50 protein-coding genes and 1 tRNA gene (2 of these 51 cut by a window edge) are annotated in these 57,208 nt (G+C 71.2%); 34 read left to right on the top strand and 17 right to left on the bottom strand.

The features are described 5' to 3' along the window. From ACIQU4_RS01780 to ACIQU4_RS01770, 3 genes are all read right to left on the bottom strand, one after another. Nucleotides 1-750: the 5' portion of a BTAD domain-containing putative transcriptional regulator gene (locus tag ACIQU4_RS01780; protein WP_403724501.1), read on the bottom strand. 60 nt of this gene lie to the left of the window's left edge; 750 of the gene's 810 nt are visible here — the first part of the coding sequence; its start codon is at nucleotides 748-750; the stop codon falls past the left edge of the window. Between the two features lie 142 nt (nucleotides 751-892). Then, on the bottom strand, nucleotides 893-1,879 hold the full coding sequence (locus tag ACIQU4_RS01775; RefSeq protein WP_403724498.1) for an aldo/keto reductase: 987 nt from the start codon (nucleotides 1,877-1,879) through the stop codon (nucleotides 893-895). Beyond that, the gene (locus tag ACIQU4_RS01770) at nucleotides 1,876-2,982 is read right to left on the bottom strand and encodes an acyl-CoA dehydrogenase family protein (protein WP_403724496.1); all 1,107 of its coding nucleotides are present in this window, start codon (nucleotides 2,980-2,982) and stop codon (nucleotides 1,876-1,878) included. The genes ACIQU4_RS01775 and ACIQU4_RS01770 overlap by 4 nt, the downstream gene beginning before the upstream one ends. A gap of 506 nt (nucleotides 2,983-3,488) precedes the next feature. Between ACIQU4_RS01770 and ACIQU4_RS01765 the strand changes: the two genes are divergently transcribed. Together ACIQU4_RS01765 and ACIQU4_RS01760 are read left to right on the top strand one after the other, a co-directional pair. Then, nucleotides 3,489-5,966, top strand: coding sequence for a helicase-associated domain-containing protein (locus ACIQU4_RS01765; protein WP_403724494.1), 2,478 nt, complete (start codon nucleotides 3,489-3,491; stop codon nucleotides 5,964-5,966). Nucleotides 5,967-6,039: 73 nt separating this feature from the next. Continuing rightward, nucleotides 6,040-6,207 carry a hypothetical protein gene (locus ACIQU4_RS01760; RefSeq protein ID WP_403724492.1) on the top strand — a complete coding sequence of 56 codons (168 nt, stop codon included), beginning with the start codon at nucleotides 6,040-6,042 and terminating at the stop codon, nucleotides 6,205-6,207. Between the two features lie 331 nt (nucleotides 6,208-6,538). On the opposite strand, the gene ACIQU4_RS01755 is transcribed toward ACIQU4_RS01760, so the two are convergent. Continuing rightward, nucleotides 6,539-6,610, bottom strand: a tRNA-Arg gene (locus ACIQU4_RS01755). A gap of 105 nt (nucleotides 6,611-6,715) precedes the next feature. Here ACIQU4_RS01755 and ACIQU4_RS01750 point away from each other — a divergent pair. The 25 genes from ACIQU4_RS01750 to ACIQU4_RS01630 all read left to right on the top strand — a co-directional run bounded on the left by ACIQU4_RS01750 (nucleotide 6,716) and on the right by ACIQU4_RS01630 (nucleotide 32,953). Continuing rightward, complete coding sequence (locus ACIQU4_RS01750) at nucleotides 6,716-7,186, top strand: response regulator (protein ID WP_403725921.1); 471 nt, start codon at nucleotides 6,716-6,718, stop codon at nucleotides 7,184-7,186. A gap of 79 nt (nucleotides 7,187-7,265) precedes the next feature. Next, the gene (gene nrtL / locus ACIQU4_RS01745) at nucleotides 7,266-8,255 is read left to right on the top strand and encodes an ArgS-related anticodon-binding protein NrtL (protein WP_403724490.1); all 990 of its coding nucleotides are present in this window, start codon (nucleotides 7,266-7,268) and stop codon (nucleotides 8,253-8,255) included. Nucleotides 8,256-8,274: 19 nt separating this feature from the next. Beyond that, a complete protein-coding gene (lysA, locus tag ACIQU4_RS01740) occupies nucleotides 8,275-9,666 on the top strand; it encodes a diaminopimelate decarboxylase (RefSeq protein WP_403724488.1) in 1,392 nt (463 codons plus the stop codon). Between the two features lie 158 nt (nucleotides 9,667-9,824). Continuing rightward, nucleotides 9,825-11,129, top strand: coding sequence for a homoserine dehydrogenase (locus tag ACIQU4_RS01735; RefSeq protein WP_403724486.1), 1,305 nt, complete (start codon nucleotides 9,825-9,827; stop codon nucleotides 11,127-11,129). 6 nt (nucleotides 11,130-11,135) lie between these two features. Further along, a complete protein-coding gene (thrC, locus tag ACIQU4_RS01730) occupies nucleotides 11,136-12,206 on the top strand; it encodes a threonine synthase (protein WP_403724484.1) in 1,071 nt (356 codons plus the stop codon). 312 nt (nucleotides 12,207-12,518) lie between these two features. Then, entirely contained in the window at nucleotides 12,519-13,445 is a 927-nt protein-coding gene (gene thrB / locus ACIQU4_RS01725) for a homoserine kinase (protein ID WP_403724481.1), read from the top strand. A gap of 432 nt (nucleotides 13,446-13,877) precedes the next feature. Then, complete coding sequence (gene rho / locus ACIQU4_RS01720) at nucleotides 13,878-16,013, top strand: transcription termination factor Rho (protein WP_403724479.1); 2,136 nt, start codon at nucleotides 13,878-13,880, stop codon at nucleotides 16,011-16,013. Between the two features lie 368 nt (nucleotides 16,014-16,381). After that, nucleotides 16,382-17,482 (top strand): LCP family protein, encoded by a 1,101-nt coding sequence (locus ACIQU4_RS01715; protein ID WP_403724476.1) that lies wholly within the window; start codon nucleotides 16,382-16,384, stop codon nucleotides 17,480-17,482. 190 nt (nucleotides 17,483-17,672) lie between these two features. Further along, entirely contained in the window at nucleotides 17,673-17,891 is a 219-nt protein-coding gene (gene rpmE, locus ACIQU4_RS01710; protein ID WP_030153765.1) for a 50S ribosomal protein L31, read from the top strand. 111 nt (nucleotides 17,892-18,002) lie between these two features. Continuing rightward, nucleotides 18,003-19,082 carry a peptide chain release factor 1 gene (gene prfA, locus ACIQU4_RS01705; protein ID WP_403724473.1) on the top strand — a complete coding sequence of 360 codons (1,080 nt, stop codon included), beginning with the start codon at nucleotides 18,003-18,005 and terminating at the stop codon, nucleotides 19,080-19,082. A 108-nt stretch (nucleotides 19,083-19,190) separates the two neighbouring features. Continuing rightward, complete coding sequence (prmC, locus tag ACIQU4_RS01700) at nucleotides 19,191-20,036, top strand: peptide chain release factor N(5)-glutamine methyltransferase (protein ID WP_030153768.1); 846 nt, start codon at nucleotides 19,191-19,193, stop codon at nucleotides 20,034-20,036. Nucleotides 20,037-20,085: 49 nt separating this feature from the next. Then, nucleotides 20,086-20,733 (top strand): L-threonylcarbamoyladenylate synthase, encoded by a 648-nt coding sequence (locus tag ACIQU4_RS01695; RefSeq protein ID WP_030153769.1) that lies wholly within the window; start codon nucleotides 20,086-20,088, stop codon nucleotides 20,731-20,733. Next, nucleotides 20,730-21,419 carry a low molecular weight phosphatase family protein gene (locus tag ACIQU4_RS01690; RefSeq protein WP_030153770.1) on the top strand — a complete coding sequence of 230 codons (690 nt, stop codon included), beginning with the start codon at nucleotides 20,730-20,732 and terminating at the stop codon, nucleotides 21,417-21,419. The genes ACIQU4_RS01695 and ACIQU4_RS01690 overlap by 4 nt, the downstream gene beginning before the upstream one ends. 189 nt (nucleotides 21,420-21,608) lie before the next feature. Beyond that, entirely contained in the window at nucleotides 21,609-22,838 is a 1,230-nt protein-coding gene (glyA, locus tag ACIQU4_RS01685; RefSeq protein ID WP_403724468.1) for a serine hydroxymethyltransferase, read from the top strand. Nucleotides 22,839-22,953: 115 nt separating this feature from the next. After that, nucleotides 22,954-24,276, top strand: coding sequence for an MraY family glycosyltransferase (locus tag ACIQU4_RS01680; protein WP_403724466.1), 1,323 nt, complete (start codon nucleotides 22,954-22,956; stop codon nucleotides 24,274-24,276). Nucleotides 24,277-24,561: 285 nt separating this feature from the next. Continuing rightward, on the top strand, nucleotides 24,562-24,999 hold the full coding sequence (locus ACIQU4_RS01675) for a hypothetical protein (protein ID WP_266625414.1): 438 nt from the start codon (nucleotides 24,562-24,564) through the stop codon (nucleotides 24,997-24,999). A gap of 225 nt (nucleotides 25,000-25,224) precedes the next feature. Beyond that, entirely contained in the window at nucleotides 25,225-26,049 is an 825-nt protein-coding gene (atpB, locus tag ACIQU4_RS01670; RefSeq protein WP_403724463.1) for a F0F1 ATP synthase subunit A, read from the top strand. Between the two features lie 77 nt (nucleotides 26,050-26,126). Further along, nucleotides 26,127-26,363: a F0F1 ATP synthase subunit C gene (locus ACIQU4_RS01665; protein WP_403724460.1), complete on the top strand. Its 237-nt coding sequence runs from the start codon at nucleotides 26,127-26,129 to the stop codon at nucleotides 26,361-26,363. Between the two features lie 41 nt (nucleotides 26,364-26,404). Next, nucleotides 26,405-26,944 (top strand): F0F1 ATP synthase subunit B, encoded by a 540-nt coding sequence (locus tag ACIQU4_RS01660; RefSeq protein WP_030857149.1) that lies wholly within the window; start codon nucleotides 26,405-26,407, stop codon nucleotides 26,942-26,944. Further along, on the top strand, nucleotides 26,941-27,756 hold the full coding sequence (locus ACIQU4_RS01655; RefSeq protein WP_403724457.1) for a F0F1 ATP synthase subunit delta: 816 nt from the start codon (nucleotides 26,941-26,943) through the stop codon (nucleotides 27,754-27,756). Before ACIQU4_RS01660 ends, ACIQU4_RS01655 begins: the two co-directional genes overlap by 4 nt. Nucleotides 27,757-27,887: 131 nt before the next feature. Further along, complete coding sequence (gene atpA, locus ACIQU4_RS01650) at nucleotides 27,888-29,483, top strand: F0F1 ATP synthase subunit alpha (protein WP_266625406.1); 1,596 nt, start codon at nucleotides 27,888-27,890, stop codon at nucleotides 29,481-29,483. A gap of 20 nt (nucleotides 29,484-29,503) precedes the next feature. Continuing rightward, nucleotides 29,504-30,421, top strand: coding sequence for a F0F1 ATP synthase subunit gamma (locus ACIQU4_RS01645; RefSeq protein WP_403724454.1), 918 nt, complete (start codon nucleotides 29,504-29,506; stop codon nucleotides 30,419-30,421). Further along, nucleotides 30,421-31,863, top strand: coding sequence for a F0F1 ATP synthase subunit beta (gene atpD / locus ACIQU4_RS01640; protein WP_403724452.1), 1,443 nt, complete (start codon nucleotides 30,421-30,423; stop codon nucleotides 31,861-31,863). The genes ACIQU4_RS01645 and atpD overlap by 1 nt, the downstream gene beginning before the upstream one ends. Before the next feature lie 140 nt (nucleotides 31,864-32,003). After that, nucleotides 32,004-32,378: a F0F1 ATP synthase subunit epsilon gene (locus ACIQU4_RS01635; protein WP_008738187.1), complete on the top strand. Its 375-nt coding sequence runs from the start codon at nucleotides 32,004-32,006 to the stop codon at nucleotides 32,376-32,378. 128 nt (nucleotides 32,379-32,506) lie between these two features. Then, nucleotides 32,507-32,953 (top strand): DUF2550 domain-containing protein, encoded by a 447-nt coding sequence (locus ACIQU4_RS01630; RefSeq protein WP_030153784.1) that lies wholly within the window; start codon nucleotides 32,507-32,509, stop codon nucleotides 32,951-32,953. A gap of 158 nt (nucleotides 32,954-33,111) precedes the next feature. Here ACIQU4_RS01630 and ACIQU4_RS01625 read toward each other — a convergent pair whose 3' ends face one another. From ACIQU4_RS01625 to ACIQU4_RS01615, 3 genes are all read right to left on the bottom strand, one after another. Continuing rightward, nucleotides 33,112-34,935, bottom strand: a complete 1,824-nt coding sequence (locus ACIQU4_RS01625; protein WP_403724449.1) for a glycosyl hydrolase family 18 protein — start codon at nucleotides 34,933-34,935, stop codon at nucleotides 33,112-33,114. 222 nt (nucleotides 34,936-35,157) lie between these two features. Then, entirely contained in the window at nucleotides 35,158-35,811 is a 654-nt protein-coding gene (locus ACIQU4_RS01620; RefSeq protein ID WP_403724446.1) for a response regulator, read from the bottom strand. Further along, entirely contained in the window at nucleotides 35,808-36,998 is a 1,191-nt protein-coding gene (locus ACIQU4_RS01615; RefSeq protein ID WP_403725918.1) for a sensor histidine kinase, read from the bottom strand. The genes ACIQU4_RS01620 and ACIQU4_RS01615 overlap by 4 nt, the downstream gene beginning before the upstream one ends. Before the next feature lie 220 nt (nucleotides 36,999-37,218). On the opposite strand from ACIQU4_RS01615, the gene ACIQU4_RS01610 reads away from it, so the two are divergent. Beyond that, complete coding sequence (locus ACIQU4_RS01610) at nucleotides 37,219-37,788, top strand: hypothetical protein (protein ID WP_403724443.1); 570 nt, start codon at nucleotides 37,219-37,221, stop codon at nucleotides 37,786-37,788. Here ACIQU4_RS01610 and ACIQU4_RS01605 read toward each other — a convergent pair. Further along, a complete protein-coding gene (locus ACIQU4_RS01605; protein ID WP_403724440.1) occupies nucleotides 37,785-38,357 on the bottom strand; it encodes a cob(I)yrinic acid a,c-diamide adenosyltransferase in 573 nt (190 codons plus the stop codon). The genes ACIQU4_RS01610 and ACIQU4_RS01605 overlap by 4 nt on opposite strands. Nucleotides 38,358-38,591: 234 nt before the next feature. Here ACIQU4_RS01605 and ACIQU4_RS01600 point away from each other — a divergent pair, with 234 nt between their 5' ends. The 3 genes from ACIQU4_RS01600 (at nucleotide 38,592) to ACIQU4_RS01590 (ending at nucleotide 42,527) form a co-directional block, all read left to right on the top strand. Further along, nucleotides 38,592-39,440: a 3-hydroxyacyl-CoA dehydrogenase family protein gene (locus tag ACIQU4_RS01600; RefSeq protein ID WP_403724437.1), complete on the top strand. Its 849-nt coding sequence runs from the start codon at nucleotides 38,592-38,594 to the stop codon at nucleotides 39,438-39,440. 172 nt (nucleotides 39,441-39,612) lie between these two features. Then, a complete protein-coding gene (locus ACIQU4_RS01595; protein ID WP_133896866.1) occupies nucleotides 39,613-39,936 on the top strand; it encodes an STAS domain-containing protein in 324 nt (107 codons plus the stop codon). Between the two features lie 191 nt (nucleotides 39,937-40,127). Next, on the top strand, nucleotides 40,128-42,527 hold the full coding sequence (locus ACIQU4_RS01590) for an ATP-binding protein (RefSeq protein ID WP_403724434.1): 2,400 nt from the start codon (nucleotides 40,128-40,130) through the stop codon (nucleotides 42,525-42,527). Between the two features lie 51 nt (nucleotides 42,528-42,578). Here the strand turns inward: ACIQU4_RS01590 and nucS are convergent, their stop codons facing one another. Beyond that, nucleotides 42,579-43,250, bottom strand: a complete 672-nt coding sequence (nucS, locus tag ACIQU4_RS01585; protein ID WP_403724431.1) for an endonuclease NucS — start codon at nucleotides 43,248-43,250, stop codon at nucleotides 42,579-42,581. 220 nt (nucleotides 43,251-43,470) lie between these two features. On the opposite strand from nucS, the gene ACIQU4_RS01580 reads away from it, so the two are divergent. Beyond that, nucleotides 43,471-43,863, top strand: a complete 393-nt coding sequence (locus ACIQU4_RS01580; protein WP_403724429.1) for an SCO5389 family protein — start codon at nucleotides 43,471-43,473, stop codon at nucleotides 43,861-43,863. 139 nt (nucleotides 43,864-44,002) lie between these two features. Here the strand turns inward: ACIQU4_RS01580 and ACIQU4_RS01575 are convergent, their stop codons facing one another. Further along, on the bottom strand, nucleotides 44,003-45,022 hold the full coding sequence (locus tag ACIQU4_RS01575) for an LLM class flavin-dependent oxidoreductase (protein WP_403724426.1): 1,020 nt from the start codon (nucleotides 45,020-45,022) through the stop codon (nucleotides 44,003-44,005). 241 nt (nucleotides 45,023-45,263) lie between these two features. Here ACIQU4_RS01575 and ACIQU4_RS01570 point away from each other — a divergent pair, with 241 nt between their 5' ends. Then, a complete protein-coding gene (locus ACIQU4_RS01570; RefSeq protein WP_403724423.1) occupies nucleotides 45,264-45,590 on the top strand; it encodes an ATP/GTP-binding protein in 327 nt (108 codons plus the stop codon). A 15-nt stretch (nucleotides 45,591-45,605) separates the two neighbouring features. On the opposite strand, the gene ACIQU4_RS01565 is transcribed toward ACIQU4_RS01570, so the two are convergent. From ACIQU4_RS01565 to mce, 7 genes are all read right to left on the bottom strand, one after another. Next, entirely contained in the window at nucleotides 45,606-46,460 is an 855-nt protein-coding gene (locus tag ACIQU4_RS01565) for an ABC transporter permease (RefSeq protein ID WP_403724420.1), read from the bottom strand. Next, nucleotides 46,457-47,596: an ABC transporter ATP-binding protein gene (locus ACIQU4_RS01560; protein WP_403724417.1), complete on the bottom strand. Its 1,140-nt coding sequence runs from the start codon at nucleotides 47,594-47,596 to the stop codon at nucleotides 46,457-46,459. Before ACIQU4_RS01560 ends, ACIQU4_RS01565 begins: the two co-directional genes overlap by 4 nt. A 188-nt stretch (nucleotides 47,597-47,784) precedes the next feature. Further along, nucleotides 47,785-48,564: an ABC transporter permease subunit gene (locus tag ACIQU4_RS01555; RefSeq protein WP_403725915.1), complete on the bottom strand. Its 780-nt coding sequence runs from the start codon at nucleotides 48,562-48,564 to the stop codon at nucleotides 47,785-47,787. A 2-nt stretch (nucleotides 48,565-48,566) separates the two neighbouring features. Further along, nucleotides 48,567-49,568: an ABC transporter ATP-binding protein gene (locus ACIQU4_RS01550; RefSeq protein WP_403725913.1), complete on the bottom strand. Its 1,002-nt coding sequence runs from the start codon at nucleotides 49,566-49,568 to the stop codon at nucleotides 48,567-48,569. 149 nt (nucleotides 49,569-49,717) lie between these two features. Then, entirely contained in the window at nucleotides 49,718-50,656 is a 939-nt protein-coding gene (locus tag ACIQU4_RS01545) for a cellulose-binding protein (protein WP_266997073.1), read from the bottom strand. Nucleotides 50,657-50,849: 193 nt separating this feature from the next. Then, nucleotides 50,850-55,385 (bottom strand): polarized growth protein Scy, encoded by a 4,536-nt coding sequence (scy, locus tag ACIQU4_RS01540; RefSeq protein WP_403724414.1) that lies wholly within the window; start codon nucleotides 55,383-55,385, stop codon nucleotides 50,850-50,852. Nucleotides 55,386-55,577: 192 nt separating this feature from the next. Beyond that, nucleotides 55,578-56,006 carry a methylmalonyl-CoA epimerase gene (gene mce, locus ACIQU4_RS01535; protein ID WP_048476381.1) on the bottom strand — a complete coding sequence of 143 codons (429 nt, stop codon included), beginning with the start codon at nucleotides 56,004-56,006 and terminating at the stop codon, nucleotides 55,578-55,580. 136 nt (nucleotides 56,007-56,142) lie between these two features. On the opposite strand from mce, the gene ACIQU4_RS01530 reads away from it, so the two are divergent. Then, a protein-coding gene (locus tag ACIQU4_RS01530) for an acetyl-CoA C-acetyltransferase (RefSeq protein WP_403724410.1) crosses the window boundary here: on the top strand, nucleotides 56,143-57,208 show its 5' portion. It continues 137 nt past the right edge of the window; only the first 1,066 of its 1,203 coding nucleotides appear in the window; it begins with the start codon at nucleotides 56,143-56,145; its stop codon lies off the right edge, out of view.

Genomic DNA, 57,208 nt, shown 5'->3' with positions numbered 1-57,208 from the left:
AATGGCCTGGTGCAGCCGCTGGAGCCGCGGCGACGGCTCGACCCCCAGCTCATTGATGAGCGCGTGGCGCAGCGACTGGAAGGCGTCGAGCGCGCGCCAGGGGTGCCCGGCCCGGTACAGGGCGGTCATCAGCTGGGCGGACAGGGTCTCGTGCAGGGGCTGCCGGCTCACGAGCATGCGCAGCTCGCCGATGATCTCCGCGTGCCGGCCGAGGCTGAGGTCGGCTTCGAGGCGCATCTCCAGCGCCCAGTCGCGTTCCTCCTGCATGCCGATGACCTCCGTGCTGAGGACCTCACCGACCGGGACGTCGGTGAGGGCCGGGCCGCGCCACAGGTCCAGCGCGCGGCCGAGCTGCTCGGAGGCCGTCCTGGGGTCGTTCTCGGCCATCGTCCGCCCGCCCGCGCGCACCAGCTGCTGGAACGTCTGCAGATCGAGGGAGAACTCCTCGGGAGCGAGCCGGTAGCCCCCGTAACAGGTCGCCAGTACGTCCTTGGCGCTGCGGCCGGATTGCTGCTGCACGCCGGCCTGTGTGAGTTTCCGGCGCAATTGGAGGATGTAGGTCTGGAGCGTGGTGGCGGCACTGCGGGGAATGGCATTGCCCCACAATTCGGCCATCAGCGTTTCCACTTGTACGACGCGTCCCGCGCGGATGGCGAGCAGCGCGAGGATCTGGCGCGGTTTTCCGGCGGTCGGTGCGATGGACGTGCCGTGCATACGGGCTTCGAGCGGTCCGAGAACTCCGAATTCCATGGACTCAGCATCGCAGCCGCCTTGAGCGGGCGACCAGTGACGAGTGCACGGGCGGACATGAAGTTCTCATATGCGTCCGCCCGCCTGCTGAGGAGCAGGCGGGCGGACGGGAACCGGACGGGAGGGAACCGGGCCGGAGGGCTCAGCCGTTGACGAAGGTGAGCCCGGTCGCGTCGTAACGGGTGCCCGCGATGTCCCCGGGCGGGGCCGCGGCCTCGATCGCGGCGAGGTCCTCGGGCGACAGCTCGACGGCCAGGGCCGCGAGGTTCTCCTCCAGGTAGCGCCGGCGCCGGGTGCCGGGGATCGGCACCACGTCCTCGCCCCGGTGCTGCACCCAGGCGAGCGCGAGCTGGCCGGCCGTGATCCCCTTCGCCGCGGCGAGCTCGTCCAGCTTCGCGACGATCGCCAGGTTCCGCTCGCGGTTTCCGTCGGCGAAGCGCGGGTGCCCGCGCCGTACGTCGGTCTCCGCCAGCTTCTCCACCGAGCCGTACCGGCCGGTCAGGAAGCCCCGCCCGAGCGGCGCGTACGGGACCACGCCCACGCCGAGCTCGCGGCACACCGGGACGATCTCCGCCTCCAGATCGCGGGACCACAGCGACCACTCGCTCTGCAGCGCGGCGATCGGGTGCACCGCGTGCGCCCGCCGGATGGTCTGCGCACCGGCCTCGGACAGGCCGAGGTGGCGTACCTTCCCGGCCCGCACCAGCTCGGCCATCGCGCCGACGGTCTCCTCGATCGGGACCTCCGGATCGACCCGGTGCTGGTAGAAGAGGTCGATGTGGTCGACACCGAGCCGGCGCAGCGACGCCTCGCAGGCCTGCCGTACGTACGCGGCGTCGCCCCGTACGAGGGTGGGCTCGCCGAGCCGGTTGGCGAAGCCGAACTTCGTGGCCAGCACGACCCGGTCGCGGCGCCCGGCGACGGCCCGGCCGATCAGCTCCTCGTTGTGCCCGCTGCCGTAGAAGTCGGCGGTGTCCAGCAGGGTCACCCCGAGGTCCAGGGCGCGGTGCAGGGTCGCGACCGACTCCGCGTCGTCCGTGGCGCCGTAGCCGTGGCTCATGCCCATGCAGCCCAGGCCCTGCGCGGAAACCGCCAGTTCGCCGAGGTGTCGGGTAGGGACGTTGGTCATGCTGCCTCCAAGGCGAACGGGCGGGACGAGAAGAGAACGGCGGCAGGATCGAAGGTCAGGGCGATGTGCGTGGCAATGGAGTTGACGTCCCGCCATGCCCGCTCCAGCGGACTGCGAGTGCTCTGCCCGGACGTACCGGAGGCGGCGAACATCCGATTGACGGCGTTCACCAGAAGCTCGGCGGACAGCGCGTAGTCGCGCACGTTGCGGGCGATCTCCTCTCCGGTGATCCCCGCGCCCCGGTCGGCGACGGACGCGGCCCGCTCCAGCAGCAGCATCGCGGCGTCGATCTCACCGGAGCTGCGGGTCAGGACCGCTTCGTACGTACTGAGGGAGGGCCCGGGACCCCCCACCCGCCCACCGCCGCGCGCGAGCCGCTGGGCGGTGTCGGCGGTCCACAGCTTGAGCGCGCCGCGCGCGGCCCCGAGGGCTGCGGGCGCACACGACAGGCCGTTCACGGCCTGGATCGGCACGGTGCGGCCGTCGGACAGCCGCTGCCGGTCCGCGCTCCGCGACTCGGGAACGAACACGTCATCAACGATGACGGTATTGCTCCCGGTACCCCGCATCCCGGACCCGGTCCAGGTGTCCTTGACGGCGTAGGCGCCCCGAGGCAGTGCGAACAACCGTGCACCGCCCCCGCCGGGCAGGACGGCACACAGCACCACCCAGTCGGCATAGTCGACGCCGCTGATGTAGGCCCAACTCCCGGACAGCTGCCACCCACCCGGGGCCGGCGCGGCCTTGCCCGCGGGCGAGAGCGACCCGACGACGAACGCGTCAGCCCCTCCACCCCAGACATCAGCCTGCCCCTCCTCCGGCAGACAGGCGGCCACCCGAGCCAGACTGGCGGCGACGGAAGCACACCAAGCAGTGGCGGCACACCCCTCGGCGACGACGGCCACGGCGCGGGCGAACTCACCGAAGCCGCCCTCCACCCCACCGAACCCGACGGGCACGAAGTGCCGGGCGAACCCGCTCTCCAACATCCGCGCCACCACATCGGGGGTCAGCCGCCGCCGCTCCTCCGCGTCGGCGGCCCGCCGCCGCCCCAACTCGCCCAACCCCCCGGCCCGCTCAACAAGCCCGGTCCCCGTAACCATCCTGCCTCCTCAAAAGCCACCGATGAGCGGCCGGACCATCCCACACCCCCCTCAACCCCCACTCGCACCCCCCTAGAGCCGCGTCAGACCTTGATGAGAGTGACCCGGCCGCCGCGCAGTGCGGTGAGGTCTTCCGGGTCGGAGGTGGGCACGGTGCCGGGGTGTGCCCGGCGCCGAGCCGGGCACGGCGCTGGTGGCGGTGTCCCGTTGTGGTGTTGAGGCCGGTCTGCCTCTTGCGGCGCACTGGGGTCCGGAAGACCTTGTTCGTGCCTGGCGGTAGCCAGGGAAACCGCCAGGGTGGTCATGGTGATGCACCTGCCCCGGGCGCCCGAGGGCAGGAGACATCGACCGTCCTCCGGGAACCTTCCGGGCATCGAAGCCCATATGCGCGGCGGCGAGGTGACGGGCCCGGAGGCGGGAGCCCGCGCCGGCGCTGGCCACGGCGGTCTGGGGGGACGCGGCCGGTTCACCCCCGCGGGGTGACCGGACGGCGCTAGCCTGGCCGGGTGAATGCGCGCACCGACCTCGCGAAATGGCTGGGAACCCTGGACCCTGAGCGGCTGACCGCATTGCTGGAGGAGCGGGATCTGCCGCTCGCCGCCGAGTACCGACGGATCACCACCCTCCGCGAGCTCGCCGAACACCTGCTCACCGACGCGTCTGTGGGCCAGGGCCTGATGGCGGGCACCGCCGGAGAACTGGAATTGCTCGCTTCCATCGCCGCCCTCGCCCTGGAGCGGCACGGCCCCGTGGCCGGTGGCGAGGCCGAGGACGGGCCCCGGTATCCCTGGCAACAGCGGAAGCCCGTTGGCACGGTGGAGCCCGCGGACCGACTGGTGCCCGAGCGGGACGTACTGGCCTGGTTCGAGCCGGGGGAGAAGCGGCGGCGGGCGGAGCACACGCTCGCCCGACTGCGGGAGCGCGCGCTGTTGATCCCCGCGCCCAAGGGGAAACTGGCGCTGCCGCCGCTGTTGCATGTCCGGGCCACTGGGTTCGACGGCTTCGGGCACACCGCCACCCGGCTGCTGACCGCCGCCTACAACGCCCCCGAGGTCAAACGGATCGCCGCAAACCTCTTCGGCGAGGGCGCGGCGCGTACCCGCGACCAGGCCCAGGAGCTGATCATCGCTCTGCTCGCCGATCCCGCCCGGGTCCGGGCACTGGTGGCGGACGCCCCGGTCCGGGCGCTGGAGCTGCTGGACCGCCTGGTACCCGGCCCGCCGCTGCTGCGAACCCACTGCTTCGTCGGCCGGTACGGGGAGCAGTACGCGAGCCCGGACGCCAAGTACGCCTTCCGGGAGGGCGGCAGCGGCGACGAGGGCACCGACTGGCTGGCCGTGCGCGGACTGCTGGTCCCCGTCGGTCTCGACCTGGTGGAGCTTCCGTACGAGGTCGCCCGTGCGCTCCGCGATGGGGGCGCGGCCCCCAGTCCCCGGCTGGAACCAGAGCCGTTCACCGCCGCCGCGCCGCTGCCGTCCGGCTGGGAGGGTGAGGGTGGTACGGCCGCCGCGGCGGCCGCCTGGCGGGCCGAACTGGTACTGCGGGCGCTGGCCGCCGAGCCGGTCGCGATTCGCAAGGCGGGCGGGATCGCCGTACGGGACACCCGGCGGCTGGCCAAGGCGGCCGGGGCCGATGAGGCGGACACCCGGCTGTGGCTGGACCTCGCGGTGAACGCCGGCCTGGCCGCGCCTCAGGACGACGAACCGGCCCCCGCTCCCCGGGGCCGCCGGAACTCCAAGGGCCCCAAGCCCTCCGCCCGGCTGCTGCCGAGCGACCGCTATGACGCTTGGGCCGCCGCCCCCGCGGCGGGCAAGCTGCTGCCGCTGCTGGCCGCCTGGGCTGCGGTCCCCGCAGTTCTCAGCCACTGGCCGGACCCCGACGAGACCCCGGTCGCGCTCGTCAGCCCGCAGGACGAGGACGCCGTGACCCTGCGCACCGGAATCCTACGAGCGCTCGCAGTCCTCCCCGACGGACACGGGTTGACCGGGGACGCGCTGGGATACACCGAACTGCTTTCCCTGGCCGCGTGGTTCCAGCCCGCCCTGCGCGGCCACCTGGCCGCGGACGGCGCCGGGGAGCTGACCGGCCTGGACGGAGTGCTCGACCGCCTGGAGGCCACCCTGGCGGAGGCGGCCCTGCTCGGCGTGGTCGCTCACGGCGCGCTCACCCCCGCCGGGCGGGCCCTGTGCCGTCTGCTGGAGGCGGGGGCCGCCCACCACTACCCGGCAGTGCCCGGCGCGGGCACGGACCCGTCCGCCCGCGGCTCCGAGGGCCTGGGCGAGGACCTGTCCCTGCGCCCTGCCCTGGCGAAGGCGGTGACCACCCTCCGCGAGGACCTGTACGCAGCGCTGCCCGAGCCCAGCGAAACGGCCCGGTTCCAGAGCGACCTGACCGCCACCGTCACCGGCGCGCCCGCACCCGCCCTGGCCGACCTGCTCTCCGCCGTCGGCGACATCGAGTCCGAAGGGCACGCCGTGGTCTGGCGGATCACTGCGACCTCCGTACGCCGGGCCCTGGACGCGGGCTGGAGCGCCGACGAACTCCTCAACGGCCTCACGGCGGCAAGCGAGCGCGGCACCCCTCTGCCCCAGCCGCTCGCCTACACGATCAAGGACACCGCCCGCACCCACGGACAGCTCAAGGTCGTCCGCTCCGCCTGCTGCATCCGCTCGGACGACACCGGACTGATTGCCGAGGTGGCCCAGGCCCGCGGCCTGACCAAACTCCGCCTGCGTCGGATCGCCCCGACGGTCCTGATCTCCACAGCCCCGCCGGAGGAGACGCTGTCAGCCCTCCGCATGGCCGGCTACGCCCCCACCCAGGAAGCCGAAACGGGCACCACCGTCCTGGACCGCGCCCCCACCGACCGCGCCCCGAACCTCCTGCCGACCCTGGACCAGGCCCACCCCCTGTACGGCGCACCGGCCCACGGTGTCCCGGCGAGCGCCCGTGCGCTGGCCGCGGCGCTCACCGCGGCCGGGTAAGGGTGGAGGTGCCCCGAAGCCGGAGCGTCCTGCTGGTGCCCTGGCCCCCGACCCGGCACCGTCAGTAAGGCGTGTGAGCCTCCCCCTGAACCTCAGCACCGTCCGACGAGCTGTCTACGCGATCGCGCTCGCGGGCCTGTTCACCTGGGCCGGTGCACCCGGCGAGTTCGTCTCCCCGATTCTCTTCGGACTCAGCGGTGCCATCGCTGTACTGCTGCCCAGGGCGCGCTGGATGGCCTGAGATACCGGTAGATCGAGCACTCCTCCCGAGGCCGAACGGACCGGTCCCCACCTGGCGGCGGCTGTGCTGGCTAGGCTCGTCGATCCGACGATCTGCTGCGCGAGTACGAGTGATCGCGAGTGAGTGGCGATACGCTGCGAGGCCCCTGGAGCTGTCCGGGGGCCTTCGCTGTTTCCCGGGTTGACCTGCGGCGATCGGTCAAGATCCTGTCCACGAATAGTCCACGGGGTCTGACATACGGGTGCGCAGGGCGGCAGTTGGCCGCACATACGCGAAGACCCCGTCTCAGCTGAGGCGCTGATGGCGGGGTCTTTGGGCACTTCCTGCGAAGTGCCCCCGGCAGGATTCGAACCTGCGCACACGGCTCCGGAGGCCGTTGCTCTATCCCCTGAGCTACGGGGGCGTGTCGTTCGCGTTGCGGCGACGGGTTGAACACTACCAGCTTCCGTGGGGTGATCAGGAACGGATTACGGGCCCGGAGGACGTGGGTCGCTCGGAGGGGGTGGAAGTGGCAAAAACCCGGACGCGGGGGCTTAGGCGGACCTACTCTCGAGTTGTGCCAGGCGCCTCGGGCCGGGTGCTTGTTGTCGACGACAACAAGGTCATCCGGCAGCTGATCAAGGTCAATCTCGAGCTGGAGGGCTTCGAGGTCGTGACCGCGAACGATGGTGCCGAGTGCCTGGACATCGTGCATAGCGTGTGTCCCGATGTGATCACCCTTGATGTGGTCATGCCCCGGCTGGACGGGTTCGGGACCGCGGCGCAGCTGCGTGCCGATCCGCGGACGCGGGATCTGCCCCTCGCCATCGTGAGCGCCTGTACGCAGTACGAGGTCGAGGCCGGGATCGAGGCCGGGGTGGATGCGTTCCTCGCCAAGCCCTTCGAGCCCGCCGAGCTCGTACGGGTCGTACGCCGGCTCGTCGAGAGCAAGGACCGGCGCGAGCGGAAGGGCGCGCCGGCCGGGCGGGGGAGAGGGTAGCGCCGGCCACGCGCCGGTCACCTGTTCACATGGCGAAACCGTTCGCGGGATGGGAGGGCTTCTCCCCTAGGCTGGTCCCGTGACCCCCGCCGACCTCTCCAGCACCGTCGCACGCGCCGTGCGCCGCGCCGTCGAGGACGGGGAGCTGCCGGCCGAGACGGGTGTGCCCGAGCGGGTCGTCATCGAGCGGACCCGGCCCGGAGGAGTGGGGGACTACGCCACCCCCGTCGCCTTTCACGTCGCCAAGACTGTGGGAAGTGCTCCCCGTCACGTCGCCGACGTGCTCGCTCGGCGGTTGGGCGGGGTGGCCGGCATCGAGCGCGTCGAGGTCACCGGCGCCGGGTTCCTGAACTTCACCCTCGCCCCCCGCAGCGCCGCCGGGCTCGTCCGTGAAGTGCTGCTGCGCGGACCGCGCTACGGGTACGCGGACGACGCCGTCGAAGCCGAGCCCTTCTGCTGGGCCCCCACCGCCGGGTTCCGCCAGCGCGCGGTCCACGAGGCAGTCGTACGCATCCTGCGCAGCCAGGGTCGGGAAGACGGCGGCGCGCTGCCCGGCGTCGCCCCCGTCGCGCGCCGCGACGGAGACGTGGCCGCCACCTACGGGCGGGACGCCGCTACATGGGCCGTGCTCGCCGTTCCGGCCCGCGAGACCCCCCAGTTCGGGGCCGGACTCCTGGTTCAGGACGAGTCCAGCGAGTTCTTCCTCGTGCGGTACGCCCACGCCCGCGCCAAGGCCCTCGGCCGCGCCGCCGCCCGCCTCGGCTTCGGCGCCGAGCCCGCCGAGCCCGCCGAGCCCGCCGAGGCCGAGGCGCCCGCACTGCTGCGGCTGCTCGCCGAGCACCCGCTCGTCCTGGAGGCCGCCGCGCACCACCGGGCCCCCGAGCGCCTCACCCGTCAGCTCGTCGCCGTCGCCGACGAGCTGCTCGATTTTCAGCACTGTGTCCTGCCCAAGGGGGACGAGAAACCCTCGGCCGCCCACCGCGCCCGGCTGGCCCTTGCCGAAGCCGCCGGGACGGTGCTGGCCGGCGGCCTGGCCCTTCTCGGCATAGACGCACCTGACTGCCTGTGATCTGCGAAGAGAGATACCGATGAGCCGTTCCGCGCACCCCGCCGGGCCCCGCCACGCCGACGTCCTGCCCGAGGGGCACTACTCCCCGCCGCCCGCCGACCTCAACGCGCTCGACGAGAAGGTCTGGGCCCGGACCGTGCGCCGGAACGACGAGGGGGAAGTGACCGTGGGCGGGGTGGCCGTCAGTACCCTCGCCGAGGAGTTCGGGACGCCCGCCTACTTCCTCGACGAAGAGGACTTCCGGGCCCGGTGCCGGGCCTGGGCGCACGCCTTCGGGCCCGATGCCGACGTGTTCTACGCGGGCAAGGCGTTCCTCTCCAAGGCCGTCGTGAAGTGGCTCAAGGAGGAAGGGCTCAACCTCGACGTCTGCTCCGGCGGCGAGCTGGCCACCGCCCTCGCCGCCGGCATGCCCGCCGAGCGGATCGCCTTCCACGGGAACAACAAGTCCGTGGCCGAGATCACCCGGGCCGTCACCGCCGGCGTCGGCCGGATCGTGCTCGACTCCTTCCAGGAGATCGCCCGCGTCGCGCACATCGCCCGTGAGCTGGGCGTACGCCAGCCCGTCCAGATCCGCGTGACCGTCGGCGTCGAAGCCCACACGCACGAGTTCATCGCCACCGCGCACGAGGACCAGAAGTTCGGCATCGCCGTCGCCGACGGCTCCGCCGCCGAGGCCGTACGGCGCGCCCTCGGACACGACAGCCTCGACCTGCTCGGCGTCCACTCCCACATCGGTTCGCAGATCTTCGACATGGCCGGCTTCGAGGTCTCCGCCAAGCGCGTCGTGCAGCTGCTGGCCGCCGTACGGGACGAGCACGGCGTCGAGCTGCCCGAGATCGACCTCGGCGGCGGGCTCGGCATCGCGTACACCTCCTCCGACGACCCGCGCGAGCCCCACGAGATCGCCAAGGCCCTGCACGAGATCGTCGCCCGCGAGTGCGAGTCCGCCGGCCTGCGTGCGCCCCGCATCTCCGTCGAGCCCGGCCGTGCCATCGTCGGCCCCACCGCCTTCACCCTCTACGAGGTCGGCACGATCAAGCCGCTCGAGGGGCTGCGTACGTACGTCTCCGTCGACGGCGGCATGTCCGACAACATCCGCACCGCCCTCTACGACGCCGAATACGCCGTCACCCTCGTCTCCCGCGTCTCCGACGCCGAGCCCATGCTCGTCCGCGTCGTCGGCAAGCACTGCGAGAGCGGTGACATCGTCGTGAAGGACGCCTTCCTGCCGGCCGACCTGGCCCCGGGAGACCTCCTCGCCGTACCCGCCACCGGGGCGTACTGCCGCTCCATGGCCAGCAACTACAACCACGCGCTGCGCCCGCCCGTGGTCGCGGTGCGCGACGGGCAGGCCCGGGTGATCGTCCGGCGCGAGACGGAGGAAGATCTCCTGCGTCTCGACCTCGGATGATCCGGTTATTTCTGGGAGAAGCCCCCATACCCCCAAAATAGGTGTCTCACTCAATGGACCGAGGATGGAAAGTGCTGTCCATTGAGTGAGACTGGTTGAGACCCGGCGCGCAATACCGCACGCCGGGTGGTGATGGAAGATCGAAAGGCGTAGGTCGAATGATGCGTACGCGTCCGCTGAAGGTGGCGCTGCTGGGCTGTGGAGTGGTCGGCTCAGAGGTGGCGCGCATCATGACGACGCACGCCGACGACCTCACGGCCCGCATCGGTGCGCCCGTCGAGCTCGCCGGCGTGGCCGTGCGCCGTCCCTCCAAGGTGCGCGAGGGCATCGACCCCGCCCTGGTCACCACCGATGCGACCGCCCTCCTCAAACGCGGCGACATCGACATCGCGATCGAGGTCATCGGCGGCATCGAGCCCGCCCGCACCCTCATCACCACCGCCTTCGAGCACGGCATCTCCGTCGTCTCGGCGAACAAGGCGCTGCTCGCCCAGGACGGCGCGGCCCTGCACGCCGCGGCCCAGCAGCACGGGCTGGACCTGTACTACGAGGCGGCCGTCGCCGGCGCCATCCCGCTGGTCCGTCCCATGCGCGAGTCCCTTGCCGGAGACAAGATCAACCGGGTGATGGGCATCGTCAACGGCACGACGAACTTCATCCTCGACAAGATGGACTCCACCGGCGCCGGGTACCAGGAGGCGCTCGACGAGGCCACCGCCCTCGGGTACGCCGAGGCCGACCCCACCGCGGACGTCGAGGGCTACGACGCCGCCGCCAAGGCCGCGATCCTGGCCGGCATCGCCTTCCACACCCGGGTCCGCCTCGACGACGTCTACCGCGAGGGCATGACCGAGGTCAGCGCCGCCGACTTCGCCTCCGCCAAGCGCATGGGCTGCACCATCAAGCTCCTCGCGATCCTGGAGCGCGCCGCCGACGGCGAGTCCGTCACGGCCCGCGTGCACCCGGCGATGATCCCGCTGACCCACCCGCTCGCCTCCGTCCGCGAGGCGTACAACGCCGTCTTCGTCGAGGCGGAGGCCGCCGGGCGGCTCATGTTCTACGGGCCCGGCGCGGGCGGTTCGCCGACCGCCTCCGCGGTCCTGGGCGACCTCGTCGCCGTCTGCCGCAACAAGCTCGCCGAGGCAACGGGGCCCGGCGAGTCGGCGTACACCCAGCTGCCGGTCAGCCCCATGGGCGACGTCGTCACGCGGTACCACATCAGCCTCGATGTGGCCGACAAGCCGGGCGTCCTCGCCCAGGTGGCGACGAAGTTCGCGGAGCACGGTGTGTCCATCGATACCGTACGACAGCAAGGACGTCCGGACGGGGTCGGCAACGAGGCCTCCCTCGTCGTCGTCACCCACCGCGCGCCCGACGCCGCCCTCTCCGGGACCGTCGAGGCACTGCGGAAGCTGGACACCGTGCGCGGTGTCGCCAGCATCATGCGTGTTGAAGGGGAGTAAGGACCCATGAGCAGCAATCGCACCCACCAGTGGCGCGGCATCATCGAGGAGTACCGGGACCGCCTGCCGGTGACGGACGCGACTCCCGTGGTCACGCTCCGCGAGGGCGGCACTCCCCTCGTCCCCGCGCAGGTGCTCTCCGAGCGCACCGGCTGCGAGGTACACCTCAAGGTCGAGGGCGCGAACCCCACCGGGTCCTTCAAGGACCGCGGTATGACCATGGCGATCAGCAAGGCCAAGGAGGACGGCGCCAAGGCCGTCATCTGCGCCTCCACGGGCAACACCTCGGCCTCCGCCGCCGCGTACGCGGTGCGCGCCGGGATGGTCTCGGCCGTCCTCGTGCCCCGCGGCAAGATCGCGCTCGGCAAGATGGGCCAGGCGCTCGTGCACGGCGCCAAGATCCTCCAGGTGGACGGCAACTTCGACGACTGCCTGGACCTGGCCCGCGCGCTGTCCGACAACTACCCGGTCGCGCTGGTCAATTCCGTGAACCCGGTGCGCATCGAGGGCCAGAAGACGGCCGCGTTCGAGATCGTCGACGCGCTCGGCGACGCCCCCGACATCCACGTGCTGCCCGTCGGCAACGCCGGCAACATCACCGCGTACTGGAAGGGCTTCAAGGAGTACAAGGCCGACGCCCTGGCCTCCCGTACGCCCCGTGTGTGGGGTTTCCAGGCCTCCGGCTCCGCGCCCATCGTGCGCGGCGAGGTCGTCAAGGAGCCGCACACCATCGCCACCGCGATCCGCATCGGCAACCCGGCCTCCTGGGAGTACGCGCTCGCCGCGCGCGACGAGTCGGGCGGCTTCATCGACGAGGTGACGGACCGCCAGATCCTTGCCGCCTACCGCCTGTTGGCCGCGCAGGAGGGCGTCTTCGTCGAGCCCGCCTCGGCGGCGTCCGTGGCCGGCCTGCTCAAGGCCGCCGAGCTGGGCCTGGTCGACCCCGGCCAGACGATCGTGTGCACCGTGACCGGAAACGGCCTCAAGGACCCCGACTGGGCCGTCGCCGGCGCCCCGCAGCCGGCCACCGTCCCGGTGGACGCCGAAGCCGCGGCCATCCGCCTCGGCCTGGTCTGACCGCAGTACCCCGGTTGCCGGATTCCGGAATGCCTCGCCGAGGCTTCCGGAATCCGGCAACTCAGGCCGTACGGCACAAAAGTCAACGGCATTCAGCGGAATCCACCGGAAGACACCGACACGCATCGTGCGCCTCCTGTGCGCCCTATGTCGCGAGAGAACCTTCCTTCGATACGCTGTACTTACACCCGCCACCGCGCATATGACCGTGGTGCTGCCCAGAGGGCCTTCGGGTGTCGTACGTTCTCCAGTACATTCGCAGCGAGCCAGCGAAGATCTCGTCTCGCACAGTCACAAGGAGTTCATCGGACGATGGCCGGTCCAGCGTTCCGCGCCGCCGCCGTACGGGTGCGCGTCCCCGCCAGCAGTGCCAACCTCGGCCCGGGCTTCGACGCCCTCGGCCTGGCCCTGGGGCTTTACGACGACGTCGTCGTCCGGGTGGCCGACTCCGGCCTGAACATCGACATCGCGGGCGAGGGCGCCGACACCCTCCCGCGGGACGAGAGCCACCTGCTCGTACGCTCCATGCGCACCGCCTTCGACCTGCTGGGCGGGCAGCCGCGCGGCCTGGAGGTCGTCTGCGCCAACCGCATCCCGCACGGCCGCGGCCTCGGGTCCTCCTCCGCCGCCATCTGCGCCGGCATCGTCGCAGCCCGCGCCGTGACCATAGGCGGAGAGGCCAAGCTGGACGACGCGGCCCTGCTCGAACTGGCCACCGAGATCGAGGGCCACCCCGACAACGTCGCCGCCTGTCTCCTCGGCGGATTCACGCTCGCCTGGATGGACGGCGGCAGCGCCAAGGCGATCCGTATGGAGCCCGCCGGTTCCATCGTTCCGGTGGTCTTCGTACCCTCCAAGCCCGTCCTGACGGAGACCGCGCGCGGCCTGCTGCCGCGCAACGTCCCGCACGTGGACGCGGCCGTCAACGCGGGTCGCGCGGCCCTGCTCGTCGAAGCCCTGACCAGGCGTCCCGAGTTGCTGCTGCCGGCCACGGAAGACCGGCTCCACCAGGAGTACCGGTCCCCGGCGATGCCCGAGAGCGTGGCACTCGTCAACCGGCTGCGGGCGGACGGCATCCCCGCGGTCATCTCCGGCGCGGGCCCCACGGTCCTCGCGCTGGTCGACAACGGCGCGGCCGACAAGGTCGCGCGGCTCGCGGGCGAAGGGTGGGCGGCGAACCGGCTCGCCCTCGACGCCGCGGGCGCGAGCGTCCTGCCGCTCGGAACGCAGGGCGGCTAGGCCGTAGGGCAGACCCGCCAGGGGCGGGCGGCCAGGGCAGGCCGCCCGCGCTGTAGGCGCGATGCCGGTGATTGAGAGGGGGAATATCTGTTGGATCCGGTAGTGTTAGTCTCAAGTGCGCAGCCGAAGCCGCCATGGCTCGGTGCTCAGTGTCCCCATCCGGGACCACCTTTCTTCCGGGAGCCTCCCCGACTGCTTTGATCGCATCCAGCAGTTTCGAGCACGCTCCGGAATCGGCGTGACATTCCCACGCTTCCAGCTCGGGGGCTTCTCGCCGGAACCACCCATGCACGTTTCTTTCCGCCGTTCCTCTTTCGGCGGACCACCGCCCCGGCCGCGGTCCATGACCCAACAGATCATGGTCCGTTGTCGGACAGCACAACCGGTCGCCGAGCCAGACAGGCCGACGTCCGCTCCAGGGAAGGACCCTTCGTGAGCGACACCACCGATCTGATGGGCGCTGCCGACACCACTGTCGACACCAGTGCCCCCGCCGCGGGCACCGCCCCCAAGCGTCGCCGCTCCGGCACCGGCCTCGAGGGCATGGTCCTGGCCGAGCTCCAGCAGGTCGCGTCGGGCCTCGGTATCAGGGGCACCGCGCGGATGCGCAAGAGCCAGCTGATCGAGGTCATCAAGGAGGCGCAGGCGGGCAGCAGTGCCCCCAAGGCCGCGGCTCCCGCCGCCGACGCCGCCGAGGCCAAGCCGAAGCGCCGCGCCACCAGCAAGGCCCGTACGGGCGAGGCCGCCGTAGAGGCGCCCGCCGAGAAGCCCGCCGCGCAGGCGCAGATCGAGATCCCGGGTCAGCCGGCCTCCGACGACGCCCCGGCCGGCGAGCGCCGCCGCCGTCGGGCCACGGCCCCCTCCGGCAGCCCGGAGACCGCGGCCCCCGCCGCCGCCGTGCAGGTCGAGGCCAAGACCGAGACCGCCACCGCCACCGCGACCGCTCCGGCCGAGGTCACGGCCGAGGCCGCCACCGCCGTCTCCGCGCCCGCCCAGGAGGGCGAGGGCCGCGGTCGGCGCGACCGCCGCGACCGCGGTGACCGTACCGAGCGCGAGGGCGGCCGGCGCGACCGCCGCGACCGCGGCGCCAAGGCCGACGACCAGGGCCAGGGCGCCCAGGGCCAGGGCCAGAGCCAGGCCGGCCAGAGCCAGGCCGGCGGCCAGGCCGGCCAGGGCGGCGGCCGCGGCGACCGTCAGGACCGCCAGCAGCAGGGCGGCCGTCAGGACCGTCAGGACCGCCAGCAGCAGGACCGTCAGGACCGCCAGCAGCAGGGCCGTCAGGACCGTCAGGTCCCCCAGGACAACGGCCCGCAGGACGACTTCGACGACGAGAGCGGTCGTCGCGGTCGTCGCGGCCGCTACCGCGACCGCCGTGGCCGTCGCGGTCGCGACGAGTTCGCGCCGAACGAGCCGCAGGTCGCCGACGACGACGTCCTGATCCCCGTCGCGGGCATCCTGGACATCCTCGACAACTACGCGTTCATCCGGACCTCGGGCTACCTGCCCGGCCCCAACGACGTGTACGTCTCCCTCGCCCAGGTCCGCAAGGCGGGTCTGCGCAAGGGCGACCACACCACCGGTGCCGTGCGCCAGCCCAAGGACGGCGAGCGCCGCGAGAAGTTCAACGCCCTCGTGCGTCTGGACTCGGTGAACGGCATGGCGCCCGAATCCGGCCGCGGCCGACCGGAGTTCCAGAAGCTGACCCCGCTGTACCCGCAGGACCGGCTCCGTCTGGAGACCGACCCGGGTGTGCTGACCACCCGCATCATCGACCTCGTGTCGCCGATCGGAAAGGGCCAGCGCGGCCTGATCGTGGCCCCGCCGAAGACCGGCAAGACCATGATCATGCAGGCGATCGCCAACGCGATCACCGTCAACAACCCCGAGTGCCACCTGATGGTCGTCCTGGTCGACGAGCGTCCGGAAGAGGTCACCGACATGCAGCGGTCGGTCAAGGGCGAGGTCATCTCCTCGACCTTCGACCGCCCGGCCGAGGACCACACCACCGTCGCCGAGCTGGCCATCGAGCGCGCCAAGCGCCTCGTCGAGCTGGGTCACGACGTGGTCGTCCTGCTGGACTCCATCACCCGTCTGGGCCGCGCGTACAACCTCGCGGCGCCGGCCTCCGGCCGCATCCTGTCCGGTGGTGTCGACTCGACCGCGCTGTACCCGCCGAAGCGCTTCTTCGGTGCCGCGCGCAACATCGAGGACGGCGGCTCGCTGACCATCCTGGCCACCGCGCTGGTCGACACCGGCTCGCGCATGGACGAGGTGATCTTCGAGGAGTTCAAGGGCACCGGCAACATGGAGCTCAAGCTCGACCGGAAGCTCGCCGACAAGCGCATCTTCCCGGCCGTCGACGTCGACCCGTCGGGCACCCGCAAGGAGGAGATCCTCCTCAACAGCGAGGAGCTCGCCATCGTCTGGAAGCTGCGCCGGGTGCTGCACGCGCTCGACTCGCAGCAGGCCATCGAGCTGCTGCTCGACAAGATGAAGCAGACGAAGTCGAACGCCGAGTTCCTGATGCAGATCGCCAAGACGACCCCGTCGGGCAAGAACGACGACTGATCCGTAGATCCGTCGCCGTACACCGCATCACCGGACCGCCCCCACCGCAGCCGCGGCGGGGGCGGTCCGTGTTTTCCGGGGGTTCCGCGGGTCCGCGCCCCTCTCCGCAGGTGCGAGCTTCGCCACACTCGCCGCTTTCGTGAACCTTGCGGCCGCGCGCTGCGTCCCCCTGGGAAACCGCAGGTGGGCGCGGTGTGTCCGGCGGGGCACGGGCCGTTCGTCCCGCCCCGGCCGCCCCAGGGCCCCCGTACGGGCGGCCTTCCGGCCGTGGAACCCTGGAGGACATTCGTCCGTCTGTGTCAGAGGGCAGTGCGGGAGGCCGCTGGGCCGGGCATCCGGCCGGAAACGTACTCAGGACTGAGGAGAGCATGAGCGAGGACAGCAGGGGCGGCGCCGGGCGTGCCGCGGGCCGGCGCCGACGGAAACCGCCGAAGCGCCGCGGGGCCCTGGTCATCGCCGCGTGGAGCGCCGCGGGCGTGGTCCTGCTGGGCGGGGCGGGTCTCGGCTGGTTCTACTTCCACCTGAACGGGAACCTCAAGACGGTCGACATCGACCAGGCGCTCGGCACCGACCGCCCGCAGAACGTGGACAACGGCTCGATGGACATCCTCGTCCTCGGCTCCGACTCCCGCGGCGGCGCCAATTCCGAGTACGGGCAGGACGACGGCGGCTCGGCCCGCTCGGACACGGCGATGATCGTCCACCTCTACGAGGGCCACAAGAAGGCCACCGTCGTCTCGATACCGCGCGACACCATGGTCAACCGGCCGGCCTGCACGCTGAGCAACGGCAAGACCGACCGCGGCAGCTCGCGCTCCCAGTTCAACGAGTCGTTCACCATCGGCGGGGCCGCCTGCGCGGTCAAGACCGTCGAGAAGATGTCGGGGGTCCGCATGGACCACTACATCGAGGTCGACTTCACGGGCTTCAAGAAGATCATCGACAACCTCGGCGGCGTCGAGCTCACGACCACCAAGCCGATCAAGGACGGATCGAGCCACCTCGACCTCCCGGCCGGTGCCAACAAGCTCAACGGCGAGCAGGCCCTGGGCCTCGTACGGACCCGCAAGAGCGTCGGCGACGGCTCCGACCTGGGCCGAATACAGCTCCAGCAGGCGTTCATGAAGGCCCTGATCAAGCAGGTCAAGGGCATCGGCGTCTTCGACAACCCCAAGCGGCTGCTCGACCTCGCCGACACCGGCACCAAGGCGCTCACCACCGACAAGTCGCTCGGCGACGTGAAGTCGCTGATGGGCTTCGCCCAGAGCCTCCAGGGCATCGACGCCCAGGACATGAAGATGATCACCCTGCCCGTGGGTCCGGACCCCCGCGACAGCGACCGGGTCGTGCCGCTGACCAAGGAGTCCAAGATGGTCTGGGACGCCCTGCTGACCGAGCAGCCGGTCCCCGCCGAGGCCACCGCGAACTCCATGGGCGACAAGGGCACCGCGGGCCAGATCGTGCGGTAAACCGCAAAACGCCTGGTCACGCGCTTCCCACTGGGGAGCGGAATAGATACCCGACCCCCCTCGTTGAGGGAGGCGTCCTCAGAATTTTGACAGGCAGCCCGGTCCTGGCAGACTGGTCTGTCGGCCCCGGTTCACGCAGTGCGCAATTCGGCTCCTGCGACCCGGCGCCCTCCCGAATCTAGGAGACACCTTGAAGCGCGATGTTCACCCCGAGTACGTCGAGACCCAGGTCAGCTGCACCTGTGGCGCGTCGTTCACCACTCGTAGCACCCTGACCGAGGGCACCATCCGTGCCGAGGTCTGCTCCGAGTGCCACCCGTTCTACACGGGCAAGCAGAAGATCCTCGACACCGGTGGCCGCGTCGCCCGCTTCGAGGCCCGTTTCGGCAAGGCTGCCGGCTCGAAGTAGCGAGCCCCCGGCGCCGGACCCCGGCTGCACCCTGTCCACACGGGGGCAGCCGGACCGGCGCCTTTGTCGTCCCGCAGCCCTTTTTCGTACTTTTCACTTCAGGAGCCCCCGATGTTCGAGGCGGTCGAGGAACTGATCGGCGAGCACGCCGATCTTGAGAAGAAGCTCGCCGACCCTTCGGTCCACTCGGATCAGGCCAACGCGCGCAAGCTCAACAAGCGCTACGCGGAGCTGACCCCGATCGTCGCGACCTTCCGTGCCTGGAAGCGGTCCGCCGAGGACATCGAGACGGCGAAGGAGTTCGCGGCCGACGACCCGGACTTCGTGGCCGAGGTGAAGGAGCTCACCGCGCACCGCGAGGAGCTCACCGAGAAGCTCCGCCTGCTGCTGGTCCCGCGCGACCCCAGCGACGACAAGGATGTGCTCCTCGAGGTCAAGGCGGGCGCGGGCGGCGACGAGTCGGCCCTGTTCGCCGGCGACCTGCTGCGCATGTACCTGCGCTACGCCGAGCGCGTGGGCTGGAAGACCGAGATCATCGACGCCACCGAGTCCGAGCTCGGCGGCTACAAGGACGTCCAGGTCTCCGTCCGTACCAAGGGCGGCAACGGCGCCACCGAGCCCGGCCAGGGCGTCTGGGCCCGCCTGAAGTACGAGGGCGGCGTGCACCGCGTCCAGCGCGTTCCGGCCACCGAGTCCCAGGGCCGCATCCACACCTCCGCCGCCGGCGTGCTCGTCACCCCGGAGGCCGAGGAGGTCGAGGTCGAGATCAACCAGAACGACCTCCGCATCGACGTGTACCGCTCGTCGGGCCCCGGCGGCCAGTCCGTCAACACCACCGACTCGGCCGTGCGCATCACGCACGTCCCGACCGGTGTGGTCGCCTCCTGCCAGAACGAGAAGAGCCAGCTCCAGAACAAGGAGCAGGCGATGCGCATCCTCCGCTCGCGACTGCTGGCCGCGGCCCAGGAGGCCGCCGAGCAGGAGGCCTCCGACGTGCGCCGCAGCCAGGTGCGCTCCGTGGACCGCTCCGAGAAGATCCGTACGTACAACTTCCCGGAAAACCGGATCTCGGACCACCGGACGGGCTTCAAGGCGTACAACTTGGACCAGGTGCTCGACGGCGACCTCGATCCGATGATCCAGGCCTGCGTCGACGCGGACTCGGCCGCCAAGCTGGCGTCCGCGCGCTGATCCGCGCCTGACCGCACCACCCCGCACGACCCGGCACCACCCCGCTCGACCTGCTTCACCGTGTACGCCCCGCACCACCCCCGTACGACAGCAGCCCGGAGGACCAGCGTGAACTTGCTGCTTGCCGAGGTGGCCCAGGCCACCCAGCGGCTGGCCGCCGCCGGCGTGCCCTCACCGCGCTTCGACGCGGAGGAGCTCGCGGCCTTCGTGCACGGCGTCAAGCGGGGGGAACTGCACCACGTCAAGGACGCGGACTTCGACGCCCGCTACTGGGAGGCCGTCGCCCGCCGCGAGGCGCGCGAGCCGCTCCAGCACATCACCGGCCGCGCCTTCTTCCGGTACCTGGAGCTCCAGGTCGGGCCCGGGGTCTTCGTGCCCCGGCCCGAGACCGAGTCGGTCGTGGACTGGGCCATACACGCCGTCCGGGCGATGGACGTCGTCGAGCCGCTGATCGTGGACCTGTGCACCGGCTCCGGCGCCATCGCGCTGGCCATGGCCCAGGAGGTGCCGCGCTCGCGCGTGCACGCGGTCGAGCTGTCCGAGGACGCCCTGCGGTGGACCCGCAAGAACGCCGAGGGATCCCGGGTCACCGTCCACCAGGGCGACGCGCTGAGCGCCCTGCCCGAGCTGGACGGCCAGGTCGACCTGGTGATCTCGAACCCGCCGTACATCCCGCTCACCGAGTGGGAGTACGTGGCCCCCGAGGCCCGGGACCACGACCCGGAGATGGCCCTGTTCTCCGGCGAGGACGGCCTCGACACCATCCGCGGCATCGAGCGCACCGCGCACCGGCTGCTGCGGCCCGGCGGCATCGTCGTCATCGAGCACGCCGACACCCAGGGCGGCCAGGTTCCGTGGATCTTCGCCGAGGAGCGGGGCTGGGCCGATGCCGCCGACCACCCCGACCTGAACAACCGCCCCCGCTTCGCCACCGCCCGCAAGGCCATGCCGTGACGGGCGCGACCCACCCCTCCACCCCCCTGCTGCACGAGGAGTCCCGCTGATGGCCCGGCGATACGACTGCAACGACGCGACGGACCGCAAGACGGGTCTGCGTGAAGCCGCATCCGCCGTGCGCCGCGGCGAGCTTGTCGTGCTGCCCACCGACACCCTCTACGGGATCGGCGCGGACGCCTTCAGCGCGGAGGCGGTCGGCGACCTGCTGGCGGCCAAGGGGCGCGGCCGCAACATGCCGACCCCCGTGCTCATCGGCTCCCCGAACACCCTGCACGGGCTCGTCACGGACTTCTCCGAGCAGGCCTGGGAGCTCGTCGACGCCTTCTGGCCGGGCGCGCTGACGCTCGTCGCCAAGCACCAGCCCTCGCTGGCCTGGGACTTGGGGGAGACCCGCGGGACCGTGGCCGTACGGATGCCCCTGCACCCCGTCGCGATCGAGCTGCTGACCGAGGTCGGTCCGATGGCCGTGTCCTCGGCGAACCTGACCGGGCACCCGGCGCCGGAGGACTGCGACGCGGCGCGCGAGATGCTGGGCGATTCCGTGTCCGTATACCTGGACGGCGGTCCGACCCCGGGGATCCAGCCGTCGTCGATCGTCGACGTCACCGGGAAGGTTCCCGTCCTGCTGCGCGAGGGGGCGCTGACCGCCGAGCAGCTGCGGGAGGTCGTACCCGACCTCGAGGTGGCCCCGTGAGCCCTGAGGGGCGTGGCATAGCAAGCGGGCACACCTCCGGCGGCAGCCACGGCTGGGGGGACCCCCACCCGGCGGGCGCCGGCGGGGACACGTTCCGCATCCTCCACGTCAGCACCGGCAACGTGTGCCGCTCGCCGATCACCGAGCGGCTGACCCGGCATGCGCTGGCGCACCGGCTGGGCGGCATCCCCGTCGGCGACCTGATCGTGGAGAGCGCGGGGACGTGGGGCCACGAGGGGGCTCCGATGGAGGCCAATGCGGCGGCCGTGCTCGCGGACTTCGGGGCGGACGCGTCCGGGTTCACCGGGCGGGAGCTGCTGGACGAGCACGTCATACGGGCGGACCTGGTGCTGACCGCCACGCGGGACCACCGGGCGCAGGTCATCTCGATGGGGCATTCGGCGGGGCTGCGGACGTTCACGCTGAAGGAGTTCACGCGGCTGGTGCGGGCCATAGACCCGGCCACGCTGCCGCCGCTGGACGACGGGGTCGCGGAGCGGGCCCGTGCGCTGGTGCGGGCCGCGGCCGCGCTTCGGGGGTGGCTGCTGGCGCCGTCGCCCGACGCGGACGAGGTGTACGACCCGTACGGGGCGCCGATCACCTTCTTCCGCTCGATCGGCGACGAGATCAACCAGGCGCTGGACCCGGTGGTCACGGCCCTGACGGGCGTCACGGCTTCCCGCTGACCCCTGCGGCTGGCCGGGCCGGGCCCTGCGGGGCTGGTGTCCCCTACCCACCCTTCGCCCGTTCCCCGGGGCTCCGCCCCGGACCCCGCGCCTCAAACGCCGGCGGGGTCGAAACGGGCTCGAAACGGGCAGATAGGGCGGGGGCGACCTAGAGTGGGCGTATCCGGGACCGCCACTGGGAGTCGCGCCATGAGCGTCATCACCCCGCCCTCCGACCTGCTGCGGCAGCAGGATCCGCAGATGGCAGACGTGCTCGCGGGGGAGGCGCAGCGGCAGGCCGCCACGCTGCAGCTGAGCGCCGCCGAGAACTTCACCTCGCCCGCCGTACTGGCGGCACTCGGCTCGGCGCTCGCCAACAAGTACGCCGAGGGCTATCCCGGCCACCGCTACCACGGCGGCTGCGAGTACGCCGACCTCGCCGAAGGGCTGGCCGTCGAGCGGGCCCGGGCGCTGTTCGGGGTGGAGCACGCCAACGTGCAGCCGCATTCCGGTTCCGCCGCCGTGCTGGCCGCGTACGCCGCGCTGCTGCGCCCCGGAGACACCGTCCTCGCGATGGGGCTCTCGTACGGCGGCCACCTCACCCACGGTTCGCCCGCCAACTTCTCCGGCCGCTGGTTCGACTTCGTCGGGTACGGGGTGGACGCCGAGACCGGCCTGATCGACTACGAGCAGGTGCAGGGCCTCGCCCGGATGCACCGGCCCAAGGCCATCGTCTGCGGCTCGATCTCCTATCCGCGCCACCCCGAGTACTCCGTGTTCCGGGAGATCGCCGACGAGGTCGGGGCGTACCTCATCGCGGACGCCGCCCACCCGATCGGGCTCGTCGCCGGCGGAGCCGCGCCCAGCCCCGTCCCGTACGCCGACATCGTCTGCGCGACGACGCACAAGGTGCTGCGCGGCCCGCGCGGCGGGATGGTCCTGTGCGGGGCCGAGTTCGCCGAGCGGATCGACCGGGCGGTCTTCCCCTTCACCCAGGGCGGCGCCCAGATGCACAGCATCGCCGCCAAGGCCGTGGCCTTCGGCGAGGCCGCGGCGCCGGCGTTCACCACGTACGCCCATCGGGTGGTGGCCAACGCGCGGGTGCTGGCCGATGAGCTCGCGGCCCACGGGTTCGCGTTGACGACGGGCGGCACCGACACCCACCTGATCACCGCCGACCCGGCGCCGCTCGGTGTGGACGGTCCGACCGCGCGCGGCCGGCTCGCCGCCGCCGGGATCGTGCTGGACACCTGCGCCCTGCCGTACGGGGACCAGCGCGGGATCCGGCTCGGTACGGCGGCCGTCACCACCCAGGGCATGCGGGAGCCCGAGATGGCCCGGATCGCCGCGCTGTTTGCCGCCGCACTGCGCGGGGCAGGCGCGAACACCCGCGCGGAAGTGACCGAGCTGACGCGCGGATTTCCCCCGTACCGGGAGTAAGTAGGACAAGTGGGGCGTACCGCAACCGCGATAGCGCCCCTCGCGTCCTCGGTGAGGGGTACATCGCAGCTAATGTGTGGGGCTGAGATGGCCGGCGATACATCTGGGGCAGCCCGTGCGTGAATATCTGCTGACGCTTTGCGTCACGGTCGCGGTGACCTACCTGCTCACCGGGCCCGTGCGGAAGTTCGCGATCGCGGCCGGTGCGATGCCGGAGATCCGCGCCCGCGACGTGCACCGCGAGCCCACTCCGCGGCTCGGCGGCATCGCCATGTTCGGCGGACTGTGCGCGGGGCTGCTGGTCGCGGACCACCTGCGCAACCTCAACGGCGTCTTCGAGCTGTCGAACGAGCCTCGGGCGCTGCTCTCCGGAGCCGCCCTGATCTGGCTGATCGGCGTGCTCGACGACAAGTTCGAGATCGACGCCCTGATCAAACTCGGCGCGCAGATGATCGCCGCCGGCGTGATGGTCATGCAGGGCCTGACCATGCTGTGGATCCCCGTCCCGGGCATCGGGACGGTCGCGCTGACCCAGTGGCAGGGCAACCTGCTCACCGTGGCCCTCGTCGTGATCACCATCAACGCGGTGAACTTCGTGGACGGGCTCGACGGCCTGGCCGCCGGCATGGTCTGCATCGCCGCCGCCGCGTTCTTCCTCTACTCGTACCGGATCTGGTTCGGGTACGGGATCGAGGCGGCCGCGCCCGCGACCCTGTTCGCGGCGATCCTGATGGGCATGTGCCTCGGCTTCCTGCCGCACAACATGCACCCGGCCCGGATCTTCATGGGCGATTCCGGATCGATGCTCATCGGTCTGGTGCTGGCGGCCGCCGCGATCTCGATCACCGGGCAGGTGGACCCGGACACCATGGCCCTGTTCGCCGGCGGTGAGCGCAACGCGACGCACGCGATGCTCCCGGTCTTCATTCCGCTTCTGCTCCCGCTGACGATCATCGCGATCCCGATGGCGGACCTGATCCTGGCCATCGTGCGGCGTACGTGGAAGGGCCAGTCGCCGTTCGCGGCCGACCGCGGGCACCTGCACCACCGGCTGCTGGAGCTCGGGCATTCGCACAGCCGCGCGGTGATGATCATGTACTTCTGGTCAGGGCTGATCGCGTTCGGCGCGGTGGCGTATTCGGTGCACTCCGCCTCGATGTGGATCGTGCTCGCCATCGTCGGGCTGAGCGCGCTGGGCCTCGTCCTGCTGCTCCTGCCGCGCTTCACCCCCCGCGCCCCGCGCTGGGCCGAGGGTCTGGTCCCGCCGCGCTACCGGCACCGCGAGCGCGCCGCGGAGGCGGCCGCGCTCGATGCCTCGGGCCGGGAGCCGGAGCCCGCCGGTCCGATCCGGGTCGGCGTCTCGGGCGTCAACGGAGCGACCGCGGTAGGCCCCCGTTCGCGCTTCCCCGACCGGCGTAAGGCTGAGTCGGCGCGCTGACGCCCGCGGTACATGTCGGACATGAACCGCCTTTACCACACACAACGACGGCTTGTCGCGCACACACGGGCGGGTTAGCTCTCATGTGTGACAGTCAGCACACTCCGCAGGTAAAGCTCTCATCAAATAGTTTGTGATACCGTTCACTAAACCCGGCGACAGAGCCGAAGGACCGTAGTGCGACGGCCCATCGGCCCGAGGTTCGATCTCGGACCGGGCTTACGCTCGTCCCGTACGAGTTCCCGTACGAGTCCGTGCCCCCACCACCACGCGGAGCAAACCGCCATGCGGTCAGATGACGTCCGATCCCTCCTGCACGCCGCTGTACCCACGGCTGTCGCCGGCGCTCTCGCCGCCGTCATCAGTGCCGTGGTGGCAGGTGGCGAGGGGGCCCTTGGCGCCGTCATTGCCACGCTGGTCGTGATGCTGTTCATGGGCATCGGATTCATCGTTCTGCAACGCACCGCGAAATCGCTGCCGCACCTGTTCCAGGCCATGGGGCTGATGCTCTACACGGCCCAGATCCTGCTGCTCTTCGTCTTTCTCGCCGTGTTCAAGAACACGACGCTGTTCAACCCCAAGGCTTTCGCGATCACGCTCGTCGCCACCACCCTCGTGTGGATCGGCGCGCAGACGCGTGCTCATATGAAGGCCAAGATCCTCTACGTCGAACCGGACTCGACGAAGGGCGACAAGCCCGAAAATTCGGGGCCGAAGTCGTGAGGGGTAGGGCCGGAATAAGGGCGCGTTCGAGATGCTGCTATCGTCCGGTGCCAACTGCGGCATTGCGGGCGCGGGCATCTGAGCTGACGCCTGTTCCATCGCGAGGCTCGATGCCTGATCGCCGCCCCCACACCCGTAACACCAGTCCAGTGCCGAACAGCGGCTGTGCGCCGCGCCGACACAACGAGGTTGCCGTACCTATGCGCCACGCTGAAGGAGCCCGCGGTGAGTGCTGACCTGACGCAGGTGCTCGCTTTCGAGACCGACTGTCACATCTTCGACGGATGTGGCTTCCCCGGCCCGGGCCTGCACTCGTTCCTCTTCGAGCCGCTGTGGGGCGAAGCCGGCACCACCAGTGCGTACTTCAACAAGCCGATGCTGCTGGCCCTGTTGGGCTCGGTGATCATCGTCGCCTTCTTCTGGGCCGCGTTCCGGAAGCCGAAGGTCGTACCGGGCAAGCTGCAGATGGTCGCCGAGGCCGGCTACGACTTCGTGCGCCGCGGCATCGTGTACGAGACGCTGGGCAGGAAGGAGGGCGAGAAGTATGTCCCCTTCATGGTCTCGCTGTTCTTCTTCGTCTGGGTCCTGAACGTCTGGTCGATCGTCCCCGTGGCCCAGTTCCCGGTGACCGCGATCATCGCGTACCCGGCGGCCCTCGCACTGGTCGTCTACTTCATCTGGATGTCGGTGACGTTCAAGCGTCACGGCTTCGTCGGCGGACTCAAGAACCTGACGGGCTACGACAAGTCGCTCGGCGGCGTCCTGCCCCTGGTCATGGTCATCGAGTTCTTCTCGAACGTCCTGGTGCGCCCGTTCACCCACGCGGTCCGACTGTTCGCGAACATGTTCGCCGGTCACACCCTGCTGCTGCTGTTCACCATCGCCAGCTGGTACCTGCTGAACGGGATCGGGATCGCCTACGCGGGCGTCTCTTTCATCATGGTCATCGTGATGACGGCCTTCGAGCTCTTCATCCAGGCTGTCCAGGCCTACGTCTTCGTGCTGCTGGCCTGCAGCTTCATCCAGGGCGCACTCGCCGAGCACCACTGAGTCCGGCCCTCCCCCAAAACCCCCTGTCGTCCGGTGGCCAACCCCCACCGGTCCGTGAAAGAGAAGGAAGAACTGGCATGTCCCAGATCCTCGCTGCCGCCAATGGCGTCACCGGCTCCCTCAGCTCCGTTGGTTACGGTCTCGCGGCCATCGGCCCGGGTGTCGGCGTCGGCATCATCTTCGGTAACGGCACGCAGGCTCTCGCCCGTCAGCCCGAGGCTGCCGGTCTGATCCGCGCCAACCAGATCCTCGGCTTCGCCTTCTGTGAGGCGCTCGCCCTCATCGGTCTGGTCATGCCGTTCGTCTACAGCTGACGAACCGCGACCACTAGTCCGATTAGACGAAAGGCACTGATGTGAACCTCCTGGTTCTCGCGGCCGAGACGGAAAACCCGCTCGTTCCGCCGATCCCCGAGCTCGTCATCGGTCTGATCGCCTTCGTCATCGTCTTCGGTTTCCTCGCGAAGAAGCTCCTCCCGAACATCAACAAGGTTCTGGACGAGCGCCGCGAGCAGATCGAGGGCGGTATCGAGAAGGCTGAGGCCGCTCAGACCGAGGCCCAGAGCGTGCTGGAGCAGTACAAGGCCCAGCTCGCCGAAGCCCGGCACGAGGCCGCGCGCCTGCGCCAGGAAGCGCTGGAGCAGGGCACTGCGCTCAAGGAAGAACTGCGCGCAGAGGGCCAGCGGCAGCGTGAGGAGATCATCGCTGCCGGCCACGCCCAGATCGAGGCCGACCGCAAGGCCGCCTCTCAGGCGCTGCGCCAGGACGTGGGCAAGCTCGCCACCGACCTGGCCGGCAAGCTCGTCGGCGAGTCCCTCGAGGACGCCGCCCGGCAGAGCCGCACGATCGACCGCTTCCTCAGCGAGCTTGAGGAGAAGGCCGAGGCGGCCCGATGAACGGAGCGAGCCGCGAGGCGCTGGCCTCCGCGCGCGAGCGTCTCGACGCGCTGACGGACAACACGTCCGTCGACGCGACGAAGCTCGCCGGTGAGCTGGCAGCCGTCACCGCGCTGCTCGACCGTGAGGTCTCGCTGCGTCGGGTCATCACGGACCCGGCGCAGTCCGGCGAGGCCAAGGCCGAGCTGGTCGGCCGTCTGCTGTCCGGCCAGGTGGGCGGGGAAACCCTCGACCTGGTGTCCGGCATGGCGCGCTCCCGCTGGTCGCAGTCCCGCGACCTGGTGGACGCGCTGGAGGAGCTGGCGGCCACCGCCGACCTCACGGCGGCCCAGCAGACCGGTGCGCTCGACAACGTCGAGGACGAGGTCTTCCGCTTCGGCCGGATCGTCGCCTCGAGCACCGAGCTGCGTTCCGCGCTGACCGACCGCGCGGCCACCGCCTCCGCCAAGAGCCAGCTGCTGCGCAGCCTGCTCGGCGGCAAGGCGAACGCCGTCACGGAGCGCCTGGTCGTCCGTCTCGTCACGCACCCGCGTGGACGTAGCCTGGAAGCGGGACTCGAGTCCCTCTCCAAGCTCGCCGCCGAGCGCCGTGACCGCATGGTCGCCACCGTGACCAGCGCGGTTCCGCTCAGCGACGTGCAGAAGGCGCGTCTCGGCGCGGTGCTGGCCAAGCTGTACGGCCGCCAGATGCACCTGAACCTCGACGTGGACCCCGAGGTCCTCGGCGGGATCTCGGTGCGGGTCGGCGACGAGGTCATCGACGGCACCATCGCGGACCGCCTTTCCGAGGCGTCCCGCCGCATGGCCGGCTGACCTCAGCCACCAATAGAACAACGCATTCCTAGCGGCCCGGTTGGGCCGTGCAGAACTTGCAGAAGATTCCTGGGGGTCGCCCCCAGACCCCTAAGAAGCTTCAGGCCCAACAAGGAGAGCAGGGAACCCAGATGGCGGAGCTCACGATCCGGCCGGAGGAGATCCGGGACGCACTGGAGAACTTTGTCCAGTCGTACCAGCCGGACGCGGCCTCGCGCGAGGAGGTCGGAACGGTCAGCGTTGCCGGCGACGGCATCGCGAAGGTGGAGGGCCTGCCCTCCGCCATGGCGAACGAGCTGCTGAAGTTCGAGGACGGCACCCTCGGTCTCGCCCTCAACCTCGAGGAGCGCGAGATCGGTGCGGTCGTCCTCGGCGAGTTCAGCGGTATCGAGGAGGGCCAGCCGGTGCAGCGCACCGGTGAGGTTCTCTCCGTAGGCGTCGGCGAGGGCTACCTCGGCCGCGTCGTCGACCCGCTCGGCAACCCGATCGACGGTCTCGGCGAGATCGCGACCGAAGGCCGTCGCGCCCTCGAGCTGCAGGCCCCGGGCGTCATGGTCCGTAAGTCGGTGCACGAGCCGATGCAGACCGGCTACAAGGCCATCGACGCGATGGTGCCGGTCGGCCGTGGCCAGCGTCAGCTGATCATCGGTGACCGTCAGACCGGCAAGACCGCTCTGGCCGTCGACACGATCATCAACCAGCGCGACAACTGGCGCTCGGGCGACGTGAACAAGCAGGTCCGCTGCATCTACGTCGCCATCGGCCAGAAGGGCTCGACCATCGCGTCCGTTCGCGGCGCCCTGGAAGACGCCGGCGCGCTCGAGTACACGACGATCGTCGCCGCCCCGGCGTCCGACCCGGCCGGCTTCAAGTACCTGGCGCCGTACACCGGTTCTGCCATCGGCCAGCACTGGATGTACGCCGGCAAGCACGTCCTGATCATCTTCGACGACCTGTCGAAGCAGGCCGACGCCTACCGCGCCGTGTCGCTGCTGCTGCGCCGCCCGCCGGGCCGTGAGGCCTACCCGGGCGACGTCTTCTACCTGCACTCCCGTCTGCTGGAGCGCTGCGCGAAGCTCTCCGACGACATGGGTGCCGGTTCGATGACCGGTCTGCCGATCGTCGAGACCAAGGCGAACGACGTGTCGGCGTTCATCCCGACCAACGTCATCTCCATCACCGACGGCCAGTGCTTCCTGGAGTCCGACCTGTTCAACGCGGGCCAGCGCCCGGCGCTGAACGTCGGTATCTCGGTCTCCCGCGTCGGTGGCTCCGCCCAGCACAAGGCCATGAAGCAGGTTTCCGGCCGTCTGCGCCTGGACCTCGCCCAGTACCGTGAGCTGGAGGCGTTCGCCGCCTTCGGTTCCGACCTGGACGCCGCTTCGAAGGCTTCGCTGGAGCGCGGCAAGCGTCTGGTCGAGCTGCTGAAGCAGGGCCAGTACCAGCCGATGCCCGTCGAGGAGCAGGTCGTCTCCGTCTGGGCCGGCACCACCGGCAAGATGGACGACGTCCCGGTCAACGACATCCGTCGCTTCGAGTCGGAGCTGCTGGAGCACCTGCGCCGCGAGCGCAAGGACCTCCTCACCTCCATCGCGGACGGCGGCAAGATGTCGGACGACACCCTGTCCTCCATCGCGGACGCCATCGCCGGCTTCAAGCAGCAGTTCGAGACCTCGGACGGCAAGCTCCTGGGCGAGGACGCGCCGGCCGTCAACGTCTCCAAGTGACGACGGAAGGGACCTGACTCATGGGAGCGCAGCTCCGGGTCTACAAGCGTCGCATCCGTGCCGTCACGGCGACCAAGAAGATCACCAAGGCGATGGAGATGATCGCCGCCTCGCGCATCGTCAAGGCGCAGCGCAAGGTGGCGGCATCGATGCCGTACGCGACCGAGCTCACCCGTGCGGTGACCGCGGTGGCGACCGGTTCGAACACCAGGCACGCCCTGACGACCGAGGTCGAGACGCCGACCCGTGCCGCGATTCTGCTCATCACGAGCGACCGCGGTCTGGCCGGCGGCTACTCCTCCAACGCCATCAAGCAGGCGGAGCGGCTCACCGAGCGGCTGCGCGGCGAGGGCAAGGAGGTCGACACGTACATCGTCGGCCGTAAGGGTCTGGCCTACTACGGCTTCCGCGAGCGCAAGGTCGCGGATTCGTGGACCGGCTTCACCGACAGCCCGGCCTACGCCGACGCCAAGCGCGTCGCGGGACCGCTGATCGAGGCCATCCAGACGGAAACGGCCGAGGGCGGCGTCGACGAGCTGCACATCGTCTACACGGAATTCGTGTCGATGATGACGCAGAACGCGGTCGACGGCCGGATGCTGCCGCTCAGCCTCGACCAGGCTCCGGAAGAGGACGGTGCGAAGGGCGAGATCCTTCCGCTGTTCGACTTCGAGCCGTCGGCGGAGGACGTCCTCGACGCCCTTCTGCCGCGCTACGTCGAGAGCCGCATCTACAACGCACTGCTGCAGTCGGCCGCTTCCGAGCACGCCGCCCGCCGCCGCGCGATGAAGTCGGCGACCGACAACGCCGGGGATCTCATCAAGAGCCTCTCCCGGCTTGCCAACGCGGCCCGCCAGGCCGAAATCACCCAGGAAATCAGCGAGATCGTCGGTGGCGCGAGCGCCATGGCTGACGCGACCGCGGGGAGTGACAAGTAATGACGACCACTGTTGAGACGGCCGCCGCCACGGGCCGCGTCGCCCGGGTCATCGGCCCGGTCGTCGACGTGGAGTTCCCCGTCGACGCCATGCCCGAGATCTACAACGCCCTCAAGGTCCAGGTCGCAGACCCGGCCGAGGACGGCAAGCTCAAGACCCTGACCCTCGAGGTCGCGCAGCACCTGGGTGACGGCCTCGTCCGTACCATCTCGATGCAGCCGACCGACGGTCTGGTCCGCCAGGCCGCGGTCACCGACACGGGCGCGGGCATCACCGTCCCCGTCGGTGACTTCACCAAGGGCAAGGTCTTCAACACCCTGGGTGAGGTGCTCAACTACCCCGAGGCGAACGCCGAGGTCACCGAGCGCTGGCCCATCCACCGCAAGGCGCCCCGCTTCGACGAGCTCGAGTCGAAGACCGAGATGTTCGAGACCGGCGTCAAGGTCATCGACCTTCTCACCCCGTACGTCAAGGGTGGAAAGATCGGTCTGTTCGGTGGTGCCGGTGTCGGCAAGACCGTTCTGATCCAGGAAATGATCTACCGCGTCGCCAACAACCACGACGGTGTGTCGGTCTTCGCGGGCGTCGGTGAGCGTACCCGTGAGGGCAACGACCTCATCGAGGAAATGGCCGACTCGGGCGTCATCGACAAGACGGCGCTCGTCTTCGGCCAGATGGACGAGCCCCCGGGCACGCGTCTTCGCGTCGCGCTCGCCGGTCTGACCATGGCGGAGTACTTCCGCGATGTGCAGAAGCAGGACGTGCTCTTCTTCATCGACAACATCTTCCGTTACACCCAGGCCGGTTCGGAGGTGTCGACCCTTCTGGGCCGCATGCCGTCCGCCGTGGGTTACCAGCCGAACCTGGCTGACGAGATGGGTCTGCTGCAGGAGCGCATCACCTCGACCCGCGGTCACTCGATCACCTCGATGCAGGCGATCTACGTCCCCGCGGACGACCTGACCGACCCGGCGCCGGCCACCACCTTCGCCCACCTCGACGCGACGACGGTTCTCTCCCGTCCGATCTCCGAGAAGGGCATCTACCCGGCCGTGGACCCGCTGGACTCGACGTCCCGCATCCTCGACCCGCGGTACATCGCGGCGGACCACTACGCCACGGCGATGCGCGTCAAGGGGATCCTCCAGAAGTACAAGGACCTCCAGGACATCATCGCGATCCTCGGTATCGACGAGCTGGGCGAGGAGGACAAGCTCGTTGTCCACCGTGCCCGTCGCGTCGAGCGCTTCCTGTCGCAGAACACCCACGTGGCGAAGCAGTTCACCGGCGTGGACGGTTCGGACGTTCCGCTCGACGAGTCGATCGTCGCGTTCAACGCGATCTGCGACGGTGACTACGACCACTTCCCCGAGCAGGCGTTCTTCCTGTGCGGTGGCATCGAGGACCTGAAGGCCAACGCCAAGGAGCTGGGCGTCTCCTGATCCGGCGCGCTCCTCGCGGAGCGCTTCCGGCTCGCAGGTTTCGCGGAGAGGGGCGGGTGTGTCCCGTCCCTCTCCCCACGCCCATTAGAATTTGACCCAACACCCGGCTGACCCGCCGGGTGGTGACCCGAGGAGCCACCTTGGCTGCTGAGCTGCACGTCGAGCTGGTCGCGGCGGACCGCAATGTCTGGTCCGGCGAGGCCACCCTTGTTGTCGCCCGCACCACGTCCGGCGACATCGGCGTCATGCCCGGTCACCAGCCGCTTCTCGGTGTGCTGGAATCGGGCCCGGTGACCATCCGTACCAGCGAGGGCAACACTGTCGTCGCCGCGGTGCACGGCGGTTTCATCTCGTTCGCGGACAACAAGCTGTCCCTGCTGGCCGAGATCGCCGAGCTCGCTGACGAGATTGACGTCCAGCGGGCGGAGCGGGCACTGGAGCGCGCGAAGTCGGAGGCCGATGCGGCCGCCGAACGTCGCGCCGATGTCCGGCTGCGCGCGGTCACGGGGCACTGAGCCCCGTACCGAACAGGTTTGAGACCTCAGCCGCGGTCCGGTCTGGAATTTTCCAGACCGGGTCGCGGCTGAGGCGATGCAGGTCGTTTTTCGTTTGAGGTATTCGATGAGCGAGGAGGTCGGTGAAGATGCTCCTCGCTCTGCTTGTGAGCGGCCTGGTCGTAGCCCTGGTGGTGATCGGGCTGTTTGTCTTCGGGCTGCGCCGCAGACTGATCCAGCGTTCCGGCGGCACCTTCGACTGCAGCCTGCGCTGGGGCGTGTCCGAGGAACCCGACATCTCCGGCAAGGGCTGGGTGTACGGGGTCGCCCGCTACAGCGGTGACCGCATCGAGTGGTTCCGCGTCTTCTCGTACTCTCCGCGGCCGCGCCGGCTGCTGGAGCGCTCCTCCATCGAGGTGGTCGCCCGCCGCGCCCCCGAGGGCGAGGAGGAGCTGGCACTGCTGTCCGACGCCGTCGTGCTCGGCTGTCTCCACCGCGGGACCCGCCTGGAGCTGGCGATGAGCGAGGACGCGCTGACGGGTTTCCTGGCCTGGCTCGAGGCGGCGCCTCCCGGGCAACGGGTAAATGTCGCCTGAATTCCAAGCCCGTTGGATGGGGGTGCCCCCGGACGAAGTCCGGGGGAGGGTGAACGTGGCCTGAGCTCGCGAACGACGCGGAGAAGCCGGGGAGACAGGGGGCGGACCCCGTCTCCCCGGCTTCGTCGTTCACCGGGTCGGCAGTGCGCGGGTGTGGGCTACTGGAGACCGGTGTGGATCGCGCCCGCGAGCTCGCCGTTCGCCGTGTCGCCGCTGAACTCCCAGAAGAAGGCGCCCTTGAGGCCCTGCTGCTTGGTCCAGTTCATCTTCCCGGCGATGGTGGCGGGGGTGTCGTAGCTCCACCAGTTGCCGCCGCACTTGGCGTAGGCCGTGCCGGCGACGGTGCCGGTCGCCGGGCAGCTGCCCTTGAGCACCTTGTAGTCCTCGATGCCCTGCTCGTACGTGCCCGGGGCGGGCCCGGTGGCGGTGCCGCCGGGGGCGTCCTGGGTGACTCCGGTCCAGCCGCGGCCGTAGAAGCCGATGCCCAGGTTCAGCTTCGAGCCGGCGATGCCCTTGCCCTTGAGCTTGGTGATCGCGGCCTCGGAGTTGAAGCCGGCGATCGGGATGCCGGCGTACGAGGTGAGCGGGGAGTGCGGGGCGGTCGGGCCCTTGGCGTCCCACGCGCCGAAGAAGTCGTACGTCATGACGTTGTAGAAGTCGACGTACTGGGAGGCACCCGCGTAGTCCGCGAGGTCGAGCTTGCCGCCGTTGGAGCCGTCGGCGGAGATCGCGGCGGTCACCAGGTTGCTGCCGCCGAACTTGGTGCGCAGCGCGGACAGGACGTTCTTCAGGGAGGCGGCGCCGCTGGTGTCGCAGGACAGGCCGCAGGCGTTCGGGTACTCCCAGTCGATGTCGATGCCGTCGAAGACGTCCGCCCAGCGCGGGTCCTCGACCAGGCTGTAGCAGGAGTCGGCGAAGGCGGCCGGGTTGGCCGCGGCCTGGCCGAAGCCGCCGGACCAGGTCCAGCCGCCGAAGGACCACAGCACCTTGATGTTCGGGTACTTCGCCTTGAGCTTGCGCAGCTGGTTGAAGTTGCCGCGCAGCGGCTGGTCCCAGGTGTCGGCGACCCCGTCGACGCTCTGGTCGGCGGTGTAGGCCTTGTCGTAGTCGGCGTAGGCGTCACCGATGGTGCACTTGCCGCCCTGGACGTTGCCGAACGCGTAGTTGATGTGGGTGATCTTCGCGGCGGAGCCGGAGGTGACCAGGTTCTTCACGTGGTAGTTGCGCCCGTAGACGCCCCATTCGGTGAAGTAGCCGAGCTCGACCTTGCCGCCCGGGTCCGGGGGAGTGGTGCCGCCGCCGGTCGTGGTGACCGAGGCGGAGCCGGAGGCCGGGCCCGTCTGGTCGGCGGTGTCGCGGGCGATGACGCTGTACGTGTAGGTCGTGCCCTTGGTCAGGCCGGAGTCGCCGTAGCTCGTACCGGTGACGGTCGCGACCTTGGCGCCGCCGCGGTAGACGTCGTAGTTCTTGACGCCCTTGTCGTCGGTGGCCGCGGCCCAGCCGATGGTCAGCGAGGTGTCGGTGACGCCGCTCGCCGTGGGGGTGCCGGGGGCCGACGGCGGGCTGTCGGTGGGGGTCGAGCCGCCGTCGCAGGAGCCGCCGTTGACCTTGCAGCCGCTGGGGGCGCCGGAGCCGGCGCCGTTGAAGCCGAAGCTGATCGTGGCACCGGGGGCGAGGGTGCCGTTCCAGCCCACGTTCTTGCCGGTCCAGTGGGTGCCGGAGCTGGTGACGGTGGCGTCCCAGGCGGAGGTGACCGTCGTGCCGGAGGGGTAGTCCCACTCCACGGTCCAGCTGGTGAGGGTGGTGGTGCCGGTGTTCTTCACCGTCCACTTGCCCTCGAAGCCGGTGCCCCAGTCGGAGACCTTGGCGTACGTGGCCGTCGCGGAGGCGGCGGCCTGGGCGGGGCCGGCGAGGGCCACGAGTCCGGTGATGGGCAGGGCGAGGGCGGCCACGGTCGCGGCGAGCCTTCGCAGCAGTCGCATGCGGGGTGGGGGTGCCGTGCCAGGTGCCGTGCCTGTTGTGCTTGCTGTGCTCAAGGGTGCTCCTCCGTAGGTCCGTCGCGGTCGTGGGGCCGACCGGGACTGGGGATGGGACCTGCGCCGCCCGTGAGCACGCTTGTCATGGCACGCTCACCACAGTTGCCGCGAGCGTAGAAAGGTCTGGACCAACCGTCAAGAGGTCCAGACCTTCACTCCGGTGGGCCTCTAGAGGCCCAACTCCTGGGCCAGCACGGCCGCCTGGACCCGGCTGCGCAGCTCCAGCTTCCCCAGCAGCCGGCTGACGTGCGTCTTCACCGTCGCCTCCGCCATCACCAGCCGCAGCGCGATCTCCGCGTTCGAGAGCCCCTCGCCCAGACAGCCGAGCACCTCCCGCTCCCGCCGCGTCAGCGAGGCCACCGCCGCGGCCGTCTCCGGCGACACCGGGGTCTTCACGGGCTGCGGAGCGGCGAACTCGGCGATCAGCCGCCGGGTCACCGCCGGGGCGATCAGGCCCTCCCCGCGCGCGACCGTCCGTACCGCCTCGATCAGCTCCGCCGCGTCCGCGTTCTTCAGCAGGAAGCCCGCCGCCCCCGCGCGCAGGGCGCCGAACACGTACTCGTCCAGGTCGAAGGTGGTGAGGACCAGGACGTCCGCCAGCCCCTCCGCGACCACCTGGCGGGTCGCCGACACCCCGTCGAGCCGCGGCATCTGCACGTCCATGAGGACGAGGTCCGGGCGCAGCTCCCGCGCCAGGCGCACGGCCTCCTCCCCGTCCGCCGCCTCGCCCACGACCTCGATGTCGCCCGCGCTGCGCAGGATCAGCACCAGCCCGGCCCGTACGGCCCTCTGGTCCTCGGCCACCACCACCCGGATGCTCATCCGGTCACCGCCTTCTCCTCCGCGGGCAGCTCCGCCCGCACCAGCCACACCGATCCCGTACGGCCCGCCGTGAACTCCCCGCCCAGCAGCTCCGTCCGCTCCCGCATGCCGATCAGCCCGGCCCCCGAGCCGGGGGCGCGGGGGCCCGGCCGGTCCCCGTACGGGGACTCCACCCGTACGGTCAGCAGCCCGTCCGCGCGCGCCACGCGGACCCGGACCGTGCCCGGGGCGGCGTGCTTGAGGGTGTTCGTCAGCGACTCCTGGACGATCCGGTACGCCGCCAGCTCCACGGGCGCCGGCAGCTGCTCCCCGGGCGGCCGGTCGTCGAGGAGTACGAAGTCCAGCCCGCTCGCGGCGCCGTTGACACGGGCCTGTTCCAGCAGGGCGTCGAGCCCGTCGAGGGAGGGCGTGGCGACCGCCTCCTGCTCGGCGCCCGCGTCCCGCAGCAGCCCGATCAGGCGGCGCATCTCGGCCAGCCCCTGCACGCTGTTCTCCCGGATCACCCCGAGGGCCTCCCGGCTCGTCCCGGGGGAGTCGATGGACAGCGCGGCCGTGGAGTGGATGGCGATGGCGGAGAGGTGGTTGGCCACCATGTCGTGCAGCTCGCGGGCCATCCGGGCGCGCTCGGCGACGACGGCCTGGCTGCGGTCCATTTCGGCCAGCAGCGCGGTCTGCTCGGCGCGCAGCCGGGCCGCCTCGGCGGCCTCGCGGTGGTTGCGCAGGGTGGCGCCGGTCAGGGCCGGGCCGAAGCAGACGATGCCGGTGATCACGCCGATCATCAGGGACTGCGGGGTGCGCAGCCAGGCCACGGAGGCGATGGTGACGGCGATGGTGATCAGGCCGGTGGAGACCGGGAGCCGCCGGGCCATGGCGGGCTTGCCGTAGACGACGGCCGCGTACATCAGGTCCGTGAAGATCAGGACCGTGGCGAGATTGCCCACGGTGAACTGGTCGGCGACCACGCCGATCGTGCCGACGATCAGGGTGGCGTTGGGCGCGGTGCGACGCAGCAGCTCCATCGGGCCGAGCGCGAGGAGCGGGACGAGGGCGGCCCACGGGGGGAGGAAGTGCCGGTTGCTCGTGCTGTAGATGCCGAGCGACCAGAGCAGCAGGCCCGCGAGCACGCTGAACACCGCGAGGAGGACGTCGTCGCGGTGGGGGCGGAAAGCCTTGGCCGGGGTGGGGATCGCGGCCGATGTCGGGATCGGGGTCGGCTTGGTCGGGGTCACGGTCCCATCCAACAGGGTGGGGGAGGGCAGGGCGTCGCCTCCGGGGCGGAGGCCGGGCGAAGCGGCGCTACACCGAAGGATGCAGTCGCGGTTCGTCACCGGCGACGACGAAGCGGGACGGATCGGGCGGGAGGCTGGATCCACTGGTTGTCGAAGCGGCAACGGAAGGGAGAATCCGGTGCTCGTCGTACTGATCATCGCCTGCGAGGTCGGCTTCTGGGTGCTGCTGGCCGGGGGACTGGCGCTGCGCTACCTCGCGAAGATGCCGACGCTGGGGGCGGCGGTCCTGCTGTGCGAGCCGCTGCTGGAGCTGGTCCTGCTGGTGGCCACCGCCGTGGACCTCAAGAACGGCGGCGAGCCGAGCTGGAGGCACGGCCTGGCCGCGCTCTACATCGGCTACACCGTCGGCTACGGCCACTACACGGTGAAGTGGCTCGACCGGCACGCGGCGTACCGCCTCGCCGGGGGCCCGAAGCCGCCCGGCCCGAAGTACGGCAGGGCCAGGGCGGTCCACGAGTGGAAGCTGTGGATCCGCACGCTGCTCGGGGCGGCCGTCGCGCTCGGGCTGCTCCAGGGCGCGATCTGGTACGTGGGCGACGCGGCCGACACCGGCAGCCTGCAGAGCTGGCAGTACGTCGCCCTGCGCGTGCTCGCCATCCAGGCCGTGATCGCCGCCACGTACACGTTCTGGCCGCGCAAGCCCCCTGCGGACCGGCCGCAGGAGGAACGGGCCGCGGCCGAGCGCTAGCGCTCGCCGCCGGGCACCCAGAGGACGTCGCCGACCTCCTTGTTGGCCGTACGGGCCAGAATGAAGAGGAGGTCGGAGAGGCGGTTGAGGTAGGTCGCGGTCAGCGGGTTCATCACCTCGCCGTGCACCTCCAGGGCCGCCCAGGTGGAGCGCTCGGCGCGGCGGACCACGGTGCAGGCCTGGTGCAGCAGGGCCGCGCCGGGGGCGCCGCCGGGGAGGATGAAGCTGCGCAGCTTCGCCAGCTGCTCGTTGAAGGTGTCGCAGTCGGCTTCGAGCTTGTCGACGTAGAACTGCTCGACGCGCAGCGGCGGGTACTCGGGGTTCTCGACGACCGGCGTGCAGAGGTCGGCGCCGACGTCGAACAGGTCGTTCTGTACCCGTACCAGGACCTTCACGACATCCTCCGGCAGCCCGCCGAGGGCGATCGCCGTGCCGATGGCCGCGTTGGCCTCGTTGGCGTCGGCGTAGGCGGAGATCCGCAGGTCGGTCTTGGCCGTCCGGCTCATGTCGCCGAGAGCGGTCGTGCCCTTGTCGCCGGTGCGGGTGTAGATGCGCGTGAGGTTCACCATGCGGCCAGCCTAGTGAGCCGTGCCGGAATCCCGCACGCGGACCTCTCGGCGGTGCCGCTCGGCCGTCTCCGGGTGAACTGGCTGCGGGCGGGGGGATGCTGGGCCGGATCGGTGTGATGTCCGTCAGTTGAGACGTGACGCGTGTTACTTCGCGGTCACACGAACCCCCGCTGGCGCTAGTCTCCGCCGGAGAGGCTACGAGACTGGGCCGTATGGAAGAACGTGGGGTGTGCAGTGGCTGGGAAGCTCGCCGTCATCGGTGCCGGACTGATGGGTTCCGGAATCGCTCAGGTCTCCGCTCAGGCGGGGTGGGACGTCGTACTGCGTGATGTCACCGACGCCGCGCTGACCCGCGGCACGGACGGCATCAAGGCCTCGTACGACAAGTTCGTCTCGAAGGGCAAGATGACGGCCGGGGACGCCGAGGCCGCGCTCGCCCGCATCAAGACCACCACCGACCTCGACGCGGTCGCCGACGCCGACATCGTCGTCGAGGCCGTCTTCGAGAAGCTCGAGGTCAAGCACGAGATCTTCCGCGCGCTCGACAAGCTCGTACGCGACGACGCGATCCTCGCGTCCAACACCTCCGCCATCCCGATCACCAAGATCGCGGCCGTGACGGAGCGTCCGGAGCGCGTCGTCGGCGCGCACTTCTTCTCGCCCGTCCCGATGATGCAGCTCTGCGAGCTCGTCCGCGGCTACAAGACGAGCGACGAGACCCTCGCGACCACCCGCGCGTTCGCCGAGTCCGTCGGCAAGACCTGCATCGTCGTCAACCGCGACGTCGCCGGCTTCGTGACGACCCGTCTGATCTCCGCCCTGGTCGTCGAAGCCGCGAAGCTGTACGAATCGGGCGTGGCCTCCGCCGAGGACATCGACATCGCCTGCAAGCTGGGATTCGGCCACGCCATGGGGCCGCTCGCCACCGCCGACCTCACCGGCGTCGACATCCTGCTGCACGCCACCAGCAACATCTACACCGAATCCCAGGACGAGAAGTTCGCTCCGCCGGAGCTCATGCGCCGCATGGTGGACGCCGGCGACATCGGCCGCAAGAGCGGTCAGGGCTTCTACAAGCACTGAAGCGACACTGAGCGCCAGTTCGAATATCCGCACCCACACGGGTGAATTAGGTATCGGTTCGCTCACAGTCGGCAACCTCGCTGCCCGAACGGCAGTCAGATGCAGTGAGAGTTGCCGACCGCGGACCAGTCGGATCCCTACGTACCCGTACCCAGGACTGCCGGGAGCACATATGCACATCAGGGGCGACCACGCCGAACTCGCTGTCGGGGGCCGCCTCGACGTGCGCAGCGCGGCGGACGCCCGTACGGCCCTCCACGCCGCCCTCGACGACGGCCACGGCGACCTCGTGCTGGACCTCACCGGTCTCGACTCCTGGGACGCGACCGGGCTCGGCGTGATCATGGGAGCCCACCGGCGGGCCGGCCGGACCGGCCGCCGCCTCGTCCTGCGCGGGGTGCCGCCGCAGATGCAGCGCCTCCTCGTCGCCACCCGGCTGCACCGCATCCTCGCGATCGAGGGCGGGCTGGAAGCGGAATCCCTCCCGAGGGTCTGACGCGGCCACCGTCCACCCTTCCTGCGGAAACGTAACGGTCCGGTGGTGATGGCACCCCTGCGGTTCCGTGCACGACCGGGCACCGTCTAGGGTTCGGGCGGAAACCGGACCCGTAGCGACAGCGGAATGTGCGAAGGCCGGACGGTACGACACGACGGCTACGGCGCAGGGCGCGATCGGGGGACTAGGTCATGGACCGCACACAGGGGCAGCCCGAACCGGTGGAGCAGCCCGCGACGGCACCCGCGGCGCCCGCGCCCGCGGTGACGGCTGCCGCCGGCCCCGCCGTCGCGCGCGTCGTCACCCTCACCGCCGGGGACTTCACGCTCACCGTGAACCCCGTCGACGGCAGCGAGATAGAACCGCGCCGGCCCGGCACCGGCGGCAGCGCCCCCGCCAAGCGCGACGCCGCCGACCGCGCCGCCCGGGACGCCGCCTCGCGGCCGCCGCTCCTGCCCGGCCCCGCCGCCCCGGCACCGCCGCTCCTCGCCCGCGAGGAGGAGCGCGAGCGCCTCGTACGGCTGCTGGGCCGCGGCCGCTCCGTACGGCTGACCGGACCCGCAGGCTCCGGCCGCAGCGCCCTGCTCGACGCGGTCGCCGCCGACTGCGCGCGCCTGGCCCCCGACGGCGTCGTACGGCTCAGCGGGTACGGGCACCAGCAGCCCGGCGAGCTGCTGCACGCGCTGTACGACGCCGTGTACGAGGCCTCGCGGGAGCGGCCCGAGCGGACCCAACTCCTCGCCCGCGTACGGGACATCGGCGCCATCGTGCTCCTCGACGACCTGGAGATGGGCGGCGCCCCCCTCGACGAGCTGCTGCGCGCCACCCCCGAGTGCGCCTACCTGCTGGCCGCCACCCCCGACACCCGCGCCCCCTCCGACGACTCGCACCTGGAGGAGGTCTTCCTCGGCGGGCTCGGCCGGGCCCACTGCGTGCAGCTGCTGGAAGCGGGCATAGGCCGGGCGCTGACCGAGGAGGAGACCGCCTGGGCGGGCGACCTGCGGTTCGCGTCGGAAGGACTGCCGCTGCGCTTCGTCCAGGCGGCGGCGCTGCTGCGCCAGCGCGACGAGCGAAACCTTTCCTCGGCCGGGGACGAGGACGAGGAGCCCGGAGTCTTCGAGGAGCGGCCGCGCGACGCCGCGTTCGTGGCGCTGCCGACGCTGGCCGAGGGCGCGGCCCCCGCCGAGCTCCTGGCCTCCCGGGTCAGCGAGTCGGCGCGGGCGGCGCTGCGGATCGCGTGCGCGCTGGGCGGGGAGCTCCCGCACCACGCCCACCTGCCGGCGCTCGTGGGGGACACCCACGCGGACGTGGCGGTCGCGGAACTGCTGGGCTGCGGACTGCTCACCCCGGTCGGCACCCGCTACCGGCCGGCCGCCGGGGTCGCACGGCAGCTGGAGGAGGCCGGGTACGGGGACACCGCGGCGGAGGAGGCCCGTACGGCCGCCCGCCACTACGCCTGGTGGACCGGACACGCCTCGGTGACCCCGGAGCGGGTGGCGGCGGAGGCCGACGCGGTGCTGGCGGCGCTGGCCGGCGCGGACGTGGTGGCCGCCGTACTGCTGGCCCGGACCGCGGCCCCGGCCTTCGCGGCCTCGCGGCACTGGGAGGCGTGGGAGCGGGTGCTGCGCTCGGGGGCCGAGGCGGCGCGGAAGGCGGGAGAGGTCGCGGAACAGGCGTACTTCCACCACGAGCTCGGCGTACTCGCGCTGTGCGAGGGGCGCCTGGACCGGGCGCGGGCCGAACTGGAGGCCTCCATAGGCCTGAAGGGCGCGCTCGCCGACAAGCGGGGCACGGTGGCGGGGCGGCGGGCGCTCGCGCTGGTGGCCGACCGCGAGAAGGCGGGGGTGGAGGTGTCGCCGCCGCTGCGGCTGGAGGCGCCGACGCCTGCTGGGACTGCGGGGGCTCCAGGGGCTGCGGAGGCGGTGACGGCGGCGCTGCCGGTGACCGCGCCCACAGCGCCACAGGTGGCAGCGGCGGCAGCGGTGGCCGCAGTGGCACCGGTCGTGCCGGTGATCGGCCGCTCGGAGGCCCCGACGACCCTCACGGAGGTGTTCGAGGAGGCCTTCCCCCTCACCCCGAAGCCGGCCCCGACGATGGCGCCCGTGCCCGCGCCGGCGCCGCGCAAGCAGTCGCGCCGCAAGCCGGTGCTGCTGGCCGCGGCGGGAGCGCTGACGGTCGTGGCACTGGGCACGGTGATGGCCCTGGCGATGACGGGCTCGGACGGCGACCCCCGGACCCCTGCGGGCGGGGACGGCCCGGCGGTGTCGTCGACGCCGAAGCCCCGGGCAACGGTGCCGGGTGTGTCGGGCACGAGCGGGAACGATTCTGCACCGGACCCGGGAACTCCGGCCCCCGAAGCCTCGGATCCGGGATCCCCGGAATCGACTCTGACCCCCGACCCGAACCAGCCGCCGCGCCCCCCGTCGCGCAAGCCGGTCTCGCCGCCGCCGTCGCAGAAGCCGTCCACGACCGGACCGAAGCCCCCGTCCCCGGACCCGTCGCCGACGCCGCCGACGGCAGAGCCCACGCCGACGCCGACTCCGACGCCCACCGCGACGGCCACACCGGCCAGCCCGTCGGCGACGGCGTAAGCCGCGCCGGGCGGGTCCGCCCGGGTCCGCCCGGGTCCGTCCGGCCCGCCGTCAGAACAGGCGGAGCTTGTCGTCCTCGATGCCGCGCAGGGCGTTGTAGTCCAGGACCACGCAGTCCATGCCGCGGTCCGTGGCCAGAACGCGGGCCTGGGGCTTGATCTCCTGGGCCGCGAAAATGCCGCGCACCGGCGCCAGATGCGGGTCCCGGTTCAGGAGTTCCAGGTAGCGGGTCAGCTGCTCGACGCCGTCGATCTCGCCGCGCCGCTTGATCTCCACCGCCACCGTGCGGCCGGAGCCGTCCCGGCACAGGATGTCCACCGGCCCGATCGCCGTCATGTACTCGCGCCGGATCAGCGTGTAGCCGTCGCCCAGCGTTTCGATGCGGTCGGCCAGGAGCTCCTGGAGGTGTGCTTCCACGCCGTCCTTGATCAGACCCGGGTCGATGCCCAGCTCATGGGAGGAGTCGTGGAGGACTTCCTCCATGGTGATGATGAGCTTCTCGCCCGCCTTGTTGACGACCGTCCAGACGCCGGCCTCGTCCCCGCTCCCCTCCTTGAGGGTGCAGGGGGGCGACATCCAGTTGAGCGGTTTGTACGCCCGGTCGTCCGCGTGGATCGAGACACTGCCGTCGGCCTTCACGAGGATCAGACGGGGTGCCGAGGGCAGATGGGCGGTGAGCCGGCCCGCGTAGTCGACGGAGCAGCGGGCAATGACGAGACGCATGGTCGGCAACGCTACTCGACGAGAAGCCCTCCACGCGATTCGCCCCCGAAAGCCCCGTTCGCCGATGGCGCGTTGTATGCGCATTCTCCTGGTGCGCCACCCACGGGGCGCCTACCGTGGTGAGCGGGAGGTGGCGGAGCGTGCACTCTGCGTCGCGGCCTCCTTCCCTGCCCGTAAGACTCCGGCAACCCAAACGGCCGGGGTCGCGAGAGGAGAACCCATGTCGCTCGACGTCTCACCGGCCCTACTCGAACAGGCCGAGCGAGGCGAGGTCGACGAAGCCGCTTTCGTCGACTGCGTCCGGACCTCCCTGCCCTACGCATGGGAGATGATCAGCTCGCTGGTGGCACAGCTGAAGGTGGACGGCGGAGAGTTCGCCGACAACCAGACGCCGCCGCCCGACGAGCAGGCGCGTGGACAGCTGCTGCGCGCTCTCGCGAGTGACGCGATACGTGGTGCGCTGCAGCGGCACTTCGGGGTGCGCCTGGCGTTCCAGAACTGCCACCGGGTGGCCGTGTTCCCGCTGGATCCCTCGTCGGACGACCGGCTCGCCAAGTTCACTTCGATCCGCGGCCAGCTGCTCAACCAGTCGCCCGAGCTCCGGGACTGCTGACCGTACGACCGGTATGACCCGTGACCCGCATGACCCGCATGACATGCCTGACGTGCAATGACATGCACAAGATCCGCACGACCGTACTTCGCTGCCGCTCCGTATCGGGGGAGGTGCCATTGATACCGGGGCGGCAGCCTCAGCCGAGACGGGGCAGGACCTCGGCGCCGAGGCGCCGTACGTTCTCCTCCGTCGCGGCGAGATCCCCGGAGCCCTCCGTCAGCAGCGCGAACCGCGTGATGCCCGTCCGCTCCGAGGTGGCCGCCAGCCGGTTCGCCGCCAGCCGCGGGGTGCCCACGGGGTGCAGATCGCACAGCAGCTCGGTGTACGCGAGGGGATCCCGCATCGCGCGCTCCCGGCCGTCCACCGTCAGGTGCGCGTCCAGCCCCTGCTTCAGCCAGCCCGGCATCGCCTTCAGCAGCGCCTCGCGGGCGTCCGCCGTACGGTCCGCCAGCTGGCACACGCCCGCCGACACGTGCGGGGCGTGCGGGTCGTGGCCCGCCGCCGCGGCCGTACGCCGGTACAGGGCGACCATCTCCGCCTTGTCCTCGTCCCCGCAGTGCATGCCCAGCAGCATCGGCAGCCCCCGCTCCGCGGCCAGCCGCACCGACGCGGGGGAGGTGCACGCGACGATCACTTCCGGCCCTGATCCGTCCCCGTCCAGCGCCTCCGACGGACGCGGTACGACGGCCACTTCGCGGAACCCGTACCGCTCGCCGGCAGCCGCCACCCGCGGCTCGGCCAGCCAGCGCCGCAGCAGGTCCAGGCCCTCCGGGAACTCCTTCTCGTAGGCGTCCAGCCCGCCGCCGAACACCTCCAGGTCCACCCAGGGCCCGCCCCGGCCCACCCCCAGCGTGAACCGGCCGTCCGAGGTCAGGTGCAGCAGCGCCGCCTGCTCACCGAGGGCCACCGGGTGCGTGTTCGGCAGCACGCTCACCGCCGTGCCCACCCGCAGCCGCCGGGTCCGCCCCAGCAGGAGCGCCGCCAGGGTCACCGCCGACGGGCAGACCCCGTACGGGACGAAGTGGTGCTCGGCGAGCCACACCGAGTCGAGCCCCGCCTCCTCGGCCACCTCGGCGGTCCGCACCGCCCGGTGCAGCGCCTCCCCCTGCCCCTGGCCCGGGAACTGGGCCGCCAGTACGAACGCTCCTACGCGCATCGCCTTTACCCTCCTCGTGGCTGACGCGGCCTCCCCCAGGTGGACCGGTTCATCTGATGGCAACAACGTCTGACACGTGCCAAAGGCACGGCCTGACACGAAAGTTATTGGGATAGTCGGGTCGGCCGACTGCGAGCGCCTCGCCGTCGGCCGACCTCTGTCAGCCACCCTGCGGGTACCCGGCCTCGCTGCGCGTAGTCTGGGAGAAAGTCACTTCCGTTCGCCCATACGTGAGGTATACGTGTCACCGCGCCACAACCGCCCCAGGGGCGGCGAGACTCCGGAAGAACGCCCCCACACCGGCCTCGACCGCTTCGGGCTGGAGCGCACGGAGGAGTACCAGGGCGAGGAGTGGAAGGTCCGGCACGTCGCGGGCGCGAGCGCGGCGGGCAAGCGCTACCGCTGCCCGGGCTGCGACCAGGAGATCCCCTCGGGCACCCCGCATCTGGTGGCCTGGCCGGAGTACGGCGGCGTGGACGACCGCCGGCACTGGCACAAGGCGTGCTGGAACGCGAAGGACCGCCGCGCCTCGCGGGTGCAGCGGTCCAGGAACGCTCCCAAGTACTGACTCCCGCGTACGGGATCAGACGTCGCGGCGGCCGACCACCGCATACGAGCCCGCCACCGCGGCTCCCGTCACCAGCACGAGCAGCAGCACCTGCGCCGCGCTGCCGGGCGAGTTCCCGGTGTCGGCGTTCGGCAGGCCGAACAGCCTCATGAGGGCGACCGGGGCGTTGTAGCGGAGCACGGTGCTGCCGATCGGGGCCAAGGTCTCCCACATGCTGAGCATCGCGCCTATCACCGGCGGCAGCGTGACCAGCCCCAGCATCACGGCGATCGCCCCGGCGGAGTGCCGCAGCATCGCCCCGACCGCGAGGCCCAGGACCCCGAGCAGGGTGACGTAGAGGCAGCCGGCCAGCGCGTGGGCCCACTCGGAGGCGCCGTGCGGCCCGGCGGCCGAGCCGCCCCGCAGGATCGCGGAGGCCAGTCCCACGACCGCCACCGAACCGAAAATGGTGAGGAAGGCGACGGTGGCGAACACCAGGTACTTCGCGGTCAGCACCCGCGCCCGGTCGGGGGCGGCGGTCAGGGTCGTACGGATCATCCCGGTGCCGTACTCGGAGGTGATCGTCAGGACGCCGAGCACCATCACGGGGATCTGGCCCACCAGCAGCCCGAACAGCGCGGGCGCGGTGAGCGGCACCTGCTGGTAGTCGCTGGAGCGCGTCTCGGAGACGGCGAGCAGCCCGATGCCGACGACGAGCAGCACCAGCGAGCCGAGCGTCCACACGGTCGAGCGCACCGAGATCAGCTTCGTCCACTCGGAGGCCACGGCGTGCCCGAGGTGCGGCCGGGGCGTCTCCAGCGGCGAGCTGTAGCTCTTCGGCCGGTCCGCGGTGCTCGTGGGGCTCGCGGGCGTCGTGGGGCGGCCGGTCATCGGGTGTCCTCGCGGGTGTCCTTGGGGGTGTGCTGGGGGTTGCTCTGGGCGGTCCCGGCGAGCTGGCCGGGGTCGGCGGGCATCAGGAAGGGCTGCCCGCCCGTCCCCGGCGGCGGGGGAGCGAAGAAGGCGCCCCGCGGCACCTCCGGCGCCCGGAGCTCGTCCTCCCAGGCGGGGACGGTGAGCGGCTCCGGCTCCCACAGCTCGGCGCGCGGGTCCTCGGTGGAGGTGTACTCCACGTCGGCCTGGGTCATCCGCATGTAGGCCTCCTCCAGCGAGGCCCGGTGCGGGGACAGCTCCCACAGCCGTACGCCCGCCTCGTGGGCGAGGTCGGAGATCCGCGGCAGCTCCAGGCTCGTCACGCGCAGTGCCCCGTCGGGCTCCTGGAGCACCTGGCCGCCGGCCTTGGTCAGGGCTTCACCCAGTGCATCCCGGCCACCGTGATCATTGTCGGCCGCGCGCACCCGCGCGAATCCGGCCGAGTTGTGCGCGATGAATTCCTGGGTGCCCATGTCGGCCAGCAGCCGCCCGCGGCCGATCACGATGAGGTGGTCGGCGGTCAGCGCCATCTCGCTCATCAGGTGTGAGGAGACGAACACCGTGCGGCCCTCGGCGGCGAGCCGGCGCATGAGGGTGCGGACCCAGAGGATGCCCTCGGGGTCGAGCCCGTTGACCGGCTCGTCGAACAGCAGCACCTGGGGGTCGCCGAGGAGCGCGGCGGCGATGCCGAGCCGCTGGCCCATGCCGAGGGAGAAGCCCTTCGTACGCTGCCGGGAGACGTCCTGGAGGCCGACGACGGCCAGTACCTCGTCCACGCGCTTCTCGGGGATGCCGGAGAGCTGGGCGAGGCAGAGCAGGTGCCTGCGGGCCCGGCGGCCGCCGTGCACGGCCTTGGCGTCGAGCAGGGCCCCGACGTGCCGCTGGGCGTTCGGCAGCTGCCGGAAGGGCAGGCCGTTGATCGTCACGCTGCCCGACGTGGGCCGGTCCAGGCCGAGGATCATGCGCATGGTGGTGGACTTCCCGGAGCCGTTCGGCCCCAGGAATCCCGTCACGTGACCCGGCCTGACCTGGAAGGACAGCTGGTCGACGGCGGTCTTGGCGCCGTAGCGCTTGGTCAGGCCGACAGCCTCGATCATTGCTCTGCCTCTGCTCTGCCCCTTGCCAGGACCGGACGGCTTTCGTCCGCGTAAGGGTTAAGAGGATATCGAGTCGCCTACGGTTCCACCCCGGGCCGGATCCCTGAGCTGTCCCTGACTCCGACCCGGGGATGACCCGTAGTACCTGCGGCGTCCGTCGCGGGACGGACGCCGCTCGCCCGTAGGGATCAGGCGTCGCGCTTCTTCAGCACCAGGTAGCCCCCGAGTACGGCGGCCAGCACCCACAGGGCCATGATTCCGAAGCCGCCCCACGGTCCGTAGGGGGCCTCGCCGCTGTCCATCGCGCCCGGGACCACCTGCATGATCTTGGAACCGGCCTGGTCAGGGAAGTACTGGGCGACCTTGCGGGTGGCGCTGACCGCCCCGAGGATCGTCGAGACCAGGAAGAAGAACGGCATCAGGATGCCGAGCGACAGCATCGAGCTGCGCAGGATCGTCGCCACGCCCATCGAGAACAGGGCGATCATGGCCATGTAGAGGCCCGCGCCGATCACGGCGCGCAGCACGTTCGGCGCGTCGATGCCGATGCTGCGGTCGCCCAGGATGGCCTGTCCCAGGAAGAAGGACAGGAAGCTGGTGACGAGGCCCACGACCAGTGCGAGGCCGGTGGCCACGATGAGCTTGCCGGCCAGGAAGTTCGCCCGGCGCGGCACGGCGGCCAGCGAGGTGCGGATCATGCCCGAGCTGTATTCGGTGCCGACCACCAGCACACCGAAGACGATCATGGCGAGCTGGCCGAGGGTCATGCCCGCGAAGCTGGCCAGGGTCGGGTCGAAGGTGACCTGCTGCTCCTGCGGCATGTCGTTGAAGGTGGCGTTGAAGACGGCGCATAGGCCGGCGCTCACGCCGACGGTGACCACCAGCGCTGCGACCAGGGTCCAGGTGGTGGAGGCAACGGTGCGGATCTTGGTCCACTCGGACCGGAGGACGGCGGGGAAGGAGGACATGGTCACTGCCCGCCCTTGCGCGTCGCCTCGTACCCGGCGCCCCACGCGGGGGCGTCGACGGCGGGGCCGGGCCCCGGAGGCAGCCCCGGCTCTCCCGGTGCGTGGGCGTGGTACTCGACGGAGTCCGCCGTCATGCGCATGAACGCTTCCTCCAGTGAAGCCCGTTGCGGGCTGAGTTCGTGCAGCACGATCTGGTGCTGGGCGGCCAGTTCGCCGAGCCGCTCCGGGGTCACCCCGTCGATCTCCAGCACGCCGGTGGCCGGGACGCTGATGGCGTCGATCCCGGCTTCGTGCAGGACGTCCTTGAGCCGCTCCTGCTGCGGCGAACGCAGCCGGACGTAGCTGCGCGAGTTCTCGTGAATGAAATCAGCCATCGACATGTCGGCCAGAAGCTTTCCCTGGCCGATGACGATCAAATGGTCCGCGGTCAGCGCCATTTCGCTCATCAGATGGGACGAGACGAAGATCGTCCGCCCCTCGGACGCCAACCCCTTCATAAGATTTCTGATCCAGAGAATTCCCTCCGGGTCCAGACCATTGACCGGCTCGTCGAACATGAGGATCTCCGGGTCGCCCAGCAGGGCGGAGGCGATTCCCAGCCGCTGGCCCATGCCCAGCGAAAATCCTTTCGACTTCTTCTTCGCCACCGGCGTCAGCCCGACAAGATCCAGTACCTCCGCGACCCGGCGCTCCGGGATGCGGTTCGACTGGGCAAGGCAGAGAAGGTTGTTGTAAGCGGTGCGGCCGCCGTTCATGGCTTTCGCGTCCAGCAGTGCCCCGATGTGCTTCAGCGGCTCCGGCAGGTCCCGGTAGTGCTTCCCGTCGATCCGGACCGTACCGCTGGTCGGGTTGTCGAGGTCGAGCATCATGCGCATGGTCGTGGACTTCCCGGCCCCGTTGGGGCCGAGGAAGCCGGTCACCACCCCCGGTCTGACCTGGAAGCTGAGGTGGTCCACGGCGGTCTTCGCGCCGAATCGTTTCGTAAGGCCCTCAAGCTCGATCATGCCGCTCACGCTAGAACGCCCGAGGGCCCCACGCCACCTCAAACAGGTGACACAGGGCCCTCGGGCAGGACGTTCGTCCACGAGCCGGTAGACGGTGGCCGTCCGACCGGTCGACCGCCGGTGAACTGCCGTACGTACCAGCGCGCGTACTAGCGGCTCTGCTGCGCCGGAACGCCGCGGGTGACCGGCTCGTCGTCGACGATCGGGTTGGCGGCCGCGACGGCCGCACCGGTCAGCGTCGCCAGCATCTCGCGGACGTTGGTGAGCTGGGCGTTGATCGAGTCGCGGCGGTTGGTGAGCGCCGCCAGCTCGCGCTCGGACTCGCTGCGGATACGGTCCGCCTTCGCGTTGGCGTCGGCGACGATGTCCTCGGCCTGGCGCTGCGCGGTCTCGACGGTCTGGCGGGCGCGGCGCTCGGCGTCCGTACGGAGCTTCTCGGCCTCCAGGCGCAGCTGCTCGGCGCGGTGCTCGATCTCCGCGAGGCGCTTCTCGGCCTTGGCCTGACGCGAGGCCAGGTCGCGCTCGGACTGCTCGCGGCGCTTGGCCAGGTTGGTCTCGAAGTCCGCGGCGGCCTGGGCGGCCTTGGCGCGGGTCTCCTCGAACAGGGCGTCGGCCTCCTCGCGCTTGGAGGCGGCGTCCTTCTGGGCCTCGGTGCGCAGGGTGGAGGCGTCGCCCTTGGCCTTCTCGACGATGCGGACGCCCTCGTCCTCCGCCTTCGACTTGCGGTCGGCGGCGAACGACTCGGCGTCGTTGCGCACCTGCTGGGCAGCCGACTCGGCGAGCTCCCGGTGCTGCTCGGCCGCGCGACGGGCCTCCTCGCGCAGGTCCTTCGCCTCCTCCTCGGCCAGGCGCAGGATCTTCTCGACCCGGGCGCCGAGGCCGGCGTACGACGGCTCGGCGTCGCTCACCTGGGCCTGGGCGTTCTGCGTCTCGAGGTGCAGCTCCTCGATCCGCTTTTCCAGAGAGTTGATACGTCCAAGGGCGCTGTCGCGGTCGGAGACCAGCTTGGTAATGCGGTCGTCCACCTGACCGCGGTCGTAACCACGCCGCACGAGCTCGAAGCCGAAGGGGGAGGAAGTGTCGCTCATGGGGTTCCTGTCGAATGAGACCGATGAGGTGCTACGTGAGGTGTTAGGGGAATCCTAGGCGCCCGAGCGGCGTGTCATCGAGTCAATCCACGTTTGATCTGGACAATGACACCCCTTTTGAGTGGCAAGGCGGCAGAATGATTGTCACCCGTTCGCCTGAACCTTCATCAGGAACACACATCCTGATCGATTGCTAGCCCTCCGACGCCTTGCCACCCGAACGAGTGGAACCGGCTGCGGCTCCGGCCTTCACGCCCCCCGCGCCCTGACCGCCGACCGCCGGCTTTCCGCCGCCCGAAGGCGCCTCGAATGATTCCAACGCCTCAAGAACGTCCTGGACACGGGAGATCTCCGCCTGAATGTCCTCGCGCCTGCGCACCAGGACCTCCAGCTCACGGCGCCCCTCGTCGACCAGCCGCTCCGCCTCCGCCTGCGCCTCCGCGAGGGCCTTCTCGGCCACCCGCGTCAGCTCGGCCTTCTTCTGCTCGGCCTCCTTGAGCAGCGCCTCCGCCTTGCGCACCGCCGCGATCCGGACCTTGCTCGCCTCGCTGCTCGCGTCCGACACCAGCGCCTTGGCCTTCGCCTCGGCCTCGACGCTCTGCTCGGTCGCCGCCCGCACCAGCTTGTCCACGCGCTCGCCGGCCGACTTCATCTGCTCGGCGGACTCCCGGCGGGCCCGCTCGTGCAGCTCCTCGACCTCACCCTCGACGCGGGAACGCAGCTCCTCCGCCCGCCCCCTTATGGCGGCCGCGTCCCTACGGGCGCCGACCAGCAGCTCGTCCGCGTCCGTACGGGCCTTCTCCACCAGGGAGTTGCCCTCGACCGTCGCCTCGGACGAGATCCGCGCGGCCTCCTTGCGGGCCGCGTCGACCATCGCGTCGGCCTGCTCCTCGGCCGCCGTCGTCGCGGCCAGGGCCTGCGCCTGCGCGTCGCTGGTGAGGTTGTCCGCCTCGGACGCCGCCTCGGTGATGAGCCGGTCGACCTGCTCCGCGGCCTCGCTGCGCCGCTTGTTGGCGGCTTCGCGGGCCTCGTCCAGCAGCCGCTCGGACTCCGCGCGGGCCTCCGTACGCGTGCGCTCCGCCTCCGCCGCCGCCTCGGCCTTGACGCGCTCGGCCTCCGACCGGGTACGGGTCGCGTGCTCCTGCGCCGAGGCCAGGGCCTCCGAGGCCTCCGCACGCAGACGCTCGGCCTCGGCCTGCGCCTCGCCGACCGTGCGCTCGTTGTCCCTGCGGGTCTGCTCGGTGAGCTTGTCCGCCTCGGACGCCGCCTCCGTGATGAGCCGGTCCGCCTGCTCGGCGGCCTCGCCGCGCAGCCGGCCCGCCTCCGCGCGCGCGTCGTCGAGCGTCTGCTCCGACTCCCGCTCGGCGCTCGCCAGGGTCTCGTTCGCCGCGACCGTGACCCGGTCGGCCTCCGCGGTGGCCTCGCCGATGATCCGGCCGCCCTCCGCGCGGGCGTCGTCCAGGGTCCGCGCCGCCTCGGCGCGCAGCCGCTCGGCCTCGGCCGCGGCCTCGCCGACCGTGGCCTCGTTGGCCGCACGCGTCTCGTCGACCAGCCGGTCGCCCTCGTTGCGGGCGTCGACCAGGACCCGCGCCGCGTCCCGCTCGGCCGCGGCCAGCATGTCGGACGCCTGCCGGGTGAGCCGCTCGGCCTTCGCCGTCGCCTCCCCGACCGTGGCCTCGTTCGCGGCGCGCGTCTCCGAGGTGAGCTTGTCGGCCTCGGACGCGGCCTCGTTGATGAGCCGGTCCGCCTGCTCGGCGGCCTCCGTACGCAGCCGGTTGGCCTCGGAACGGGCCTCGTCCAGGGTGCCCGCCGCCTCGGTGCGGGTGGCGTCGGCGGCCAGGGCCGCCTCGGTGGTGAGCCGTTCGGCCTCCGCCGCGGCCTCGCCGACCGTCACGGCGTTCGCCGCCTCGGTCTCGTTGGTCAGCCGCTTGGCCTCCGCCGTCGCCTCCGCGACGATCCGGCCGCCCTCGGCACGCGAGGCCTCCAGGGCCTCCGCAGCCTCGCCGCGGATCCGGTTCGCGTCGTCCCGGGCATCGGCCCGGGTACGGGCCGCGTCGCGCTCGGCCGCGGCCAGCGCGTCCGTCGCCTCCGTACGCACCCGCTGCGCGTACTCGGCGGTGTCGCCGCGCAGCTGCTCCGCCTCGGCGATCGCGTCGCCGACCGTACGCTCGGCCAGCGCCTTCGCCGCGTCCGTCTCCGCCCGCGCCTCGGTACGGATCCGGTTGGCGTCCTCGGTGGCCCGCTCGCGCTCGTCGTATGCGTCCGCGCGAACCCGCGCGGCCTCCTCCTCGGCCTCCGTCTTCGTACGCTCCGCCGCGTGCTCGGCGGCGCTGCGCAGCCCGGTGATCTCCTCCTCGGCCTCCTCGCGCAGACCGGCCACGGAGTCCCGCACCTGCTGGGCGGTGGCCTCCGCCGCCGACACCAGCTCCGCGGCGCGCCGCTCCGCCTCCTCGGTCAGGCGGGCCGCCTCGGCCTGCGCCTCCTCGGAGCGCTTGCGGGCCGAGGCCAGCAGCTCCTCGCTCTGCTCGCGGGCCTGCGCCCGCTCGCTGTCCGCGTCCGTACGGGCCGACGCGAGGGTCCCCTCGGCCTCCCGGCGGCGCCGGGCGGCCTCCTCCTGCGCGGCGGCCAGCGCCTCGGCGGCCTCCGCGGCGACCCGCTCGGCGGCGGCCTTCGCCTCCGCGCGCAGCCGGTCCGCGGTCTCCTGCGCCTCCGAGCGCACCCGCTCCGCCTCGGACTCCGCCTCGCTGCGCAGCCGTACGGCGACCTGCTCGGCCTCCGCACGGGTGCGCCCGGCGTCCTCCGCCGCGTCCGTGCGCAGCTGGTCGGCCTCCGCCTCCGACTGCGCCTGGAGGCTGCGGATCCGCTCCGCCGACTCGGCGCGCAGCCGGTCGGCCTCCTCGGCGGTCTCCCGGCGGATGTTCTCCGCCGCCCCGTGGGCGTCGCGCAGCGTCTGCTCGGCCGTGCCCAGCCGGCTCTCGGCCTCCGCCTGCAGGCGTACGAGTTCCTCCTCGGCCTCCGCCCGCTTCGCCGCGAGGGCCTGCTCGGTCTCCTCGCGCCGCGCCCGGGCCGCCGTGTCTGCCTCGGCCCGTACGGACTCCGCCTGCTCCTCGGCCTCGCCGCGCAGCCGCTCCGCCTCGGCGCGGGTCCGCTCCAGCGTCTCCTCGGCCTGCTTGCGCAGCGTGGTGGCCCGCTCGACGGCTTCGGCGCGGACCCGCTCGCTCTCGGCGCTCGCTCCGCCGCGCAGCTCGTCCGCGTCCGACTTGGCCTTGCCCAGCAGCTCCTCGGCGGTCCGGGCCGCCTCCTCGATCTGCTGGACGGCCTCGCGGCGCGCCTCGCCGCGGATCCGCTCGCCCTCGGCGACGGCCTCCGCGCGCAGCTGCTCGGCCTCGCCGCGCAGCCGCCGGGCCTCCTCCTGGAGTTCGACGGTCCGGGCCCGGTACTCCTCGGTGTCGTCCTTCGCCGCGCCCTTGAGCTCGGCGGCCGTGGTCGCCGCCTGGGCGCGCAGCCGCTCCGCCTCGGACTCGGCCTCGCGGCGGATCCGCTCGGCCTCCTCGGAGGCGGCGCGGGTGGTGGCCCGTGCGTCCTCCGAGGCCCTGTTCAGTACGTCCTCGGCGGTGCGGGCCGCCTTCGCCAGCTGGGCGGCCGTGTCCTCGGCCGCCGCCGCGCGGGCCTGCTCCGCGGCCTCCGCGCGCAGTCGCTCGACTCCGGCGCGGGCGTCGGCGAGGGTCTGCTCGGCCTCGGTCCTGAGGACCTCGGCCTCCTTGGTGGCCTCGCCGACCAGCCGGGCCACCTGCTCCTTGGCCGTGCGGGTGCGCTGCTCGTTCACCGACTCCGCCGAGGCGAGCTGGCGGGCGGAGCTCTCCTTGGCGTCCGCGAGGAGCTTCTCGGCCTCGGCGCGCGCGGTGCGCAGGGCGCCGTCGGCCTCCTGGACCCGCTGCTCGGCCACCCGGCCGAGGTCGAGGGTCTGCTGGCGGGTCTGCTCGGCCTCGGCGGTGGTGCTGCTGCGCAGCCGCTCCGCGTGCTCGGTGGCCTCCTGGGCCTGCCCGGAGGCGGCGGTCAGCAGCCGCTCGGCCTCCTTGCGCGCACGCAGCAGGGTCGCCTCGGTCTCCGTACGGGCGGCCTCGGCGTCGGCGGCCAGCCGGCGGCGGGTCTCCTCGGTGACGCGGGCGGCCTCGGCGCGGGCGGCGTTCAGGGACTGCTCGGCCTCGGCGCGGGACTCGTCCATGAGCCGGCGGGCCTGGGACTCCGTACGGGCGCGCAGCTGCTCGGCCCAGGCCACGTTCTCGTTGACGTGCGCCTCGACGGTCTGGCGGCGCTCGTTGAGCTCCTGGTCCAGGCGCTGGCGGCGGTTGACGGCCTCGGCGTGGAGCTCGGCCTGCAGGCGCGCCTGGTGCTCGGCGTGCTCCTGGAGGATGCGCTGGGTCTGCGCCCGGGCGTCGCGCAGTTCGCGCTCGGCGTCCGAGCGCATCTGGTCGGCCTGGATCTGGGCGTTGCGGAGCAGCTGCTCCGCCTGGTAGCCCATGTCCGCACTGTCGTAGGCGGGGCGGGACGCCAGATTGCGGCGTACCTCGTGGAGCTTGGCGCGCAGCACCTCGACCTGATAACCGAGGTCTTCGGCGTGCTGGACGGCCTTCCCGCGCTCCTTCTTCAGCCGCTCCATCTCGGCTTCGAAGCGCGAGAGATGGTCGGCTTCAGCCTGATGGCTCTCCTGGCTTTCGTAGCCCCGCACAGCGCGGTCCCATCCGTCCCCTGGTCGCAAGCTCTCTCCCAATTGAGCATCGCTCGCCCGCTGAACGACGCCCCCGGGGGAATGGTGTCAGATACCGGGGCAGGGGTTCGGGCCCCGACCCCGTCTCCGCACCGAACCCCGGCCGAGCCATGGCCACTCTACCGGCCGGGGAATCGGGCCATCAGTGGTCCGTCAGTGGTCGGGGTTCGAGGTGACCAGTTCGGTGAGGACTCCGTGGCAGTCCTTGGGGTGCAGGAAGGTGATCGAGGAGCCCATCGAGCCCGTGCGGGGCTGGTCGTAGAGGACCCGGACGCCCTTGCCGCGGATGGCCTCGGAGTCGCCCAGGACGTCCTCGGTGCCGAAGGCGATGTGGTGCACGCCCTCGCCGTTCTTGGCCAGCCACTTGCCCACCGCGGAGTCCTCGCGGGTGGGTTCGAGGAGCTGGAGGTAGGAGGCGCCGCCGTCGGAGGTCTCGTTGATCTTGAGCATGGCCTCGCGGACGCCCTGCTCCTCGTTGACCTCGGTGTGGAACACCTCGAAGCCGTACGTGGCACGGTAGAACTCGACAGTCTTGTCCAGGTCGAAGCAGGCGATCCCGATGTGGTCGATTCTTGTCAGCATGGGACCAGTGCACCGCTGCGGAGGGCCGTCACGCAACGTGCCAGCGATCACACCGACTGCCCGGTGACGGCGCGGGTACCGCTCAGTACATTCATGTAAACCCTCGTTCACCCTCATCTTCAAGGGGCTGTGCTCCATGTCCGGAACGAACAACACCACGTCAGTGATCGTCGCCGGGGCCCGCACCCCCATGGGGCGGCTGCTCGGCTCGCTGAAGTCCTTCTCGGGCGCCGACCTCGGCGGGTTCGCCATCAAGTCCGCGCTGGAGCGGGCCGGCATCGCCGGTGACCAGGTGCAATACGTGATCATGGGCCAGGTGCTGCAGGCCGGCGCGGGGCAGATCCCCGCCCGCCAGGCAGCGGTCAAGGGCGGCATCCCCATGAACGTCCCGGCGCTCACGATCAACAAGGTGTGCCTCTCCGGCCTCGACGCGATCGCTCTGGCCGACCAGCTCATCCGTGCGGGCGAGTTCGACATCGTGGTCGCGGGCGGCCAGGAGTCCATGACCAACGCCCCGCACCTGCTGCCGAAGTCTCGAGAGGGCTTCAAGTACGGCGCGATCGAGATGCTGGACGCGATGGCCTACGACGGCCTCACCGACGCCTTCGAGCACATCGCGATGGGCGAGTCCACCGAGAAGCACAACACCCGCCTGGGCATCGAGCGCGCTCCGCAGGACGAGTTCGCCGCAGCCTCGCACCAGCGGGCCGCCGCCGCGCAGAAGAACGGCGTCTTCGAGGCCGAGATCACCCCGGTCGAGATCCCGCAGCGCAAGGGAGAGCCGGTCGTCTTCTCCCAGGACGAGGGCATCCGCCCGGAGACCACGGCCGAATCCCTCGGCAAGCTGCGCCCGGCCTTCGCGAAGGACGGCACGATCACGGCCGGCACCTCCTCGCAGATCTCCGACGGCGCCGCCGCCGTCGTCGTGATGAGCAAGGCGAAGGCCGAGGAGCTGGGTCTGGAGTGGATCGCCGAGATCGGCGCCCACGGAAACGTGGCCGGTCCCGACAACTCGCTGCAGTCGCAGCCGTCGAACGCGATCCTGCACGCCCTCAAGAAGGAGGGCCTGCAGGTCTCCGACCTGGACCTCATCGAGATCAACGAGGCCTTCGCGGCGGTCGCCGTGCAGTCAATGAAGGACCTCGGCGTGACCCCGGAAAGGGTGAACGTCAACGGTGGCGCCATTGCCCTGGGCCACCCGA

It is taken from the genome of Streptomyces sp. NPDC090741, from assembly GCF_044769045.1.
GTDB lineage: Bacteria > Actinomycetota > Actinomycetes > Streptomycetales > Streptomycetaceae > Streptomyces.
The sequence above is the reverse complement of the archived record's forward strand: the minus strand, read 5'-3'. Positions and strand labels throughout refer to the sequence as shown.

What these genes read in the sequence shown, in the direction of transcription:
- atpA (WP_266625406.1), top strand. Translation starts at nt 27,888, where the DNA reads ATGGCGGAGCTCACGATCCGGCCGGAGGAGATCCGGGACGCACTGGAG.
- ACIQU4_RS01625 (WP_403724449.1), bottom strand. Translation starts at nt 34,935, where the DNA reads ATGCGACTGCTGCGAAGGCTCGCCGCGACCGTGGCCGCCCTCGCCCTG.
- ACIQU4_RS01565 (WP_403724420.1), bottom strand. Translation starts at nt 46,460, where the DNA reads ATGACCGGCCGCCCCACGACGCCCGCGAGCCCCACGAGCACCGCGGAC.
- ACIQU4_RS01775 (WP_403724498.1), bottom strand. Translation starts at nt 1,879, where the DNA reads ATGACCAACGTCCCTACCCGACACCTCGGCGAACTGGCGGTTTCCGCG.
- ACIQU4_RS01560 (WP_403724417.1), bottom strand. Translation starts at nt 47,596, where the DNA reads ATGATCGAGGCTGTCGGCCTGACCAAGCGCTACGGCGCCAAGACCGCC.
- ACIQU4_RS01655 (WP_403724457.1), top strand. Translation starts at nt 26,941, where the DNA reads ATGAACGGAGCGAGCCGCGAGGCGCTGGCCTCCGCGCGCGAGCGTCTC.
- ACIQU4_RS01595 (WP_133896866.1), top strand. Translation starts at nt 39,613, where the DNA reads ATGCACATCAGGGGCGACCACGCCGAACTCGCTGTCGGGGGCCGCCTC.
- ACIQU4_RS01630 (WP_030153784.1), top strand. Translation starts at nt 32,507, where the DNA reads ATGCTCCTCGCTCTGCTTGTGAGCGGCCTGGTCGTAGCCCTGGTGGTG.
- lysA (WP_403724488.1), top strand. Translation starts at nt 8,275, where the DNA reads ATGAGCCGTTCCGCGCACCCCGCCGGGCCCCGCCACGCCGACGTCCTG.
- ACIQU4_RS01675 (WP_266625414.1), top strand. Translation starts at nt 24,562, where the DNA reads ATGCGGTCAGATGACGTCCGATCCCTCCTGCACGCCGCTGTACCCACG.
- mce (WP_048476381.1), bottom strand. Translation starts at nt 56,006, where the DNA reads ATGCTGACAAGAATCGACCACATCGGGATCGCCTGCTTCGACCTGGAC.
- nucS (WP_403724431.1), bottom strand. Translation starts at nt 43,250, where the DNA reads ATGCGTCTCGTCATTGCCCGCTGCTCCGTCGACTACGCGGGCCGGCTC.
- ACIQU4_RS01665 (WP_403724460.1), top strand. Translation starts at nt 26,127, where the DNA reads ATGTCCCAGATCCTCGCTGCCGCCAATGGCGTCACCGGCTCCCTCAGC.
- ACIQU4_RS01590 (WP_403724434.1), top strand. Translation starts at nt 40,128, where the DNA reads ATGGACCGCACACAGGGGCAGCCCGAACCGGTGGAGCAGCCCGCGACG.
- ACIQU4_RS01580 (WP_403724429.1), top strand. Translation starts at nt 43,471, where the DNA reads ATGTCGCTCGACGTCTCACCGGCCCTACTCGAACAGGCCGAGCGAGGC.
- ACIQU4_RS01770 (WP_403724496.1), bottom strand. Translation starts at nt 2,982, where the DNA reads ATGGTTACGGGGACCGGGCTTGTTGAGCGGGCCGGGGGGTTGGGCGAG.
- thrB (WP_403724481.1), top strand. Translation starts at nt 12,519, where the DNA reads ATGGCCGGTCCAGCGTTCCGCGCCGCCGCCGTACGGGTGCGCGTCCCC.
- ACIQU4_RS01545 (WP_266997073.1), bottom strand. Translation starts at nt 50,656, where the DNA reads ATGAGCGACACTTCCTCCCCCTTCGGCTTCGAGCTCGTGCGGCGTGGT.
- ACIQU4_RS01620 (WP_403724446.1), bottom strand. Translation starts at nt 35,811, where the DNA reads ATGAGCATCCGGGTGGTGGTGGCCGAGGACCAGAGGGCCGTACGGGCC.
- ACIQU4_RS01645 (WP_403724454.1), top strand. Translation starts at nt 29,504, where the DNA reads ATGGGAGCGCAGCTCCGGGTCTACAAGCGTCGCATCCGTGCCGTCACG.
- atpD (WP_403724452.1), top strand. Translation starts at nt 30,421, where the DNA reads ATGACGACCACTGTTGAGACGGCCGCCGCCACGGGCCGCGTCGCCCGG.
- ACIQU4_RS01605 (WP_403724440.1), bottom strand. Translation starts at nt 38,357, where the DNA reads ATGGTGAACCTCACGCGCATCTACACCCGCACCGGCGACAAGGGCACG.
- ACIQU4_RS01575 (WP_403724426.1), bottom strand. Translation starts at nt 45,022, where the DNA reads ATGCGCGTAGGAGCGTTCGTACTGGCGGCCCAGTTCCCGGGCCAGGGG.
- ACIQU4_RS01715 (WP_403724476.1), top strand. Translation starts at nt 16,382, where the DNA reads ATGAGCGAGGACAGCAGGGGCGGCGCCGGGCGTGCCGCGGGCCGGCGC.
- ACIQU4_RS01550 (WP_403725913.1), bottom strand. Translation starts at nt 49,568, where the DNA reads ATGATCGAGCTTGAGGGCCTTACGAAACGATTCGGCGCGAAGACCGCC.
- glyA (WP_403724468.1), top strand. Translation starts at nt 21,609, where the DNA reads ATGAGCGTCATCACCCCGCCCTCCGACCTGCTGCGGCAGCAGGATCCG.
- ACIQU4_RS01695 (WP_030153769.1), top strand. Translation starts at nt 20,086, where the DNA reads ATGGCCCGGCGATACGACTGCAACGACGCGACGGACCGCAAGACGGGT.
- thrC (WP_403724484.1), top strand. Translation starts at nt 11,136, where the DNA reads ATGAGCAGCAATCGCACCCACCAGTGGCGCGGCATCATCGAGGAGTAC.
- ACIQU4_RS01555 (WP_403725915.1), bottom strand. Translation starts at nt 48,564, where the DNA reads ATGTCCTCCTTCCCCGCCGTCCTCCGGTCCGAGTGGACCAAGATCCGC.
- ACIQU4_RS01735 (WP_403724486.1), top strand. Translation starts at nt 9,825, where the DNA reads ATGATGCGTACGCGTCCGCTGAAGGTGGCGCTGCTGGGCTGTGGAGTG.
- prfA (WP_403724473.1), top strand. Translation starts at nt 18,003, where the DNA reads ATGTTCGAGGCGGTCGAGGAACTGATCGGCGAGCACGCCGATCTTGAG.